This window comes from Bradyrhizobium sp. BR14999 (assembly GCF_056106085.1).
The window spans coordinates 4902439-4956391 of record NZ_CM148536.1; the positions used below are offsets into that span (position 1 = coordinate 4902439).

A 53953-nucleotide genomic window follows, 5' to 3' on the forward strand; every position below is an offset into this window, starting at 1 on the left:
AGGTCCGTAAGCGGCATCGCGACGGCGGCCATCGACGACGATGCTTTATGGCGACGTGGGCTCACGCGGCTGCCTGCGCAGTGCGCTGGCGGGCAGCCTTCCAGTTCCAGGCAAGCAGCTCGTGGAGCTGATGGCTCTTGGTGCGCCCGCAGACGATGCGCTCCAGCACGTCGGTCAGATAGCCCTGCGGATCGAGCTCATGGAGCTTTGCGGTGTTCACGATTGACGCCAGGATCGCCCAGCTCTCGGCACCGCCTTCGCTGCCGCTGAACAACGAGTTGCGCCTCCCCATGGCAATCGGGCGTATGGAACGCTCGACCGTATTGCTGTCGACCTCGACGCGGCCGTCGCGGAGAAACAACGTCAACCCGTCCCAGTGGTTGAGCGCGTAGTTGATGGCCTCCATCAGCTTCGACTGGGAGAAGAGCTGGTCGACCATGGCGGTCAGCCGTGCCCTGAGCGCCGCCATCAACGGAGCGGCCCCGGTGCGGCGGGCGGCCAGCCGCTGCTCGGCACCGCTGCCGCGGATCTCCGCCTCGAGCGCATAGACCGCTTGCAGCCGTTCGATCACCTCGCGCGCGAACGGCGACTGCGTCGTCTTGTAGACCTCCACGAATTTGCGCCGGGCATGGGCGAGACAAAAGGCGAGCTGGATCGCGCCGCCATGACCGCGGGCGAGCGCCTTGTAGGCGGCATAACCGTCCACCTGCAGAATGCCGGAAAAGCCCGTCAATTGTCCGGCGATCTCCTCCGTGCCGCGGCCGTCGGCGAACACGTAGGCGACCGCCGGCGGCGCGGGGCCACCCCATGGCCGGTCATCCATCGCATGCGCCCAGAACTGGCAGATGCGGGTGCGATGTCGTCCGGGATCGAGCACCGGCATCGGCGTCTCGTCGCAGAACACGCGCGGCGCGGCCTGGATCGTGCGCAGCTGGAGCTCATAGAGGCTCCTGAGCCACCAGGCCGCACGCTTCACCCAGCCGGCGAGCGTCGCCCGGTCGAGATGGACACCCTGGCCGGCCAGAATTTGCACCTGTCGGTACAGCGGCAGATACCAGGCGAACTTCGAGACCACCACGTGGCTCACGAGTGCGGTCGAGGCCATGCCGCTCTCGATCAGGCGCGGCAGCACCTTCGCTTGGACCACACCATCGGTGCAGCTGCGGCAGCCATATTTGGGACGGATCGTGCGCAGCACCCGCAGGATCGCCGGGATGATGTCCAGCACCTCGCTGACATCCTCGCCGATCTTGTGGAGCTGACCCTGGCAGCACGGGCACGCGGTTGCCTCCGGCTCCAGCACCTGCTCGCAGCGCGGCAGGTGCTTTGGGAGTGCGCCGATGTTGCGGCGCGCCTTCTTGCGCACCTTGCCGGGCGGCTTCGCCGCAGGCGCATCGTCGTTGGCCTGCACAGGCAACGTGGCGTCGGTCTCGAGATCGCCCAGCTCAAGCGCGAGTTGCTTGTCCACGAGCACCGCAAGTCGCTCCGAGCGCTTCCCGAAGATCATCTCCTTGAGCGTCTGCATTGCTACGCGCAGCTTCTCGTTCTCAGCGTCAAGCGCGAGCACCATCTCGGTCAGAGCCGCCGGATCGGTCGGGAGAGCGTCGGGACGAATCGCCATGATCAGACGATACATCCGCGCGACCCGTGCTCCAGCGAAATCCTCACCCCTCAGCCGACAACGGTCGGCTGCTTCACAGACTTAGGCGACACACGCGTCCACTCAAGCCCGTCGAGCAGCATCGCAAGCTGCGTCGCACTGAGATGCACAACGCCGTCGCGGATCGGCGGCCAGGTGAAACGTCCTTGGTGCAACCACTTCGTTACCAACACCATGCCGCTGCCGTCCCACGCCAGAAGCTTCACTCTGTCCATGCGCTTGCTGCGGAACACGAAGACGTCGCCGCAGTACGGGTTCGCGCGCAGGGCTTCGCTCACCAGCGCCGACAGCGTGTGCACCGACTTGCGAAAGTCGACCGGCTGGGCCGCCAGCACCACCTTGAGGTCAGACCGTAGCGCGATCACCGGATCCCTCGAAGCGCGGCCAGCACCGTCGCAAGCGTCGCCAGCTCCACGCCCGGCTCGACCCGGATGCGCGCCCCGTTCATCTCGATCTCGACCACTCCACAGACCTTGCCCGGCGGCGCGGCAATCTCAAAGGGCTTCATCTGTACCGGCGAAATACACTCGGACTCGCCAGCTCTCCCGCCATCGCTCTCGGCACCAATTTGGATCGGCACGAAGTTCTGGGCTTTGCCGGCTACCGCCGCCGCTACCTGGCGTCGCCACACCGTGAGCAGTCCGCGGGAAACGCCATTGCGCCGCGCCACCTCGGAGATGTTCGCACCCTCCTCAAAGCTCTCCGCAGCGATCCGGGCCTTCTCCTCGCTCGTCCACCGTCGCCGCCGGCGCTCCCCAGTGATCACCTCGACGCGACGATAAGAGTCGCCTTCCTGCCTGGCATCAAGCATGGCATTTACCATCGCTTCACCTCCACCTATCACCTCATGCCAGGCTGTATCCCAAGCGAACCGCGCGATGACGAGGTGGAGGCCTCATGCCGGTTACGGTCGGCACGGTGCTGCAGGGAACCTGGATGTTCGGTTACGGTCCAAGTTTCAGCAAGGAAGAACTCCGGACGCTTCCCGTCGGGTCAGTTTACACCGAGCCGTCAGGCGCTGCGCACTTCGCGATGACCGGTGACGAGGCGGTAACTGTGTTGATCACCGGCTCAGGGCCGACGGATACTGTCTACGAGAACCCTGCTGACGACCCGATGAAGAAGCCGTGAGACACCGACTCCGGGCGTTCACTATTTCAGCCGTTCACGGTGGGCGAGCGACGCGAAGAGCAGCTTATCGCGATTGCCGATCTGCATGAGATCGGGCACAGCGGGCGCGTCGATGCGCACAAGCCGTACTCAGAATCGCATATTAATTCTCAGGCCAGCTGAGCAAAAATGCTTGCACAATTTGCCGGAGCTCATTCCTCGTGGCGCCGCCCTTTGCCTCAACCGCCATGCCTTGAATGGTCAACACCACAAGCCGCGCCGCATCGGCCGTCGTCATGCCAGGAGGCAGCGGCCCGGCGCTTGTCACAGCTTCGAGCCTGTCGCGTAGGATCTGACCGAATTCATTTCGGCTGCGAACGAGATGTTGGCGGATTGATTCAGTTTCCGGTGAACATGCAAGCGCAGCGCCCGTGATAAGGCAGCCCGGGGGCGTGCGCGATCCAGCGTGCAGATCGGCCATGCCATATAGTAGACGCTCTATAATTCGCCGCGGTGTTGGTTCGGCCAGGGCGCATGCCTGGCGAAATTCAACGTGCTTGGACAAGTAGCGCTCGACGATCCGATGGAACAGCTCTTCCTTGCTACCGAACGCAGCGTACAGGCTTGATTTCGTAAGCCCCGTCGCGTCGAGAAGATCATTCAACGAAGTGCCTTCATATCCTTGCTGCCAGAACACCTGCAGCGCTTTATCCAGCACCTTAGTTTCATCAAACTCTCGGACTCGAGACATTGTCGCTCCTGAACCAAACGCATTATAGTGGACCGAGTGGTCCATTATATCAACCTATGTTATTGATTCAAAACCCCGAAAATGCGGCAAGGGCCGGTACCAGTTCAAGCGGCAGGCGAAAGTGAAACGATTTCACTAGCGAGATGAATCTGATGCAGTTTGCCGTTCGAGCTCGGCCTTCCGAGATTCTAGAGATTGTCAGGCGTGTAGGCTAGTGCGTTCAGTCGACGCACCTGAACGTGCGGCGCTTGCGAACGAACGGATTATTGACGGATCCAGCTACCGATAGGCAAGCAAGCGACTTCCGACGCGCTTGGAAGTGCGTCCGGCTTCGCAATGCGACGCTTTCCGCAAGCGATGATTTCATTATTTGCGGGCCTTTCCTCGCTGCGCATCGAACCGCTGTCGGGCCCCCTCGACCTGGTCTTGGTATGCGACGGCCCACCGGTATATCGCCGAGAAGGGACCGCCAAGCGTACGGCCGAGCCGGGTGATGGCGTATTCAACCGCTACCGGAGAGGTATCAAGCACCTTTCGGGAAACCATCCCGCTTCGCTCGAGGCGGCGGAGCGTCTGCGTCAATGACTTCTGAGTGACGGGCTCTAGTGCGCGCTTCAGCTGGTTGAAGCGCGTCGGGCCTCGCGAGAGCGCCGCAACCACCAGGATCGTCCATTTGTCGGCGATCTCTTCGATCAGCACCCGATTCGGACAATCCGCCGGAAATGGCCAAATCTCCAGCTCTGGCGGATAGATGAGTTCAGGAGGTTGAGCTTCATTTTCCACGATGCGGTATCCGATCAGAAACCTGGTAGCGGGCTAGTGCCTAATTTACATGAGCGCCGTGCCGATACTATAGCCCCATCCCATGACGTGGACGGGAAGTGGGTTGAGATGAACATGCAGAACCGCCAAAGCGTAGCACGCTTCGGCCTGTGATTGTCCCATCGAAACCGCCCGCGATCATCAGTGCAAATATCGTCGCGGCGCACAATCTCGGGTCGCGAACACCAGAAGGCATCGGCGCCTGGAGTTGTAGTATCTTCAGCCCTTTTTGGAAGTCGCAGCCGCAGGCGCCGTCCCGCCAGTCGCCGCTGTGTCGGCACAACGCGTGAAGGAGAGAAATGCAGCGTTTTCATCGACCGGCTGAAATCGTTTCACTTCCGGCAACGGCACGGACAGCATCAATTACAGGCCGCCTCCAACTGATCTGCCCTCACCAAACTCAGGAGACCTCGAATGCCCAAGCTTGATATGCTTACCCCGCAAAACAGCGCCATCGCCCTGATCGACTATCAGCCGGCAATGTACCAGGGCGTGCAGTCGCATGACCGCCTGGTGGTGTTCAATAATATCCAAATCCTGGCCAAGACGGCGAAGCTGTTCAAGATCCCCACCGTAATATCGACGGTTGCCAAAGACTCGTTCTCCGGTCCGTTCATGCCGGAGGTGACAGATCTGTTCCCAAACTACGAAATCATCGACCGGACGTCCATGAACTCGTGGCTCGATCCGAACTTCCGCAAAGCCGTGGCTGCTACCGGCAAAAAGAAGTTCGTCATCGCCGGGCTGTGGACGGAAGCATGCGTGATGTTTCCGAGCCTCGACATGCTTAAGGAGGGGTACGAAATCTACGTTCCGGCAGATGCCTGCGGTGATCTGTCGCTCGAGGCGCATAACCGTTCCATGGAGCGCCTGCTGCAGGCCGGCGCCGTTCCGATCACCTCGTGCCAATACGTCTTCGAACTGCAGCAGGACTGGGCACGCGCCGAAACCTACGAGGGCGTTATGGATATCCTTCGCGCTCATACGCCTTACGGCATCCAGGTCCGCTTCTCCAAGTGGGCGCTCGGCGAGCACGCTTCCGAGGCTGGCCCGCGGTAACACCCGGAACCGAAGGAGATAGGAGGACTGACATGAAGGTTTATGTATTGTCTTTGGGTGCAGGCCTCCTCGTCGGAGTGATCTACAATCTCCTCAATGTACGCTCGCCAGCGCCGCCCCTGGTGGCGCTGGTCGGGCTTCTCGGAATCCTGATTGGCGAGCAGGTCGTCCCGGTCGCCAAACTCCTGATACGGGGCTCGAGCTTTGTCGAGGCATTCCATCTCTCGAGCTGCGATTCCCACATTTTCGGCATGCTGCCTGGCCGACGCACGGTCGGTCCGATTGATGGCCTCAAGAATCCGGAGAAACAAGCATGAGCAAGCAGGGCCCCGACCTGATCCTGCATCACGGTCTGTTCGCGACACTTGATCGCTCGAACCCGGCGGCGACCGCAGTGGCGATCAAAGACGGGCTGTTTACGGCCGTGGGACACGTTGGCGATGTGATGAAGCTCGCCGGTTCCTCGACAAAGATCGTCGACCTGAAAGGGCGGCGCGTGCTGCCGGGGCTGATCGACAATCATCTCCATATCATTCGGGGAGGGCTAAACTACAATATGGAGCTGCGCTGGGATGGAGTCTGGTCACTCGCCGACGCCATGGCCATGTTGAAGAAGCAGGTCGCGATCACGCCGCCGCCGCAGTGGGTGCGGGTCGTCGGCGGATTCACCGAGCATCAGTTCGCCGAGAAACGGTTGCCGACGATCGAGGAGCTTAATGCGGTCGCGCCCGATACCCCGGTCTTCATCCTTCATCTTTACGACCGCGCCATGCTAAATGCCGCCGCGCTGCGCGTAATCGGATACACAAAGGACACGCCCGAGCCGCCCGGCGGCGAGATCGTGCGTGATGCGAAGGGCAATCCGACCGGACTTCTCCTGGCCAAGCCGAATGCCAACATCCTCTACGCGACGCTGGCAAAGGGACCGCGGCTTCCCTTCGAATATCAGGTCAACTCGACCCGGCATTTCATGCGGGAGCTGAACCGTCTCGGCGTCACCGGAGCGATCGACGCCGGCGGCGGTTTCCAGAATTATCCGGAGGACTATGCGGTCATTCAGAAGCTGTCGGACGAAGGGCAGCTCACCGTCCGCCTTGCCTACAACCTGTTCACGCAGAAGCCGAAGGGGGAGAAGCAGGACTTCCTGAATTGGACCAAGACTTCGAAGTACAAGCAGGGAACCGACTACTTTCGGCACAACGGCGCCGGCGAGATGCTTGTGTTCTCGGCAGCAGACTTCGAGGATTTCCGCGTGCCTCGTCCGGATATGCCGCCGGAAATGGAGGGCGAACTCGAAGACGTCGTGCGCATCCTCGTCCAGAACAAGTGGCCATGGCGCCTGCACGCGACCTACGATGAGACGATCTCGCGCGCGCTCGACGTGTTCGAGAAGGTCAACCAGGACGCGCCACTTGATGGTCTGCACTGGTTCTTCGACCACGCCGAGACCATCTCCGATCAGTCCATCGACCGCATCGCGGCGCTTGGCGGCGGCATCGCGGTGCAGCACCGCATGGCCTATCAGGGCGAGTATTTCGTCGAGCGCTACGGTTTGGGCGCGGCCGAAGCGACGCCACCGGTCAGGAAGATCATGGACAAGGGTGTGAAGATCTCCGCCGGCACGGATGCAACCAGGGTTGCCTCCTACAATCCGTGGGTCTCGCTGGCCTGGCTCGTGACTGGCATGACCGTGGGCGGTCTGCGGATATATCCTCAGCGCAATTGCCTCGATCGCGAAACCGCGTTGCGGATGTGGACCGAAAACGTCACTTGGTTCTCCAATGAGGAGGGGAAGAAAGGGCGCATCCAGGTCGGTCAGTTCGCAGACCTGATCGTGCCGGATCGGGATTTCTTCTCCTGCGCCGACAACGAGATCGCCGAAATCGCGAGCGATCTGACGGTGGTCGGCGGGCACATCGTCTACGGGGCAGGCGAGTTCAAAGCTCTCGACGATACCGCGCCGCCGCCCGCGATGCCCGACTGGTCTCCGGTGCGCAGTTTTGGAGGGTACGGCAACTGGGCGGAACAGGGCGGCAAGGCACAGGCCATCCGCGCGAACGCAATGCAGATGTGCGGCTGTGCCAACGCGTGTACCGTGCACGGCCACGACCATGCGCGCGCATGGTCCGGAAGGCTGCCGGTTTCGGATCTCAAAAGCTTCTGGGGTGTACTCGGTTGCGCCTGCTGGGCTGTGTGAGATGTTCGCCAAATCGGATACTCCGAGATGGGTTGCGACAGTCCTATCTTGGTCATGGCTTGCCGCGGCGGCCAGAATTGCGCTCGTCTCCGCGTTCTTGATCGGCGGAGTTCAGAAAGCCCTCGATTTTTCGGGGGCCGTTGCGGAGCAGGCGCATTTCGGTCTGCAGCCGGCATGGCTTTGGGCCACGGCGGCCATCATCGTCGAACTCGGCGGCTCCGTGCTCGTCATTCTTGGACGCTGGGTGTGGCTCGGAGCCGGCGGGCTTGGCGTGCTGACTACGGTCGCCATGCTCACCGCGAACGATTTTTGGACCAAAGCCGGCCATGATCGTTTTCTGGCCGTGAACGCCTTTTTCGAGCATTTGGGGCTGATCGCCGGCCTGGTGCTCGTGTCTGTACTGTCCTCGCGCTCGCAATGAGCTTTCAACTTGGTGTTCGAGGTGTCCCATGATCGGCAAACGTCATCTGATTGAAATCCTTCTGGTGTCGTCACTGCTATCCCCGTCCGTGGCAATCGCGCGGGATCCGGGAGAGCATACCGCGCCACAGGTCGGTGTCGGCGCGCAATACGACACCACACATGTCTATGTGGCTCCCGAAGACGTGGACAAGTTCGTGGCGAGCTTTCTCGCAACCTTCGGAGGTCAGAGCACGAAGCAGGTCGTTGCCACGGTGACGCCGACGCCGAGCAGCACGACTTCCCAGCTTCTTCAGACGCCCGTTGGTACCGTGTCCCTGTTCGGATTCAAGACGCCCATTCCTTATCCATTCGGCGCCGAGCGAACGGGCTATCTCGTTACGGATCTCGACGAGGCGATCAATGTGGCCAGGGACTCGGGCGCGGACGTGCTGGTGGCGGCCTTTCCGGATCCCATCGGACGCGATGCGGTGATCCAGTGGCCGGGCGGCGTGAATATGCAACTCTACTGGCATACGACGAAGCCTTCCTATGCGGCGTTCGAGACCATTCCCGAGAACCGCGTTTATCTCTCTCCGGAGCGGGCGGATGCCTTCACCCGCAGCTTCTTGCGGTTTTCACACGGGAAGGTTGTGTCTGACGATGGGCATGCCGGCGGGGTCGAGATCGGCCGAGCGAAGGATACGTTCAGGCGCATTCGGATCGAATCGGCGTTCGGAAAGATGACGGTGTTGGTCACGGACGGTCACCTGCCGTATCCCTACGGGCGGGAGCTGACCGGTTACGAGGTGAAAGATCTGCAGGAAACTTTGACGAAGGCCAAGGCCTCGGGTGCTACCGTGCTTGTCGAACCCTATAGCTCTGACGGGCGATCTGAAGCCATGGTACAATTCCCCGGCGGATACATTGCGGAGATTCACGCGACCGTACCGAAATGAGGGGGCGGGATGGCATTGTTGCCGGGACGATTGCTTTTGCGGAGGTGCTGGGCGGCAGGCGTAGTGTGTGCGGCGGCGCCCCAGATGGCGTGGGCGGATGATCAGTCTCAAGCTTCAACGCCGCAGCGGCCGGCCATCATGTTCAACCGCTGGCAGGAAGACTGGTCGGTGCTCGCGGACCCGCGCGTGCCCCGTGAGCCGTTTGATGAGCTCAAATACATTCCGCTGTCCGGCTTCGACCCGCACACCTATCTCTCATTCGGCGCCAACACGCGTGAGCGCTTCGAGTCCAACAACGCGCCGAACTTCGGCACCGGTCCGAACCGCAGCCAAAACTACGTCATCAGCCGAAACGAATTCCATGCCGATCTTCGCGTGGACAATCAACTACAGGCGTTCGTGCAGTTTCAGGCCGATTACGCGCCGTGGAAGACCATGTTGACGCCGGTCGACCGCGACCGGCTCGATCTAGAGCAGGCCTGGGTTGCTCTGACCGAGCCTGTGGGCGGCGGAACGCTGAAGCTGAGGGCCGGCCGTCAGCAATTTGGCTTCGACCTGCAGCGCTTTGTGGCTGTTCGCGACGGTCCCAACGTTCGCCAATCCTTTGACGCAGCCTGGGCGGACTATGAGAACGGACCCTGGCGGTTCATCACCTTTTACAGCCTGCCGGTCCAGGTTCGGGACGTTGCGATATTCGATGATTACAGCAGCGTCAGCACGCAGACTTTCGGGATGGCGCGGGCGGAGTATAAGTTTTCCGAGTCGCTGTTTATCGCCGGCTACTATGCCAATTTCACCCAGGGAAACGCGCAGTTTGCAAATGCCTCCGGCGCCGAGCGGAGAGACATTTTCGATGTCCATCTGAACGGTAACGCCAACCATTTCGATTTTGATTTCGAATTGATGAATCAGACCGGACGCATTGGCATCGAGCCTGTCGAGGCCTGGGCTGTCGGCTCAATCGCTGGCTACACCTTCGCCGACGTGAACTGGAGTCCAAGAGTGGGAATCCAGCTCGACGTGGCGTCCGGTGATGGCAACACCAAGCGAACCTTTGGGACGTTCAATCCGCTGTTCCCCAACGGTTACTATTTCACTCTGGCGGGTTACACTGGGTACGCCAACCTCATCCACGTCAAGCCATCCCTGACGTTGAGTTTGACTTCGTCAGTGAAGCTCATGTTCGCGGCAGCGCCTCAGTGGCGCCAAAACACCGCCGATGCGGTCTACGCGCAGCCCGACATACCGATTCCGAACACCGCGGGCCGCCCTGGTGCGTATACTGGAAGCTACGGCCAGGTCCGGCTCGATTGGAGCATAGACCGCGCGACTTCCTTCGCAATCGAAGCGGTGCACTTTGCGGTCGGTGACACGTTGCGCAACGCCGGTGCGCATAACTCGAACTATGTCGGCGTAGAGATCAAACGGGGATGGTAGTGACCCCGGTGTCGAGCGGAAATTCCATGATCGTGCCTTTTCTCTTGAGCCTCACCGCAGGCTATGTCGACACGGCGGGCTTCCTCGCATTGCAAGGGCTCTTCACGGCCCATGTTACCGGCAATTTCGTGACCCTTGGCGCGTCGCTGGCTCTCGGCACGTCGGGAGCCGTTGCGAAACTCCTGGCGCTTCCGGTCTTCTGTGCGGTCGTAATGGCTGTCCGCCTGCTCAGCTCGGCGCTAACGCAGCGCTGGCGCTTTGTCTTCGAAGCCATGCTCGGCCTTAAGGTCCTCCTGCTGATCGTCGGCGCCGCGCTCGCGATCGAGTTCGGACCGTTCCGGAACGGCGACAGCTGGCAAGCGGTGATCACCGGAATGGTGCTCGTTTCGGCCATGGCGATCCAGAACGCCGTACACCGAGTTTATCTAGGAAGTTCACCTCCCTCGACCCTGATGACCGGCACGACGACGCAGATCATGATCGATCTAGCAGATATGATCTACGCGAGGGACAACGTGCCAGCTGGCCAAATCAGGTCGCGGGTCGCAATGATGTCGAAGAACGTCATCATCTTTGCCATCGGGTGCGCCGCCGCGGCCCTCTTGTACGCGCAATACAACATTTGGTGTTTCGTGGTGCCACCGCTATTGGGCGGACTTTCGCTGCTTGCTCGACTAACGGAGCAGACGCTGAAAGATGCACCGAAAATCTGACCGTTCCAGTCTGTTTCCAAATTCGCGGACGAATTCGAAGATGCAAATCGACGTTGTCGAAGGTGCTAACTCTTCCGGATTTTTCGGAGCCCGAAAGTTAGTCGATGGGGCCGCCCCCGTGGCCGCGGTCCTCGCGGCGATGGCTATCTTCGTTGCAGTTGCCGTCGCGGTACCTGCCGACGCCCTGTCAGCGGAAGTCAATGGAACGGAAAACGCGAATGTCGCGCCGCTGAAGACGACGCTCCTCCGCTATGACGAGGACTATTCCTATTTGCGCGATCCAGCGAAACGGACCGGAGCCTGGTGGGAGCCATACAAGTACATTCCGCTCGATTTCAGAGATGATGCCTACCTTACGCTCGGCCTGGAGCTTCGGTTCAGGGAGGAGGCATATCGCAACTTTAATTGGGGCGAGCTTCCGGTCAACGAGTATCAGTGGTACCGGATGTTGCCATATGCGGACCTGCATTTCGGCCCGAACCTGCGCCTGTTCGGCCAAATGATTGGTGCCTGGGTTACGGACAAGGAAACAGTTGGAGGCATCGACGCAACGGGTGCTGAACTGCTCCAGGGCTTCGCAGATATCAAGCTGCCGTTGGCCAGCGGTACCGATCTTACCTTGCGGGGAGGGCGCCAACTCCTGTCGTATGGCACTGAGCGATTGATCAGCTTGCGGTATGGCCCGAACGTGCTTCGTTCCTTCGACACGGCCCTGGCCTCGATTCAATCGGCTCCATGGCGGGTCGATGCCCTTTATGCGCGACCGGTCCGAAACCTGGTCGGCAGCTTCAATGACCGTTTCGATCCAGACCGATCACTCTGGTCGATCTATACCACGCGCCAATTGACGGAGATCAGCTCCAAGTCGGGGCTTGATGTCTACTACATCGGGTACCGCAATGCCGCCGCAGAGTACAATCAAGGGAGCGGAGAGGAACTACGGCACACTATCGGCAGTCGGTTTTTCGGTGCCGCGGAGGGATGGGACTGGAATTTCGAAGGCATGGCTCAGTTTGGCCATTTCGATCATGGAGATATCCGCGCCTGGTCCATTGCCTCCGATACAGGCTACACGTTCGCCGGCGTGACCTTCAGCCCGCGGCTTGGCCTGCGGGCGAACATTATCAGTGGCGACCGTAACCCACACGACCCGAATCTTCAGACCTTCAATCCACTGTTCCCGAAGGGAAAGTATTTCGGCGAGATCGGCCTGCTCGGGCCATACAACCTGATCAACGCTCACCCGACGCTCACACTCCAGCTGAACCGGGAATGGACCCTCGATCTGGCAACGGTCTTCTACTGGCGCGAAAGTCTTGGCGACGGAATCTACGGTCCTGGAGGGAACCTCGTGCGACCTTCGGATGACAGCCGCTCCCGTTATATCGGAACTCAGGCCGACGTCATACTCGGGTGGCAACCGGTACCTTGGTTCAGCGCCGCCCTGTCCTACTCTGTATTCGTGCCTGGACAGTTTATACAGGATACCGGCCCATCCAAGACGGCTCACTTCGTGGGCGTCGAGGCGATGCTGAAGTTTTAACTGCAATGTAGACGCCGCTCTGGATCCATTTCGGATAGCCCTACAATAGCGACTGAAGCGAAACCAATCTTGCGAGGGGAGCCAAACAAATGCGCATGATACTAAAGATCGTGTTCGCAGCATCGCTACTCGCCGCCCCGATGCTCCCTCTCGCGGCTTCGGAGACGAAGGACACGGGTGATGGCGAAATCCGTATAGGCAACATCATGCCCTATAGCGGTCCGTTGACGGAATTTGCGCCTATCGGAAAGACGGAATCTGCCTATTTCGACATGATCAACGATCGCGGAGGCATCAATGGCCGGAAGGTGAGGTTCATTTCGCGGGATGACGGGTCAAATCCAAGGAAGGCATTGGAGCAGACCCGCCAATTGATCGAAGATGATCATGTGTTGCTGATTTCTGGCTCGTTCGGAACACCCGGCAATTTGGCCGTACGCCCTTATCTGAACGAGAATAGGATACCACAGTTGTTCGTCGCTTCCGGTGACCAGGAATGGAATAAGCCCGCTGAGTTTCCCTGGACAATGGGCTGGCAGCCTCCGTTTCGCGCCGAGGGGCGCATTTACGCGAATTATGTGCAGGCGTTTCATCCGGACCACAAGCTTGCAGTCCTCTGGCAGAACGATCAGTTCGGGCGCGATCTGTTGATCGGCCTACAGGAAGGCCTAGGAGACTGGACGCGTATGATCGTCGCTGACAGTACTTTCGACATCTCGGACAAATCGATCGATAGACAAATCGACGTTCTGAAAGCGTCGGGAGCAGGAGTCCTGCTTTTCGCGGGTTCGCCGAATTTGGCTGCACTTGCCATAAGGCGGTTGGCAGAAATCGATTGGCACCCGGTCGTTATCCTCAACAACGTGGCCGCACCCGCCGTGCTCGCGCTGAGGCCGGCCGAAGTACAAAACGCGGTGGGAGTCATCTCCACGTCTTTCTTGAAAAATGCGACCGACCCGGCCTGGAAAGATGACGAAGGGATCAAGCAGTTCTCAACGTTCATGGACAGGTATTATCCCGGCGGGGGCAAGGCGGATAGCAACGTTCTCTTTGGTTACGCTGCTGCCCAGACCCTGTCTCAAGTGCTCGAACAATGTGGCGACGACTTCTCGCGCGAGAACATCATGCGACAGGCCGCTTCGTTGAAGGATTTTCAGAGTTCGGTCACTCTCCCTGGGATTACGATCAGCACGGGCCCAAACGACTTTCTGCCGATCAAGCAGATGCGGCTTGTGCAATTTGACGGAAATATATGGCAGTTAATCGGGGATGTTATCGATAGCGCGTTCCTCGGTCCGACAAACCACTAGATCGAGAGATGAGGACGCGCCGTGTACTCCCCGATCTACCTTCCGTTTCGGCATCTCTCCGGTGAAGGTCAGATTATTAAGCGATCCTCTGGTCAGTCTTTCTTGGAGAGTGGTCGCTTGCGGCAGCTGGCAGACTGCGGCTCGGCAGAGAGCGATGCTGCCGCTCACGTTGGGCGCCAGTTACTCCCACACCTGAGTGGAGCGAATGAAGATGGAGATCGATCACCAACCAAAGCGGACGACAAGTCCGCCGAGCACGTTGCCCTGGAACGCATTTCGCCACACGGCCTTTACGGTAGTTTGGATTGCGACCGTGGTCTCCAATGTCGGAACCTGGATGTACAATGCGGCGTCCGGCTGGCTGATGACGAGCCTGGACGCCGACCCACTGAGCGTATCTCTGGTTCAAGTCGCAACCAGCCTGCCCATGTTTCTCTTTGCGCTTCCGGCGGGCGCGCTGGCGGACATTGTCGACAAACGCCGCTTCCTGATCGTTACGGAAATCGTTGTCACGTTGGTTGCGGCGGCGAGTGCTGTCCTCGTCTGGCTGGGCCTCATTAATCCGTCCATCCTGCTGCTGTTTACGTTCCTCCTCGGCGTGGGCGCAGCGTTTACCGCGCCAGCGTGGCAATCGGTGGTACCCAGCCTTGTGCCGAGGCAGGATCTGGCTGCGGCGGTGGCAAGCAACGGGGTTGGCGTCAACATCAGCAGGGCGATCGGACCTGCACTGGGCGGCGTGATCATTGGCGGATTGGGAATTGCCGCGCCGTTCTGGTTGAACGCGCTTAGCAATTTCGGCGTTATCGGAGCCCTTTGGTGGTGGCGCCCATCAACGTCCGGCGGTCATGCGCTCCCTGCCGAACGTCTGACCAGCGCCCTGATGATCGGACTTCGCCATGCCCGGTACAATCCGCATCTGCGAGCAACACTGATAAGAGCTGCGAGCTTTTTCTTCTTTGCGAGCGCCTATTGGGCGCTACTTCCGCTTGTCGCGCGCAACCAGATTGTCGGAGGGCCGGCGCTTTACGGCATAATGCTGGGCGCGATCGGAGCAGGCGCGGTCAGCGGAGCGTTCGGCCTGCCCTGGATGAAGGACACCTTCGGGCCCGATCGGCTCGTTGCACTCGGCACCGTTGGTACAGCGGTCAGCCTGATCCTGCTCGGCCTCGCACGTGACTCCTTGGCTGCGCTGGTTGCCTGCATCGTCGCTGGTCTTTCCTGGATCGCGGTCCTCGCGACCCTCAATGTCTCAGCGCAGGTTTCTCTGCCGGATTGGGTACGTGGTCGCGGGCTTGCCATGTTCGTGACGGCCTTTTTTGGTGCCATGACTGCGGGCAGCGCGATTTGGGGGCAAGTTGCTTCGATGCTCAGCCTGCCGGGCGCTCACTTCATCGCGGCTGCTGGTGCGCTGATTGGTATTGTGTTGAGTTGGCCATGGAAGCTGCAAAGCGGGGCGGAGATTGATCTCACACCCTCAATGCATTGGCCCGTTCCGGTTTTGACGATCGACGCGGAGCCGGATCGGGGACCAGTGCTGGTAACGGTTGAATACCACATCATTCCTGAGCGACGCGGTGCCTTTTTGGCCGCGCTCCAGGAACTTGGCCAGCAGCGTCGACGGGACGGCGCGTACGCCTGGGATGTCTTTGAAGACGCCGCCGAGGAAGGGCGCTTCATGGAAACATTCCTGGTCGCATCGTGGCTTGAGCACTTGCGGCAGCATCAGCGTGTTACGAATGCCGACCGCGTCGTCCAAGACGCCGTTCGTCAATACGACGCCAAGGCCGAGCCGAAGGTAAGCCATTTCGTTGCTGCATCCTTCGAGTCCAAATCAATCCGGGGATCTGATGAGCTATAGCTTCTTCCAGGGGCGTGAGCTTAGAGGCGTTGATTTTCTAGGCGCGCGGGCGTTTCTCGAAACTAAAACAGCAAGAAGCTTCACAGAAGTCGGCAACAGCCCTCAAGAGATGGGCCTGTCTGAACGTCACATTGGGGCGTGGGAAAATTGGTCTTGCAATTCTAGTGGTTGGCAAATGGGCCGATTGTCCTCGTGTGTGTGTCTTGAGGCGCGGTAAAATGGAGGCACTGATGCAGAGCGAACGGGTGTACTGGGTATTCACTGTTACCGTTGATCAGATGGACAAGTTCACGTCGCTGATAGCAAAGATTGTTGCAGCGACAGAGAAGGAGCCGGGCGCGCTGCAGTTCGAGTGTAGTATCGGTGAGGACCAGAAGACGGTTGGATTTATTCGAACGATACGCGGACTCAAAGGCGGCCCTATTCCATCAAGTGGAAAGCTTCGCACCGTTCTCGAAAGAGTTCTTCGCCGTGGCCAAGCTCACTCGCTGGGTGATCTATGGCACGCCTTCAGATGAGTTCAAGAAGGCGAACGTGGACTTTCACTCGATTTATATGACGCGATTCGATGGTTTTGTTAGGTGAGGAAAGTGGCTGCTGAGCTTAAAGTCTAGCGGATTGAACGGCTGCCTGATCCGCCGATCCTCTCCGAAGTCATTGAAACCCCCGTGGGCTCTGCCCAATTTCTACCTTATAGATTGCTCCTTGCTGGAGCAGGAGCGCACACATGCTGGAGGCGCAGGTCTGACACAGGTTAGCGGCCATAGTCGCGGCCGATGTGGCAGGCCGTCTGAGGAACAAACGCAAGCGATAATCGAATAGCCGGTGCATTAGGAGATCTCGGAAAATACCCGGACATCAAGGTCCTTGCGGTTCGGCCGGCCAACGATCAGCCTGGCCTAAGCTCCATGCTACGAAATTGGAAGCTTTCGCATCTGCCCAGCGTCAAAAAGGTCCATGGTGGTGAGTAGGGAGGGGGTGACCTCGGTGGCACCGGAGGGCTGCTCGCCCGCGCGACGATTTCGTTCGCAGGCTTTCAGCTCTGCTGGTTATGCACAAGAATTGTTCACACCATGGTACAATTGAGCCATCAATTTCGGGGGCTCTACACTCAGCTCCTGGCGATTGATCACTCAAAGAGTGCGTTGATGGTCCCGACCGAAAGCATCGAGGGCGCTCGATCCCCGCTCCAGGAGCCATCAGGAAGTAGCGAGCAGTTCAGAACGCGCGGACTATCGACGCAGCTGTGCTTGTTGGTGCAACCGCATTGCGGCGCTTCTCCGTTGGACCGGCACAGCTCTTTAACGGAGGACGACTGACAAATGAACAGGTTGAATAACAAACGCACTCTTGTCACCGGCGGCAGCAGCGGCATCGGGCTCGAGACGGCTCGCCGCTTCCTTGAGGAAGGGGCCCGCGTTGCCATTACCGGCAGCAATTTGGCCTCGCTGGAAGCTGCTCGCAAGGAACTTGGAAACGTGCTAGTTGTCCATGCGGATGCCGGCGACATCGGCGCTCAGAAGAAGGTGGCCGCTGAGATACAGGACAATTTCGGCGGCCTCGACGCAATCTTCATCAACGCCGGCATCGGCGACTTCCGTCCATTGGCCGAGTGGGACGAGGCGGGCTTCGACCGCTCGGTGGCGGTCAATTTGAAGGGACCGTTTTTTCTGATCCAGGCTCTGTTGCCGATTCTCGCCAACCCGGCGTCGATTGTGCTGAATACCTCAATCAACGCTCACATTGGCATGCCCAATTCCAGCGTCTACGCGTTGACGAAAGCGGGATTAATTTCGCTCGCTCGCACCTTTTCCGGCGAACTCCTGCCGCGGGGCGTTCGCGTCAATGCTGTGAGCCCCGGCCCAATCGCTACGCCTTTGCACGGCAAGATCGGCATGGGCGATGCGGAGATCAAACGCCTGGTCGGTCAAATCCCGGCGGGTCGCCGCGGCGTGCCCAAGGAAGTAGCTGACGCCGTCGTCTTCTTCGCCTCAGATGAATCATCTTTTGCCATCGGTAGCGAACTCATTGTCGATGGTGGCATGAGCACACTCTGATCGATGGGACCATGCTTTTTCGCGAAGTGACATGTTCCGTCAGCTGTTCGAGAGCGTCGTATGCTGCTATAGTAATAGCGAATGGTCAGCAGGGATGGAGTTGCAGTCGATGCAAGCCTGTTCAAGGACGATGCCGACCGACAGAAGGGGATCGAAGGCGTAAAGACTTCTTTCGGAAGTCGGCCGAGCGATCGATGAATATCGGGCTGTTTTCGCGAGACCGCTACATGCTCGGTTCTGGAGCAGAGCGCACACATGCCGGAGACGCGGGTTGGACGCAGGTTGGCGGCCATAGTCGCGGCTGACGTCGCAGGCTATTCACGGCTCATGGGCCTCGACGAGGTCGGTACCGCCCGGACCCTTCGAGAGCACCGAGCAGTGATTGACGCGCTTGTGGCCAAACACGGCGGTCGGATCGTCAAGACGACCGGCGACGGCGTGCTGCTTGAGTTTCACTCGGTAGTAGATGCGGTCGAATGCGCGGCGACCATGCAAGTGGTGATGGCCCAGCGGAACAACAGTGTCCCCGAGGGCCGGCGCATGCTGTTTCGGATCGGGATCAACCTTGGCGATATCCTGATCGAGGAGGATGACATCCTTGGCGATGGCGTCAACGTCGCGGTCCGGCTCGAGAGCCTGGCGGAGCCGGGTGGCATCTGTATCTCAGCTTCCGTGTACGATCAGGTTCGTGGCAGGGTCGCGGTCGAGTTCGCCGATTTTGGCGAGCAAAGGCTGAAGAACATCAATCGCCCGGTGCACGTCTACGCAACGAGGTCGAGTGGTAATCTCGGGATGGTTTTACCTGACGTACAATCTCGGTACCCTCAGATGCTCGCGCTACCCGACAAGCCGTCGATCGCAGTGCTGCCGTTCCAAAATATGAGCGGGGATCCGGAACAGGAATATTTTGCCGACGGCATAGTCGAGGATATCATTACCGCGCTCTCGCGTATCCGCTGGCTCTTCGTGATCGCCCGCAATTCGAGCTTTACGTATAAGGGGCATCCCGTTGACGTGAAGCAGGCTGGGCGCGATCTAGGAGTTCGCTATGTGCTTGAGGGCTCAGTGCGCAAAGCCGGCGACCGGATTCGAATCACCGGACAGTTGATCGATGCGCTTACAGGCTCGCATCTGTGGGCCGAGCGCTATGACCGCGACATCAGCGACATCTTCGCGGTGCAGGATGAAATCGCCGGGAGCGTCGCCGCGGTTATAGAGCCGGCACTGGCTGCCGCCGAGCAAGAGCGCGTGCTCCGCAAATCACCGGAACGGCTTGATGCGTGGGAAGCCTATCAGCGTGGCGTTTGGCACCTCCACAAATATCGGCCGGAGGAGAACAAGATCGCGCTGGCTTTCTTCAGCCAAGCTATCGCGCTCGATCCGCATTTCGCACCCGGCCACTATGGATATGCGCTGGCTCTCCAGTGGGATATCTGGCACTTTTCGAACCGCCCCTTCGTGGAGGTTCAACAAACCGCGCGTGACGAAGCGCAAATCGCGGTATCGCTCGACGACAAGGATGCGACGGCGCATGCCGTACTGGCACACATGATGATGTGGGGTAGCGAATGGGAGTCGGCGATCGCGGAAACGCGCACCGCAATTGCCCTCAATCCAAACAGCGCGTTTGTCATCAGCATGCTTGGCTGTGTGCTCGGGTTCGGCGGATATCGAGAGGAAGCACTCGAAAGGCTGCAGCAGGCATTGCGTGCCAGCCCACACGATCCCCTGATTTGGCTTTGGTTGATCTGGCGTGGGCTTTTGCAGTTCTTTTCACGCGATTTCACGGCTGCGCTGCAGACGTTGCGTCAGGTTGCTCGCCTGCGTCCGGGGTACGTTGTCACCTTCCAATACATTGCAGCGTCGCTTGCTCATCTCGGGCGTTCGGACGAGGCGCGCGAAGCGCTCGAACGTGTCCCCCCGCAATCGGTGGAGCAGCTTGAGCGGTGGCAGGAAAGGCCACCCTGGATGCGCCCCGAAGATTATGCGCTTCTCGTCGAAGGTGTCCGCCTCGCAGCCCATCCAGGGACAGCGCAATCCCAATCATAAGGGGTAAACGATCAACTCTACTCTTGCAGCATCGCGTTTCGTTTACTAGGAGCCAGGGATGTCATCGCAGATTATCTGCTGCTCAGGTCCGCCACCGCTGCACCGAGCTGAACGCCGCCGCAACGGCTGATTGAGCACTCTTGGTCCAACTCTGGGAGCTTATCTATGTCTCAGACTATTTCATTCATCGTTCATTTGCCCGGCAAGGCCGAAGCACGCGAAGCACTCTATTCGAGCCTCGTAAAGGTACTCGACGAAATGTCGAATGAACCGGACTTCGTAAACACTTATCTTCACCGTTCGGTCGAAGATTCCGATACCTTGGTACTCTACGAAACCTGGGCATGCAGCGCGCAGTATTTCCAAGATTACCATCTGAAGAAGGCGTATCGGGTCGAATACGAGGGCAAGCTCAAGAACATGTTGAGGTCGGAGCGGCGTTTTGAATGGCTCGAACCCGTCAAAAGCTACGAGAGCAAGGGAAGATAGTTCATGATCGACGCCGGCCCGTTCCTTGGGCTCCATTGAGCGACCGCGAGAGGCAGGTGGACGAAGGTCTAGGCCTAGTTGCGAGCAGGGAGCGGGTTATCATCGATCAGCTCCGCCGGAGCTCCCGGCCGCCATCTTGGCGTCGAGCACATCAGTCAAACGGACTGGATCAAGCTCGCCTTCGGTCCGCGCAATCACGATCGTCGCCACGCCGTTGCCGATCACGTTCACGAGTGCCCGTGCCTATGACGGTATTTGAAGCGTCGCCGCACCAGTGCTGCACGGCAGCCTTGGTTAGGCACGCAGCACTGATCAGTCGATTGATTCCGATAGGTAGCGGAACGGCCAGTACTTCAGCGGCGTGGATTTTTCTGTGGATTCAAGAGCGAAAGATTTCGGCAGGTATACCATCGGCATTTGTCCGTCGGACTTGAAGCTTTGTGCTTGCAAATCAAGGACGAAACGTCGTCCGAAATGATTGAGTGGGAGTAGTGCCCCCGGCGGTCATCAAGTAGATTTTCGTAGGTTCATTCGCATTCTCGATGGATCTAGCCTGCTGCCCATCCGACTTAACTCCGTGGAAGCGGATCGGCAAACCAGTTTCGCGCTATTCAGCGCTGAAAACCCGACCTCTCAGCAGTCCGGCACCGATCTCGACGCGGAATTCAACGCCGTCAAGGTCGCCCTCGACGACACCCAACAGAACCTGGCCAAAATCCAGGATGACGACGGTGTCCTGAAGCGCGGATCAGTCGGGAAGGCGCAATTCGACAGCAGCGTGACGTTAGGTTTCGCGGCGCCGGCGCTGTGGGCGAGCGGCGTCATCTACACCGCAAACGTCAGCACGGTCTTTTACAACTCGATTTTCTACATCGCGAACACTACGCACACGTCTGGCGTGGGTTTCGATGCGTCCAAGTGGGACGAGATCGCAGATTTCACCGCTGCGGCCGCCATCACGGATGGTTCGATCACTTCCGCCAAGTTGGCCGACGGCGCGGTCGCCGCGAACAAGCTGGCTGACGGCGTTGTGTCCAACAGCAAACTCGCGACGGGCGCGGTCACCACGAACAAACTGGCCGACGCGAACGTTACGAGCGACAAGCTGGCCGACGCGGCCGTTTCGTTCTCGAAACTTGGCAGTGACGCGAACCAGATTATCCCCGCGGGCCTCGGGCCGTTGCCGTGGTCCTTGCCGACGCTGCCGGCGGGCTGGGATTGGGCCGACGGCGGCGTGCTGCTCCCGAGCACGGCGTTTCCTGTGCTGCGTGCCGCACTCGTGGCGGCCGGTTTTCCTCATGGCCAGGACGGCTCTGGTAATCCGAAGAAGCCGGACGCGCGTGGCAGCTTCATCGGAGGTGCGGATTCGCTCGGCGGGGGCGCAGCGGCAGGGCGTCTGACGTCGGCCACGATCTCGGGCGGCGCAAATCTTGGCGGCCGTGGCGGCCAGGAGCAAGTCACGCTCACCCAAGCGCAAATGCCGCCGCACAGCCACCCTGCAACCTCGGTCGATGCTGGCCACTTCCACAACTACAATGAGTCCTACAAATCCGGTGCCAACGCGGGCGCAGCCAATTTTGTGTCCGTTGACTCCACACGAACATCCACCACTGCTTTCGCGCAGGCCAACGTCACCACTTCGATCAGCGCGACCGGCGGGGGCGGCGCGCACACCAATATCCCGCCGACGCTTGTGTGCAACATGATCATCAAGGCGCACTGACGATGCCCCAACTCATCGAATTCGAAGGCCAACAGCACGAATTCCCCGACGACTTCACGCCGGCGGACATTCAGCGCGCGCTCGCCACCGTGCCGCCTCCGGTTGCGGCGGCGCCTGCATCCACTCCCGGCGTCGGCGCTCAAAACGCCGCACAGCAAGGTCGTCTCTACGTCACTCCCGAAGCGCCCAAGCCGATCGAACGCCCCGCGTCCGTGCTGCCGAGCAGCGTCGGCGGCGCAGTGCGCGACTTCCAGGTCGGCGCTCAAGGCGTCGGCAAGGGGCTCACCGACATCGTCACTGGTCCGTTTGACCTTGTGGCCGGCGCGCAGAACGCCGCCGTCGGCGGCATCAACAAGCTGTTCGGCACGAACATCCCGATGGCCACGCCGGCGTCCAAGCTGGTCGAGCATGCCGTCGACGCCACCGGCATCCCCGTCATCGATCCGGCCACCATGTCGCGGAGTGAGAAGCTCGCCTACGACGTCAATCGGTTCGGCACGCAAGCCGTCGGCGTCGGCTCCATGTTGGCCCAGCGCGCGCCGAGCGTGGCGGCCGCGGCCACGCGATCCGAGACCGTCTCTCAGCGGGTCCTGGACCACATGGCGCGTCCGTACACCGAGTCACCGGCCCGAACACTGGTAGGCGATACGATTGGCGGTGCAGGTGCCGGCGTCGCTGTGAATGCCTCAGACAACTACATTCCCGACGACGCAAGTGTCTTCGGGCATTACGTTGGGCATGGCCTGAAAGATGTCACCAATGTGCTTGCTCCGCTGGCAGGCGCTTCTGGCGCCAATACGTTGCAGGCTGGCGTCGAAGGCCTCGGCGGTCTGATCCGGAATATCGCGTCCAAGACCTTCTCCTCCGCACCGGCGCCGATACCACTCAACCCGGCCACCAAAGCGCCCTACAGCATCGCCGATGTCGACCGCGCCGCGGCAAAGCTTCAATCTGCTACTACCGGCTCCCCACGAGCTCTGGCTCAAGACATCCGGGAGAACGCAGCAGCTCTTGCAAACCCTCAAGAAGGAGGAGTGCCCCTCCAGGTTTCGGCGATGCCGACTTCAGCCTTGCTGTCGCGGGACCCTGGCCTAATCGCAGCGGAGCAGGGCGCGCGTCTCAAGTCCTCGCCCGATTTCGTCAAGCGGGACCAGAACGTCAAGGCCGCGGCCGCCGAGCGTGTCGAGGCGATGCGGGATCCCGAGGCGGACCTCGGTTCGGTGATGCGCCGCGCCGCCGAAACGCGGGCGGAGCGCATGAACGCCGCGGAGGGCGATGTCTTGCAACGCCAGGACGCCGTCAACTCGCTCGATCAGATCAGGCGTGATCAGGGGCAGCCGCTCAGCGCCGTAGCCAACTCCGAGGCCAGAGCGAACGCTTCCCGGCGGCTCGATCGAGCACTGGTAGAGGACACCTATCTTCCGGCCCGTGCCGAGAAGAACCGCTTGTTCGACACCGCACCCGGCCGCAACGAGCAGCTCCCGGCCGACGATGTATTTGGGGCGATCGATCGCATCCGCGCCGGTGCGAACAACTTGGCACCCGGCACGCTCCCTGAGGATTTCATGCGGCGGTTAGACGCCCTGCGGCCGCGGCTGGTGGAGCATCCGCCGGAGAGCGGCCAGATGGCCAATGTCGGCGGCCCCGGCACGGCCTTGGGTGCGGACCTTGCGGATCTCCGCAAGTTCATTGGTCCCGCACAGGCGCGCGCTCAGCGCGCCGGCAACTTCGACCTGGCCGACAACCTCTCGGCGCTCCGGAGCGCGGTCAATCGCACGATTGAAGATGCGCCTGGCTACGCGGATGCGAACGCAAACTATCGTGGCTTCGCCGAGCGGTTTCGGCCCGAGCCGAATGACGCGATGGCCAAATTCACCCGCGCGCTTGACCGCGGCGGTCAGAATGCCGACGGCGAGCTCAATCGTGGCGCCACCCCGCAGAGCGACACCGCGAGCAGGTTCCTTTCATCGCCCGAGAGCGCCGCCAGCTTGCCGCGTGCGCTGCAAGGCTCGCCGGCCATGGCCGCCGGCGAGACTGCGCTGCGCGACCATTACAGGTCCAACCTGGCCATGTCGGCCTTGAACCCGGACGGCACGATCAACCCGATTAGGGCGTCGGCATGGGCGAACAACCACGCGGAAATCCTGGCTCAATTCCCCGCAATCCGTCGGGAGTTTGACGACATCGTCGCACAGGCACGCCGCGGTGAGCACCTGTCGACGCAGGCGCGTGCCGATCTCGAGGCCGCTCGGACGGCGCGGAATGCCACCGAAGTCGACGTCGATCGTTCGGTGATCGGCACATTGCTCAGAGAAGACCCTCGCGACGCTGCCGCCAAGATCCTGAATGGGGGTTACGATGCATCGAAGCGGCTCGATGAGATCAATGCCCTGGTCCGCCACGATGCACAAGCGCAGCGCGGCTGGAAAGCTGCCATGACGGAAGTCCTAGCCGACAAGGTGCAAGGCACGCGGCAAGTCGGCGAGACTCTTGAGGTTCAATTCGCGCGCCTCGCCAAAGAGTTCAAAGACAACGAGACGCTGCTTGCAAAGACCTTCAGTTCACAAGAAATGAACAACCTGCGGCAGGCCCACAAAATCCTTTCGTACTTTAAGGAGGCTGAGAAGCGAGCGACGGTCGGTAGCGACACGGCGGAGAAGCTAAACATTCCCGGATGGGCCCAACTGGCCGTTCGCCACTTCAAGGGAGATCTCGCCGGTGGCGGTTTGATCAAGCGGTTCAAGCTGCTCCTCGAGATGCTGCCATCCAACAAGCAGAGCGCTGATGAAATCATCCACATGGCTTGGTTTGATCCGAATGTGGCCGCGTATCTCCTGGAGCGCCCAGTAAAGAACCCGAACGTGCCGGCCTACAATATCGACCTGCGGCGGCTGATCGCGGCCGCGAACGCGTCTCGCGAAAACTGAAGGGGGACATAAATGCCTTCAATTGCCGCTTACGATCTGTCCGAACAGCAGCGGACACTAGTTCGGCTCATCGTCAACGAGGGCAGGCGGCCTGAGGAAGCCGCAGAGCTCGCCGGATATCACCCGAAGTCCGTCTACAAGACGATGCGATTACCGGCGGTCGCGGCCGCAATTTCGGAATCCATCCAGCTCGATCTCGCAGTGGTTGGCGCGCCACTAGCTTATCGCGTGGCGAAGTCACTGCTCCAGGACGCAAGTGTGAGTGCCCGTGTCCGAGCTGACCTTTCGATCAAGGTGCTGGATCGGGCAGGGCACATTGCGCCAACTCGCAAGGAGACGGCCTCTCAGCAGAAGTCGCTCTCTGAAATGTCTCGTGACGAATTGGCTGCCTTCATCGCGGGCAACCAAGCCGAGATCGACAAGATCGAAGCCGAGCTGGCCTCGCGGGCTAAGGACGTGTCGTATCTGGGCTAGGTGGGTCGCCTTAGGGCGACATCTAGATCCTAATTGGCATGGCCGTCATCGTCGGACTCTGCACGGCCATGGCCGCACTGCAGGAGCTGCGCCGCGGCATCTCGGCTGCAGTCGGCTGGCTGGCGCTGGGGCTGGTCGACGCCGTCCTGGCGGCGGCCTTCGCCGTGCACGCGGCGATGCCCGCCAGCGGCTGCGAGCAGCGTTTCTCCGGGCCTGTCTCACACTATCCGTGCGGCTGGGTGGAGCTAGGGCTTTCTCTTTGAACTAGGGCGTGTCCTCATAAGCGCAGACGTCCGCTTTTGATGACGCTGCCCGCTTAAAGTAGCGCGTCGTCAGGTCGATTGAAGGCGTGCTGACGGTCGGCCTCTAGACACTAGGCTTAGGCATTCGGAGTGTGACGCGGCAACCCTGATCCAGATTTTCGTAATCGATCGTGCCGCCGAGTTGCTGTGATAGCAGAGATAGAACCCGCGATCCGACGCCTTCCGGCTGCTGCGTTCGGATGCCGACGCCGTTGTCACTCACGGTAAGGACCACTTCGCTGTCGGCATGAAGGTCGACGTGGATATGACCCGGCCGCCCGTCCGGGAAGGCATACTTTAGGCTGTTCGTAACAAGCTCATTGACGATGATCGCGATTGGGACGGCCTGCTCGCTGTGAATATACAGCTCATCCGCCCGAGCCGTGATCGCCACAGGGCTTGTCCCAGTGATTGACGCGGAAAGATGCTGGCATATTTCTGTGAGATACTGCTTGGCATCGACAACCTTCCGCTCGGCCCTGATCGTGAGGTGATCGTAGACCTGTGACATCACCTGGATACGTGAGGCCATGTCGCCGAGCGCGTCGGCCGCGCTCACGCCAGCCTGCTTGGCCTGCAATCGCATCATCGCGGATAACATAGCTAAATTGTTCTTCGTGCGATGCGCCAACTCCATGAGAAGAACCGTTTTCGCTTTCTGGGCGGCAACCATCCTCTCCAGTTCGTTACGAAATCCCTCTGCAACTACGCCGATACCGAGACCGGTCGCAACGAACAATCCCAAAGGTAGAAGATGGGCAGTCCACGGTGCAGCGGGCGCGGCGTACACCGCATATAACGTGGCGAGTGCGGTCCCCAAAAATGTGCTACCGCGATCGAACAGAAGGCCACATAGAAAGATCCCGGGAAGAAGGAAGAACAATCCGCCGAAGCCGCTTTGCGATTGCAGACCCATTTGCACAAGAATGAAGAACGCCATGATGAGGGCGCTCGTCCCAAACCGGATATAGGCAGGCTGCGGATGAGCAGGGAGGAAATAGAGTAGGCGTTCCATTCAGTCGAAACCGTCAGGCTGCACTTTGAGTTCCCGAAGCTCTCGGCCAATGTCCCTTTTCTGTAGGCCGCCTTGCTCCGGCGGTGGCCGGCTGTAGGTGCGTGCGCTGCACAGGAATTTCGTCAAAGATGCGAGCCCTCCTTCGTCTGCTCCTGGGCCCTTAGCCGAAGAAGGCTAAGGCCATTGCGGTGTCGGCTGTCGGGGGTACAGCGGGCCCGCCGGCTCGCGCTGGCGGGCCCAGGCGTACTGGCCTAGAAGGCGCGTCCACGTCGGCGGATGCGCGTTTATTCGAGAATCTCATATTCGAACGCTACGCCCTCAGGGTCGTTTTCCTCGAACCATTTCTCTGCGGCATCCTGGTTAGCGAACACCTTAATGTGGTCCTTATCGCCAGCCTGCTTGCCGGTGTTGACGTATACGAAGACTGTCATAGCTCGCGCTCCATCGCGGGATGGCTCCGGTTCTTCACCTTGATCCAGTGCTTCTGCCGCCCACCACGATACGGTCGATCGCGATAATTCGAGACCAAGCCCTCAAGTCCCATCCGGCAAGCCGCCCGAAATAGGTCAGGTCCAATCTCCCCGCGCTCGAACGGCGCGACACTGATCCCGTCCGGCCGGCGCGCCAATAGCTGCTGCAGATTTGCTTTGCGCAAGTAAAGGGGCAGCAAGCGCAAATCATCGCCGCCCATCGCGAGGATATCGAAGGCATATAGCTGCACCTCGTGGTCGTGGAGCCGGCTGTGGAGCGCGTTGAAGTCGCTGATGCCGTCCACCCCGAGGATCACAGCCTCGCCATCGATCACAAAGCGCTTCTGCCGGTTCTTCAGCGCCGCCTCAGCAATCCAGGGATAACGCTTCGTCCAGTCGGTGCCGTTGCGAGATAGCAGGCGCACGCGCTCGTTCTCCCGGACGACCAGCATCCGATAGCCATCGTGCTTTACTTCGTGAATCCAGTCCGGCCCTGAGGGCACTTGCTTGGCGGCGGTGGCCAGGCTGAGTTCGTACGCCATACGCATGAGCCGAAGATAGGCACCTGCCGCGAATTTTACGAATCCGAATCGATAGCGCAAGTTCCTGACCGGAACAGTGCTAAAGCGAACAGAGGACTGCGGTGACCGCTGATAGGCTCGTTCTCGCCTGGCCTTGATGCTTGAGGATCAGGCAAACCTCCAGCGGCCCCGGCCTCACGACCCCTTTCTAGCCTAGGGCCGGGGCCGTCCAATCGCCATCATCGTCCTCTCGCTGCCGGCGCGCAGGATGACGCTTCGCTGGCCGCACGCCTGACATACAAACGCCCTCCTACGGCGTCCAGCCGAGCGGCCTGCTTCACGCGGTGCCGCGAAGCGGTAGGGCGAGCTGCACGTCGAGGCGCCTCGTGGCATTGGCCTGGATGAAGGCCTGCAGCCCCGGCGAGATCTCCGCGTCGGTATGGGCCGCGCGCTCGGCCAGCGCGTTGGCGACGTCCGAGGTGGCATCGCGCGACCAGCCCTCGACCGGATTGAAGCACACGATCCGGATAGGATAGGCGTATTGGCCGGAGAGGATGTCCTGCAGGACCGTCTCGAGATCCGTGTCGGCTTCGTCAGTCTCGCGCCAGGCGCATCCGGCACGCGCGCCGAAATCCTCAAGCACCAGGTAGATATCGCGGTCGAGGCGATCGTTCGGGATGATTGACGGTGCGGCCGTACGCGAGAACTCCACTGACCGGAGTTCAATCTAAGTGGCCTGTGGCTGGAAGGCGAATCGGAACCTGCGAAATCTTCCTCGCATTGGCGTGGTGCCAACATGGAGGAATGAGCATGGCAACGTCGAACAAGCAGGCCGCTCGCGGTCGCAGGCAAGACCGGGCGCGGGTGGCGGGCGGACAAGATTACGAGATTGGTTATGAGGCCAAGAAGACTAGCCGCCCGGCTTCCGCCGTGAAGAAGGCGGTCAAGAAGGTGGGTAGCAGCCGCAAGAAAGTGGAGCGGCGCTTGGGCCGATGAGGGGCGTGGTATTTCGGCATCGATTCCTAGGAACGAGCGCCGCCGCAGCCAGTTCAAGGATCGGTCTTGCGTGCCATCGAAGCAAGACCTATTGCCAAAACTTAGCTCCAGCTCGTCCCCCGCGGGCTGGAGCTTTTGCGGCGGATTCATAAATTTGAATCCCAAGTGGATGATTTTTGGGAGGAAGCTCCTTTGCCGACCAGACAGCGGCAGACCGCTCGGTCCCAGCTCATTTTTCGATCCGGAAAAACCGCCAGGCTGGGGCCGATGTGCTCTATGCCGGGCGCGTTCGATCAGTACCAGCCCATCTTGAAACAGAGACCAAACCAACCAGCGAGCGCGATTAGAGCGGCAATGTTGATGTACGTCTGAGCCTTCTGCATCGGTTCACCGCAATCAAAGGCGTCCCGCAATTCGGAAAAATGGTGCTTGGTCCCTGCCTGCTCCACCTCTCCGCACTCGACCAGGTCAACAAGGTTTCTGTTTCTGGCGCCCGGCTCATCGCCGGAGCTTGGGGTTCTCCACCTTATGTGCTTTGGCGTGTTCTTCTCGACCTGCGGGACCATGCGGGCGGGGTCGGGAGCGCCCGGAACGCCCCGCGGGCCGAGCAGCCCACGCGTAATGTCATCTTCGGTTCTTTCCGGCTCGACGCCGTTGATGGGCCGCTGTCGCACGGGAACGACCTCCTGATGCGCACCGGCAAGCTCAAGCTACCTCCGGCTTGAAGGTCTGCGGCTGCTGCTCTGGTGCCGGCGGTCGAAAAGGAATCGGGAACGTCGTGCGCGCGAGGCTTACCAGCGCCGCTCGTTGCTCGGAGAGACGGCTTTCGATGTACTCGCGCTCCAGATGGGAAAGGCGGGTCTTGAGCAGCCGGTGGTAGCGGTGAATGTTATTGCGGTGGGTGCGCAAGCGGGCGAGCTTTTCTTCGAGTGTCATCATCGTCATCCTCGACGGTTACAAGCAATCCTTTCCAAAAGAGGTCGGAGGAGCCCCTCCGGCGCAAGACTTAGAGAGGCTTGATCTTGTTTCAAGATGGATAAGGATAGGGCGAGGGAGCCGGACCGGCCGCTGCTTCGGAGGACATCAGGTGGGGAGCAAAGTCCTACCCGGTTCTTCGGCGCTGGTTGGCTTCCGCCGTAGCCGGCGCCCCGCCTGCGGTATCCACCGTGAATCTTGCGACCCGCCGGGGACCACTCCAGACCTCTGTCACCGGGTGCGCTTCGAGGAATTTCACAGCTCGACGCTTAGCATCATCGTCGCAGCCGCACTCCAACTCATAGGTCGCATGAGCGACGCCCCAGAGATCGACTGCATATGCCACGTAACGCATGGTCGTGCTGTCGACTAATCGAGAGCGGTCGTTTTTTGCGTCACAACTTCGGCAGCCACGTGCTGACACGTCGTTAGGACAAATGCCGCCCTGCTGCATTGCCATTCACTACCGAGGGCAGCACTTGAGACTGGCTCGTGAGCGGCCAACCCTAACAGAGCGGCCGCGCCGATCAGCAAATTTACGACAACGAGCTTGCGTGCTTTGCGAGTCCACGTTGGGCTAATCATTGAGATAGTTCCCCTTCTGGGACATGCGCTGGAAGGGAGGAGGCTGGGCCTCGTTTGTTTCAGGCCGACTTCGCAGCCCAGGGAAAATGGTTTCATGGCGATGATCTGGAGGATCGATTCGGAGGCATCTCGGTTAGGCGGGCATGGGCATCCAAGCGATAATGCGGGCGGTTTTGGTCGGCCTTCCTGCCCTACTTGTCTCTGCTTGCGTGAGCTCTGATCGGGTCACTTCCGGTTCGACAGTTAGATCAGGGGCACCATGGGCGCGAGACCTCAATGAACCGCCCCCAAGTCGACCGCCGGCTGACGCAGCAATCTCAGGCGTAAAAGCAGACCTGAATGCTGCGCGCGCGAGAGCTTCCCGTTAGAGCTATCTTCGGCTCGCACTCACAAGACCCGCTGGTTCACGCCGGCGGGCCTTCGCTCCTGCTTCTCTTTCCGGAACTGAGGAGCTTGGGCAGGGGCGGCATCTGCGGGCGGGGAGTATCGATCGGTTGGTCAGGAGAGGGATCAACCTCTTCCGCCTTCCTCCTGCTGACGAGGACGCCAATGGAGCCGGTGACTACTAGCAAGGTCCCTGCGATCATCAGGAAGAGCGGCAACTTCAAGGTTGCGAAAAGAGATAGCCACGCAGTCTCCGCCAACTTTTCTACTCCTTTGGTTTGGCCCACCGGTTGATGGCGCCACGCCTGCCGCAGGCCTTACAAACCGGCTCTGTATGTGACGGCGGCTTGCTGATTATCTCGAATTGGTTACAATACAACCTGTTTTAGAATTTTGGATTTGGATCTACCCATTGGCAACAAGCATTGAAGAGATCGTTTCGGCTTATGTACGTCTGAAGAACCGGCAAGCGTTGGAGAATATGCGAGACCTGCGGCGCCAGTTGCTTGAACAGCTACAGTCCACATCAAGCATTAATCCGACTGACTCTCGGGATGCTTTGCTTGATGACCTCCGAGTGATCGAGGATGGACTGGAGCAGCTCCAGCTAAGGCATTGACGAGAGGCCCGCCGGTTCACGCTGGCCGGTCTCTATGCTAGCGAGTTGGGGTGCCCCGGCGATCGTGCGGAACGTCGTGGCACCGGCCGCAGGAACCGTCACAAGGCGGCGCCTGCGGCCGCTTGTTCTCGTTTCACGGAACGTTCTTACGCACCGTCAAGGTACTGTCCGTATTTAAGCCCAGGTGTCCTAAGTTGAATTTGGAAAGTGCCCTAAATTCCAGAAGGAACAAATGTTCGCTTTGGCATTTAAGGGGCCGATAGCCGAACGACGGTGCAGCCGTTGCTGAGGCTATGGGCCCGGCCTCCTAGGCACACCGGGCCCGCTTGGGGGGTCTTAGGAACCCCTCGACTAAAAAAGCCCCAGCCGCTGTCTGGACGGCTGGGGCGTCAACCAAGAGAGATCACCTGTTCTTCGGCAGATGTATGGATCAAGCTGCCCAAGGCATTCACGTTCCGAATAGAGTGTGGCGGTGTCGGTATCAGGACAGCGGGCGGAGCGGCGCGAGTAAGCGCGTGGAAGTAACCAAGCATGCCTCAGGCTGTTCACATGCATGAAGCGCATCTTCTGCAGGTCACTACTGACGATGGTGAGCGCCGGTTTTGGTTGGCGGCCGGTACGGAAGAACAGGCCGTTCAGCTGGTCTTGGATGCCATCCCAGAGGGATGGACCGCTAAACTGATCGATGGTGGGCTCGCCGCCCGCGAGGAAGTCGCAGCACTCGGCCTGAATGTTGGGCTCGCGCCAGGTGAAGCCCGCGAGGTAAGCAGAGGAATCGGGCATAGCTGATATGAAGGTGCTTCTCCGCCCGCGAGCGGGAAACACAAGCACGGTTCGGGACGCGAGCCAGATGATTCTGAAGCTCCCCCCGACAAGGAGCGTCAGATGAGCGAACGACGTGAGCTATATCGCAGCACCAATGGCGACGCCTGGTTTCTGGGACGCGAGCCGGCCAATGGCCATGCTTTCATCATTCATCAGCCAAATGCGCCTTCCGGCGGTCGATTGACACACATCGAACTTGGCGACTTCTTGCGAAGCGAGCCGAAAGGACCCGAACATCAGGCCCTGCTGCGCTTGATAGGGACCCTCGTGAACGTGCCGCCATACGCTTAGGATATTGCGGCCGCGGACAGCTTCTTACCAAACTGGGAGCTAAGATCACGTTGTTACACGAATGCGCACTGCGTTCTGGAACCGGCCTGAATTTGCTTGCCAGTGCTTAGGAACGGCGTCGGAGGGGCGCACGTCGAACACTTCGCGAGAGGAGCAACGTGGACAACGAAACTCAGCTGCCCTTCCGTAGGAGGACACTATCCCTGAAATGGCCATTGGCCATGCTTCACAACGTGGGCACGATGGGAGCATACAATCAGCCGATAATGTCATGGGACAATCTCCTTCGTATCACTGCATTCCGAGGGACGCTCCCGCTGGAGAGCTGCACTGAAGGCCGGGGCCGCTCCACCGGCTCGGCGGGAGAGCCGACACATTACCAATTCCGAATTTTCGCCCCTCTTGAAATACTCGGCCGCCCTCTCCGATTGAGCTAGAATCTGCTTGCTTTGCTCGATCAATAGGAGGGTTCGCTCCCTATGTTGTTGGGCCTGCTGTACTTGCCTCTGTGCTCGTTCGATCAAATAGCGGCTGTATTCCTGTGGTGAGGGCATCAAATGCATAGGTAGAACTCGTGGTAAGAGTGCTAAATGCCTCGATTTGTTAAACGTTCCTCTCGCGGTTGCCGAGCTAAGCCGACGCCATGCCCATCATACATCGCGCAGATCAAGACTCCGCTTCCGATGACGTCGCGCCCCCAGAAATTCAAACTGAGGCTTGACCCAATTCCGCGTTGGAAGTGTAGGGGCGTGCCTCGACGTGTTTCATGCGCCGTGCCCCGTGAGCTTGTCTCGTTCAGTGCGGGCGATTGCCTTGACCTTGGCCTCGGCTTCGCTGCGGGTCAGCAGATCCGGCCTGAGGCGGCGGCTCGGCATATCGTCCCAGTAGACAAAGACGCTGGGCCGGCCATCGGCGAAGCGGACTTCGTAGCTGCCGGCATTGGGGACGGCTTCGTGCTTGAGCAGGCGGATAGGATCGGCGTCGGTCATGGTTTGGTGTCTAGGCAACTGATTGGGTAATGCCAAATCGCTTCGCCCGGATCCAGCCCTGTTCGGAACAGTAACCCGACAATGTTCGGAAACGAACAGAACGGCGCTTCGAGCTGTGATTAAGCTCGCAATCGCTTGGCCTCCCCAAGCGCCAAGCACCTCCAGCGGCCCCGGCCTCCACCACCCCGTAACCCCACTGGCCGGGGCCGTCTTTCCTTGTGGTTCCGGACAGTCCGCGCGGCCGCTTGCCGCTGGCGATTTAATTTTTAATTTGAATTAATTTAAATGGCTGATTTAATATCGCGTCGGGGGCAATCGCTGGCCGCTCGGCGGAGCGCGGAGCTAGCAGAGGAGAGGTTCCAGGAAGATCACCTGGGGTGTTCTTCGGCAACAGCATTTGCATTGACTCTGGCGATGACGACCGTGCCATCTGTATGGGCTTGCAACGGCAATGGGAAGTGTTCCGACGCGCCCGGGCAGACGAGGGGAGCCCCCGGACCGATTGGGGCCGGCCTTCCTATTCTCGCGATTGGATACGGCGTGTACTGGCTGGTAAGACGACGGCGGACCCGCTAAGTCCCGCGATTGCCGGAACCAAATCACAGGAGCAGAGTTGATCCTTCCGTCACGTCTTGCCAATGTGATGGCGACACAAGGACCTCAGCTCGGCGTCAGCCCCGGAGCTGAGGTCTTTTTTTGTCTTCTGTGTACATTTTGCACAAAGCACCGGAACGCAATCCGGGTTCCTGACTCATCTCAAGGGGACTTGGATGGATAATAAGACGTGCCGCGCTACACCTCCTTTGCCCGAGAGGCCGCAGCAACGCTGCTTCGAATGGCCAAAACAACAAAAAACCCGCAGGTTGCATCCGGATTGATCCAGCGTGCAGCCGATCTGAAGGACAGAACGGGCGAACTGCCCCCGGTTGATATTGAGGCGGTCGCCGAGGAACCAAAGAAGCCTCTAACGAAGAACTGAGGCTGCCTCAATTGGCGGCCTCTTTCATTTCGGAATTCATGTGAACAAAAATGGCCCCCCTCCATGGGCGGCGAAGCTGGGGCCAATCGGGGTCGACCGGGCAAGGGCCGTTCCACTCCGGCTTGAGCAGAGCAGTCGGAAATTACTTTAAAAGAATCTCATAGCGACGTTTGAGCCGGTCGCTTGTGGTCTTTGCTGCGTATTGAATGCGTGCAAGGTCGCAGCCTTCCTGCGCGACGACATGCAGCTTCCACTCTGAGGTGCCGGGTCGGGGATCGGGCCCGAACTCAACTTCGATGGACACGACCTTTTCTGTGCCTGGAAAACTTCGGATCTCCTGCAGCGCAATTCGCTCGAGCTCATCCTTCGACACCGGTGATCTGGACACCGTTCGCTCCTAAGGGTGGAGGCGGCTGCTTGAAGCCGCGCACAGCTCAATGCAGTCAGTGACCTCGACGTTCCTCAGATGAGAAGGCGCATCGCGAATCGCTCCAAGCTCGCGCCGATCTTATGATCAGCGCAATTGCTGCAGAGCTTCCGGAGTCAGCTCGTATCGACTCCCCACCTTTTTCAACCAGTGTGCTTTAAGCATACGCCTTGCAGTGTAGAACCCGCACAGTGGACGGTCGCCTCCTGGATGAAATAGCAGGCCGTCGCGTTCGATCAGATAGCCGTACAGCTGTGCGTGCCGCAGCGGCCTCAGCATTCCCGGTTTCGAGGCGGCCTCCATAATCGGCGTTGCTCCTTCGGGCGACGCGGCTCGCTGGACAGAAGGTCTACGGGGAGAGCGGCAGCTGTACCGGTGAGTCGCTGCGAAAACAATGGCGGCTCTGCGCATATCGTTCCTGCCTCTGGGGCGCATCCTCTGCCCGAAGAGGAACGGGTAATCGTCCGCTCTGGAACTGGAACCCTGCTCACCCCGTTTAGCTAACGGGCAGAACAAGGAGGAGGAAACCATGCCAGTCGTACTGCTTTGGGCTGTGCCTACGGTTCTCGTGATCGGTGGCGTCAGCTACTATTTTCTTCATGTCGTGCACTGATCCTGTTGTTTTGAGCGTACGGGCGATGCTTGATGGCGCCTAGGTCGACGCTGCAGCACTGCCGGAAGCCCAGCGCCCTCCCATTGCCCGGCGCTGGGCAGCTATTTGAAAAGGTCGAACCATGAAGCACGCGCTTCCGACAATCGGAATTGTTCTAGGGTTGATCGTGACACCTGCACTCGCCGACTCCTGGAAGGATGAGAGCGGCAAAGGCCGATGGGGCTACGATCATGGTCCTTACCGCGCCTACAACTACGACCGCGAATACAAGCAGGAGTATTACCGAGGCCCCTGCAAGATCGAGCGGAAGTGGGGCAAGCACGGAGAGTACAAAGAAGAGACGAAGTGCAAGGGCTATCGCGACTGACCGCCGAGCGCTGGAAGCGGCCTAGTTTGTAAGCCCGCAACTGCAAAATGCGGCAAAGGCCCCAGCCCGGGACTGACCGGCTGAGGCCTTTGTACCCACAATCTTCATCCTTCGGATCGCCCACGCAAATGCGCATCCCACCGGTTCGTTTCCTGGAATTTCCGAATTAGGAACGTTCCTCATTCCTCCTGATTAGACGTGTTTGAGGAGGAAGGGACCATGGACGGACTGATTTATCTCATCGGCTTGATCGTCGTGATCATGGCGATCCTGTCGTTCTTCGGCCTGCGCTGAGAGAACGACAATGGCTATTGAAACACTCATGCGCGAAGAAATCATGGAGGGCGGCGTGGCTGCCGAAGACCGCCGGACCATCCAATGGAGTTCGGTGCTCGCAGGCGCTTTCGCCGCCGGCGCGATGTCGTTCATCCTGGTCAGCTTTGGCGTTGCCATCGGTCTCGGCGTCAGTTCGGCCTCGCCGACCTGGCGTGATGCCTCCGCGGCGCTGGCGCTGCTCTCCGGGCTGTATCTGATCATCCAGGCGATCTTCAGCTTCGGCTTCGGTGGTTACATCGCCGGCCGGACCGCGCGCCCGGCGCCCGCCCTTGCAACGATCGAGGATGAGGGTGAGCGGCGGGACGGGCTGCACGGCCTGACGGCGTGGGCTCTCGCGGTGCTCCTCGGCGCCGCGCTGCTTGCGCTGCTCGGTGCAGCCGCGATCGACCGCTCGCCGATGCGCAGCTCGGCCAGCAATATGTCTGCCGCCGAACCGCTGTTGAGCTATGAGCTCGACAAGCTGTTCCGCGCGCCGCGGCGCCCGCCCAACACCGATCTGCGGGAAGCCCGCGCCGAAGCGGGACGCATCCTGATGACGTCATCGAGCCACAGCGGTGTCAGCACCGATGACCGGACCTATCTCGTGCAGCAGGTGGCCGCAGTCGCAGGACTTGCGGCGCCCGACGCGGAACGACGGGTCGACGCGCTCATCGCAAACTCGAAGACGGCCATCAACCGCGCGCGGCGCAACGCGATCATCGTCGCCTTCTCGGTTGCGGCCGCGACCTTGATCGGGGCCGCGGTCGCCTGGGCCGCAGCCGTCGCCGGCGGGCGGCATCGTGACGGAGAACCGCTGCCGAACTGGATGGCGAGCTCCAATCGCTTCCATCGCAACCCGCGCGCAATGCCGGTGCCGTAGGCCCCAAAGAAAATGGCCGGGCGCAAGCCCGGCGCAGCGGAAAGCCGATCGCGCCGAAGGAGCGGCCCGCTGCCGGCAACGTCGTCGACCTGATGGAGGCGCTGCGCCGGAGTGTCGGCGGTGCCTCCGCCGAGACCAAGACTCCGAAGAAGCCGGCCAAGAAAGGGAAGAAGGCGGCCGTGGGGCAACGGGAGATGCTTATGCCGATCGCCGGCAAGGAGGCGGCGGCGAAGAAGCCGGCGGCCAGGCCGCAGCGCAAGTCTGCCTGAAGCCAGAATAGGAGAGCCGCATGGATATGCGAGAAGCTTCGGCGATGACAGAAGCCTCGGGGCTTGTGAGCGATCCCGATGGCGTCGAGCAGGTTTCCGGTGTGAGGCCCGCCGCCTCGGCGGAGGCGGCAAGGAGGCGGCAGCCGCTCCAGTCGCCTTCGTCTGACGCCGCGATGCGCTGGGCCGGTCGGCTGCGCGAGGTAACGGTGAAGGCCCCGTTGCAGTCGCTCTTCGTCGCGTTCCTGCTCGGTGTTTGGGTCGCGCGCCGGCGCTAAGAGACCTGCGAGCCTGCATGCTTCATGGCTAGGACGCTCAAGACATCTCAGGCCTCACTGGGCTTCTACGATCTGGCGATAGCGGCCCCCTCCAATGAGTCCGAGGTTGACTCGATCGAAGAGAACGGACGGCACTCCAGGGGCGAGCCGAGATGAGGAGACTCGCTGGGAGAAGCAGAAGGAAATGCTCGAGGCTACCCTGCGCCGCGCGCGAACAGCGTTGTCGCCTGCGCTTGCTGCGCGAGCCGGCCTTTCGACTCGCTCATGAGCGTAATGAACGGAACGGCCCACATCGCCGAAGCCTGCCCGAGCAGAACGACCGTCACTACGGCCTGGTGAGTATCATGCTGACCTCCGCAGCGCGGCGGCCCAAGGCCGCCGCAGCCGCATCGGCACACCCCCGCCGCGCGGCGGGTCATCGTCGTCGCCGTCGAGCCGCCGCAGCGCGGCGAGGATGTCGGCGAGCCGGATCGCGCGATCCATGCCGGGTATCTCGCGTAGCGCGGGGCAGGATTCCACTGCGAACATGTCGGACGCCCAAGACGACAGGATGATCCGCTTTTCCGGCACGGAGAGCTCATCGTCGTTGAGGACGTCGTCCGCAGATGCATAGTGCGCGGCGGGATGGAAGAGGGGATCGAGATTGCCGGTGTTTGTGTTGGCGTTGGCCATCGGTTGCCTCCCTTACGCTCCTTTTCTTCGGGATGGGTTCGAGTTGGTGCCGGACGGCGGCGTGGCCGCCGTCCGGATTGCTACTGGGTGTTGATCGCGATGCGCTTGACGCCCGCACTCGGATTTTCCGACTTCGGCAGCGACACGATCAGGACGCCGTTCTTGAACGACGCCTCGGCCTTGTCTTCTTCGACGTCCTCGAGCGGGATCCGCCGCTCGAAGGCGCCGTAGGTGCGCTCGGTGAAGTACCTGCCTTCGTCGCTGCGCTCGGCCTTCTTCTCCCCGCGGATGGTCAGCACGCCACCGGCGATTTCGATCTGGACGTCCTTCTCCCTCATGCCGGGCAGTTCGGCCGAGATCGTCAGCGCCTTGTCCGTCTCGCTGAGCTCGATCTTGGGCCAGCCGAATTGCCCTTCCATCAGCGGCGCCAGACCCGTCCCGCCGAAGCCGCGGAAGACATCGTCGAAGAGGCGGTTCATCTCGCGATGAAGCGCCATGAAGGGGTCGTAGTTGCCGCGCGCCGGCGCAAGTTCCTGATTCCGCGACCGGGGAATGAGATCACCAACTGCCATGGTTTTTCTCCTTCGTTGCATGAGCCAAGGATCGCGGCCGCGATTGCGCAGGCCGCGTTCCGCCATCGAACCTCGATCCGGCGTCAGGCCGCCTTCTTCTGCTCGATCTGCGAGGCCGGAGAGGCGCCGCTTCCGATCTGGATCCGGCGCGGTTTCATGGCTTCCGGCACCTCGCGGACGAGATCGATGATCAGCAATCCGTCGCGGAAGGCGGCCTCTTTCACCTGGACGTAGTCAGCCAAATTGAACACGCGCCTGAATGGACGTGCGGCGATCCCCTGGTAGAGATATTCGCCGGCCGCCTTCTCGGGCTTCCTGCCATCGATGGTGAGCGCGTTCTGTTCGGCCGTCACGGTGATGTCGTCGGCTCCGAAGCCGGCGACGGCGAGCGAGATCCGGTAGTGGTCCTCGCCGGACCGTTCGATGTTGTACGGGGGGTAGTGGTCCTCGGTCGCCTGGCGCATGGTGCTATCGACGAGATCGGCCAGGTGGTCGAAGCCGATGGTGGAGCGCCACAGGGGCGCGAAGTCGAAGGTCGTCCTCATAACCAAGTCCTCCAAAGAGCAAGATGGATACGAAGAGCGCAAGACAGGGGTTTCAGACGGGGTCCGAAGACACCGGCCCGGCGCCCGCACCGGGCCCGATGAGGCGCCCGGCACACCGCTCTCGCGGCGAAAAATGACTTAGATAAACGGAAGGTCGTTTCAAGCGGTGGGTCGCAAAAAATTTGCCGGTGACGGCCGGCCCTGCGCCACCTTCCTGAAGGACTCGGATGCGCGGCAAGAGGCGTCTTGACAGTGATCCGCGCCCGAATATTTTTCCGCTGGGATTCTCTTCCCTTCTTCTCAACACAAGGACCGCGACGACCGTCAGGAGTGACGACGATGCTCGATGAAGATCTGGCCCGCATTCGCGCGCACCGCAACAACATCCACCGCTACCAGCGACTGCTTCGGACGAAGCTATCGGAGCTTGAACGCCAGTTCATCGAACGCCGCCTCGCCGAGGAGCAGGCCGCGGTTCAATCCCTCGCCGCAGAGACCTTCCCAGTCGCGTTTATGCTGCCGGAAGGTCCCGCTCGCTCCGCAGGAATGGGGGCCGAGTGATGAGCGACGTTCGCGACCTCCTGATCCGCGGCAGCGAAAAGGTCATCGGACACTATCGGCTGCTACTGGCGAGCGCCAAAAGCGAGAGGGAGCGCCAGCTCTACCGAAGCCGGATCGAACGCGAGCAGCGGCTACTGGATGAATTGCTGGGCGGCTTTCCGGATCGGTACGCCGCATAAGCTCTTTCCGAATGCCACACGATGACCGCCATCCACGTCTCGGGTGGGCAGTTCGTCGTAGATCGATGCTACTGTCGTCAGCTCGAGCCGATGCCAGAGTGCGCGTCCTTGCCGCCGGAGGCCATTGGCGAGGAGGCGCCGTTCCTATCGGGTGCTTGGATCAGTCGGGCACCATCGAACTGCCTGGCGCGGTACTCGAGATATAGCTGGCCCGTTATCAGCATGACGCCGGCGCAAGCCAGCGCCATGGCGGCGGCGATGATGTCACGATAGTCATCCATTTTGGAATCGAATTTCGCAGCCAAAGAACGCTGGTATTGCGGCTAAGTTCCTGGCCTAGCCTGTAGCTCACACGCACCCGCGCAACGGTTGCCGCGCTCACCTCGGAAAGAGCTTGTCGCGAATATAGCGCGAGGTCGGCGTCAGTCTGATGCCGCGCGGCTTGCGCACGCATTTCCACGCCGGCGTCGATCCCTCAGTCCTCGGGCGGGCACTCGGGACAGGTGACGCCGATCGAATCCAGGAAATCGCGAAGCTCGGCGGCAGCCTCATCGGACGAGACGCCTGGCGGCGGATCCTGACGAGCGATGTCGAGGGCACGCTCGCGGGCATGCGGGTCGGCGCGATCCTGCATCCACCCGTGCGCCCCGCATTCGCCGATTGCGCCGGCTTCTTGCAGAACGCTGATCGCCCATCCGCGCATCGTCCGGATCGCCGGCCGTCTCTCCTTCGTCATCAGCATCGAGATCGCTCCTGCCGGACGAATCCTTCCGCCGCCCGCGTCGTTCCGGCGCATAGCACAGAGCAGGGATTCGAAATGTGCAGGCTCAATCTTGTCCACCTGTTCCAGTGCGGGTCTGTGGACAGCTATTGTCCCGATTTCATCAGCTGCCGCGGGAGAACGAGCACTACATTGATCTGGCGATCGAGGATCTTCGAGGCGATGATCGAAATCTGCAGCGCGAACTCGTCCTCCATCTCGGCTGCGGCATCCTCGTCTCGTGCATAGACGTAGAGGATATCGCCGTCCACTTCGTCGAACCGGACAGCTCGGAAGAGCCGATCGAAGCGATCCGCACCGACGATCAGCGCCATTCGGGCGGCAATCGCCTGGTCTTGGACTGCAGTCACAATCATAGCTCGGCGGTCCTAATTTCCTCTGCCGTAGTCGACTGCGAAGACTTGGTAGTATTGGCCCGGCGTCGTCTGAGTGAACACGATCTCCAATGCGACGATCTCTGCATAACCTCTGGTATCGTCGCCGACGTTGATGAGATCAACCACAGTCAGCCCTTTGCCAGTGTCAAAGTTGGAGGCCGGCGCTCCAGGAATGCGGATGAGACCTTGCATGGCCGGGCCTCGGGTCTGGATGGCAACCTTGATGTGGGGCGCCCTTCGAACGGCGAGCCGCTCCGAACGGAAATCGATCCGCTGCCACTGGTCGCGATCTCCTGAAGCGTGACCCATGTACCTAGGTCCAGTCGCCGGATCGATAGCGGCAAAGGTTGGTGCCGTGAAAAGTAACAGGGCTGCGCAACTGCTTAAAAAGGAACGATGCATGGAGCAATTTCGTTTCGGCATCGCCCGCCTCATGCCCTGATCGAGAAGCGGTCGAATGCCGTCAGGGTTTGCAAGCGCGGTTGTACGTCCTGAAGATAGATTTGAGCCTTGAGGAACGTGATCTCATCCTCAAGCTTGCTCTCATCAACATCGACAAACCATGACCTTGGCCTACCGTCGGTCCCATCGCTCCATCTGTATCCCCGTCGCTTGAGGGCGTCCTTGAGATCGAAAGGCGATTGCTCCGCCCATACGCGGATCGTCTTTTTCCGGGCTTGCTCAAGCAGGGCCGCCAGAGCTGATGTGCCTGTCGTGGGGAGCTGGAAAGCAAGCAATTCGAGCAGCGCATGGCAATCGTCGACCGCTCTGTGGGCATGATGAAAGAAGCCGGCGCCGTTCAAGAGATAGCCCAGGCGAGAGCCTTCGAAGCCATGCTTCCGCCACTCGACCTGCGTTGCAGAGCATGCCCAGGCTTTGCGTTGGAAGATTGGCCAATAGCGCTCCGCAAATTTGCGGTCGAAGCCTGCGTTATGGGCAATGACGATCACTGCGTCGCCCACGAATGACGAAACAGAATCCTCGTCGATACGGTGGCCGGCGACCATCTCGTCGGTGATACCGGTGAGAGCAATCACCTCCGGCGGGATGGGCGCGGATGGCTCATTGAACGAGGTGAAAGTATCTCTCAGACCTGCGATGCGACCGTCCGGTAGGTAGCCGAATTTGACCATCCCCAATTCGATGACTTCGTCCTTTCGCTGGTCGAGGCCTGTCGTTTCTACATCGAGCAGAATCCCGGTTTTGGTTTGTTGCTCGCTGGACGGCGTAAAGGTCTCACGGCGCACTAAACGCCGAAGGACGCGGTAATCTGCAGATTTGGCCAATGCCTCGGCCATGGCCGCCAAGGCTAGGTGGTTCTCAGGATTCGGCGTCGTGCTGACCTCGCGTAACGCTATCTTCACGTTGGAGTTTCGCGTATGCCTTCAGGCGTTTCGGAAAGCGTGCGTGTACGCTCCTGCCGCGATGGCATATACCGCTTCGCCGCCTGAATAGAAGACAAGCGCTCCACCTGCAACCACGTCCATCTTCTCTGCATTCAGGCCAACGACCGCTGTTCGTCCGCTCATCACGACAAATGAATGCTGCCCAACAAAATCCGGAGATTCAAATTTGGGCTGCTTGGGTTTGGTGGGCTTCTTGGGCATGAAAACCTCCTTGAATGTTGCTTCAACGATCGGAGCGGCGGAGCCGCGCAATATCAATTAGCTTGACCCGGTCACGCACCTGCCGGCCCTTGAGCGACGTCAATGACATGACGGTCAGGCCCAACAGTGATCACGATTGTGTAGCTCTTTTGAGCTCCGCCCTGGTCGGTCGGCGGCGCAAGGTGCAGCTGGCCTCCGTACCATTCGCCCGGTAGCAGCGTATTGTCTTTGATCACCGCTTGCTCGAGCACGGCCATGTTGCGCTGGCCGGTCTCGATGGTCGCGGAAATCATCGCTTCATTCTGAGCAGCTGCGTTGCCTTGAGCAATGACCGCTGCGGTCGGGCTGTAGAACGTGCCGGTTCGGCCACTCGGTGTCGTGTAGCTGCCGTAACCAGCGCGAGAGGCGCTGTATGCGTTGGCGCCGGCGGCAACGCCTGTCAGAAGCGCAGCGGCGACCTGCCGGTTCTTTTCCTCCTGAACCAGCATCTCATAGGTCACGATTTTCATTTCGAAGTCCGACCCGGCGGCGTGCTGGACTGCCTCAACTTGTCCGACTCGAAACTCGACAGGCTGTCGGCTGAGATTATTAATGCCCACCACGAACACAGGGCGGCCGTTCGCTTGCAGCTGACGGGATGCCGGTCGAACGAGCACCACAGAGCTTTTCTGTCGAGACACAAGGGCAGGTTGCCCGTCCCGCATAAGAGCTTGTTGCTGCGGATTAGACGCCTTGAACGAAACCGTCTCGCCAGCTGTCATGCAGCCAGCCACCGTGGCGCAGGCCGCCACAATCACCAAAATGCGCATGTTGAAATGCCCCGTCGAAAGGGGCTATGCAAGCGCAACCGATGCGCGAGGGCAAGCGCCGTTTACGCGCGGGAGGTCCGCGGTCCGCAATCAAAAGGTCTAAGGCGGCCGCGGGGTACCGCTACGCACCTCGCGTCCAGTGCAGGGCAGGCTTTAGGCGCACTGCAGCAAGCGTGCAGGGTATTTGTCGACTATTGTACTAGGCTCAAGGACCATCAGTCGCTCGAGGACCTCAGGATACGCCGCCGGCGACTGGTGGTGGATCTGCCAGAACCGGCTGCGACTGCTGGACGTCGATCGTTCAAATCGAGCAAGACATCGCAGGCATCGAGGCCGGCTTGGAGACGCTTTCGGGGCCTGTTGGCGGGTAGCGGGCGAGCACGAGCGAATCAGTGTAAAGACGCCCAAAGGGCCGCGTGGAACCTGAATGCCATCTTCCGCTCTCACGAGGTCTGGAGGGCCCCGGAGCGCCTGATGGGCGAGGGGCGCCCCCCACTGCACATATTAGCGGGGCGACGGGCCTGGTGAGGTCTGAATGCCACCGGATGGGCGCCGTGATCGGTCGCATGAACGAAGGCGGCGGGGCAAGCCGGAATGGGCCTCCCCGAGCTGGCTGGGCGCTCCGGTAGATTTCAACCGCCTACCGCCCCGGCGATGTCCGGGAGAAGGGTCGGCGGACGATTGCCGACCGGGCGGCCTGTTGCGCCAGTCCGCCAGCCGAAAAGAAGGACAACGTGGTAGCGATGCGGGCCTGATTCTGGGGCCGCCGCAAAGCTCGGCAGAGTTGTAAAGCATCAATTTGAGTTGACGTCGGGCCTCCGGTAGGCCTTTAGTTCCTTCGTGGGGCAACCGAACTTCATCGTTAACGCAGCGTTAATAGCTGGAATGTTCGGATCTGACTTGGCGATTGCCGAGTCGCAAAGGGAGATCAGCATGGCTATGGCAACGGGGCGTCTGTACGGCCCCACAGAGGAACGGAAGGACGCGGATTACAGTTCGCTTCTCGGGTTCGTTGCTCAGCCTGTGCGGATCGATCCGCATACCCACGATGCTGAGCAGAGCCCGCAGGTCAATCTCAGAGACATCGCGGAAACCATTCGTCAGCGGTCGACATCACCCACGGAATAGCATGACCGGTGCCCCGTCGGCGCCGCCTGCGCCTGTAACGGCCGACGATCAGTTCCCGCGGTCGATGAACCTACCTAAGCAATCTCCGCTGTTTTGGGTGGCGGAGAAGGACAGGTATCTTAGGCAATTAATGATACGCGACATCCAGGCCCTGACCGGCCGGACATTGCTCGTCTATTTTGCGTCTATGACTGATCAGCGAGCGCAAATCAGCCTGGGTGACGAGGTCTATTTCACTGAGATGTTGCGCGATGCAAAGGGCGGTCCTGTCGATCTTCTGATCGAGACCCCCGGCGGCTACACCGATCCCACCGAAAAGATTGCATCGCTCCTTCGGACTCTCGCGCCCGACCTACGAGTGATCGTTCCATGCCGCGCAAAAAGCAATGGAACGATGCTCGCGCTCGTGGGATCGAACATCGTCATGGGACCGGCCTCGGAGCTCGGCCCAGCGGATCCGTTTATTTCCCTCGGGCCGAATAATATCGTGCCCGCGCATTTCCTGATCGGAGTGCAAGGGGTAGATCCGGTTTTCGTCCAGGCCGCACAGCACGCCATTGCGCAGACAATGAAGCTCGCGGAAACCCTTCTGACCACGGGCATGATGAAGGGCAAACAACCTGGAGAGATAAACTCCGTCGTGCAAGCCTTAGCGTCGCGGCAACAGTACCCATCTCACGGATCGGTCATTGACGCGGACGAGGCCATGCGTCTGGGTCTGTCAGTGACGAAACTAAGTTCATCGGACGACCTATGGCAGCGCTTGTGGCTCTTACGATGCATGTACGAGCACGACATCCGTCGGGCAGGGGCGATCAAAATCTTTGAAGGCCCTTCGATCAGCAACAGCCTGCGAGCTGCTTAGCCGCCGCGGGACCATCCCGGCGGCAAGATCCCAGGTTTTGGCTCGTGCCCCTTCTCGATGTCGAGGAGGTCGCAAACGTTTTCAGGCTTGGCATCGACGACGCGCCATCGATTGAGATCGCGAAACCATAGCTTCTCTTCAAATCGATAGACCTTCAAGATCGGTCCAGCGGCTGCGCCAGGATCAGACCCGCACGTCTTCACGAAGACTGCTTCGCGATCAAACCTCTTGTCGAACGCAACCTGCTCGGCATCAGGGATATATCTGTTCCAATATCCGAACAGGCCAATCCCGCAAAAGAACAGGACAACAAATATAAAGCTTCCTAGACCGCGCACTGCGACTATCCCCGATACCGCTGACTATAGAAAACGCGCCAACCGCCAAACGATCGCGACGACTGTAAGACATACAGGTGATAGTGCGCCGGCCGATGCGGTTCATCCTACTGTCGCTTCTTGGCTCGGGATTCCAGGACAGCGAGCGTCGCTTCTCCCACGGCGTGGTTCTCATAAGCGGTGAGCTGACCCCCTACGAGATTGGGATTGCGCTCGAGCATCTTCGCTAGCAGACCGCCGCAAAGCACTGCCGCATTTTTTGCGATCAGATCTGCAGCGTTCGATCCAGCTGAGAGCCGCATAGATTCATCAGAAACGCAGCGATTGTAAGCTGCGATTTCCAGATCGATGGCAAAGGCCGGTGCCGAAAGCGCACAGAACAAGATCATGGCGTACGATATTATTCGCATGGTCATTCCTGCACATCAATCGCGTGTAAAGCCGGCGCATAGCCAGCCGATAAGCCAGAAGAATAGGAAAACGGCGGCGCTGCACGCGATCGAGATGGCGAGCCCGAGAGAAAAGGGCTGGATTGCGTATTCAAGGGGAGCAGGAGGGGCGCCTCTCGCGTGCGCAAGCGCTACTTCCACCGGGTCTCCGTAGAAATAATAGCCTGGGCATCCAGATTCATCCCAATCCACTTTTTTAGGATCGTACGTCCTTGTTTTGAGCGGACGATTTTCCTTAACCAGACGTGCAATGCACGTTGCCTGCGCGAATTTTCGATTTTCTCTGTCCTGCTGTTCCACTGCTGTCACTACTGAGAAGGCAATACCGATGAGCAGGAAAATTGCACCGGCAACAATGCCGATCCGCTTGAAGCCGCGAATGAAGCGGGCTCCTGCCGTCAACGGCACGGGTGCTGATCGATAGGGGCTGATCTCGGTCATTCTTGCAAAATTCGGAAAGAGATGTTGCGACACGTGAGAAATGCGAGAAGAGCCGCCGGTTTTAAAACACCGGCGGCTTGAGCGATCGATCTCGTTACACAGGCGGCAAGCCAATCATCGTGCGCCCCCAATTGTAGGGGGCTTTCCGATCAATCGCTGTGCAACTCGCAAAATTCTCTCTACTCGGCTTATTCTCTTTTTTTCCTTGGCAATTATAAAATCCTTGACCGAACGCAAACGTGTCGCGAGGCGCACCAGTAAGCTTGAGCGAGTCCCACATTGTGTTGCGGCCCTCGATGGGCGGCGCCCCTCCACGCAGACACCACTCGATGTCCATCTGAGCTCGCACGGAATCGCAAGCGCTCGCGTCCCATGATCCAGCCAGTGAGATGACAAACGCGCCGAAAAATGTTCTTCCGATAAACATCGTGCCCCCTGCATAGGTTCTAAGGTCAAACGGCGCGGATCCCACCGCAACCCGAAGGCGAGCGCAAGAGATGCGGCCATAAGGTAAGCAAATTTATTTTTTCACAATAAGCCCCATTGCGCGCGCCATTCGCCTCACGGATCCGGTGTGCCGACCGAGCGCCGCCGCTATCTCCGACACGACACGACGACGTGCCAGCCACGCAAGCCGCTTCCGCTCAGCCGCAGTCCATTCCTTTGGCTTCGACGATCTCATTTCGAAATGATCGAATGAGCTCGATGCGAGCGATATTGGGAAATTTACGGGTGGCGGCGAGCGACTAAAGTGCGCCGAAGCGCCCAGGAGAGACGGATTTCTTAACGCACCTCAAACCCGCCAACCTTAGTGCAATACGCGAGCGGCTTCTGCTAGCCGGACCTTCTCTCTCAGCCCCTCAAGATCTTTCATTGCTTTAAGCAATCTCACCAGATCAGAGACCATGTGTGCCAGAGTAGGCTTGCGCGGCTTTGGGACTCGAGATTTCTGTTTCATCGCGAAACGGCTCCCTGCCATGACCGACGGAGATGGGCTGGATCAGCAAGGACCGTGCCAAGCGAAGTGCAATCAGTCGCGGCAGAGAGCGTGGGGGCGGGCAGGAGGGGGTCACCGCGTCGGCAGCCGGTCAACCATATTCGCCAAGACCTTCGGCGGCAGCCCGATCCCCGAGAGCTTCCAGGTCGTCCCGTCCAGATGCATGCTGACGCTACCTGCGTCCTGACTCTCGCCAAGCCGCAACGCAAACTCGACAGGCTTCACCGGGGTGATCCGTCCGGCGAAAACGAAGATGTTCGAGACGTCGAGCTCGGCCAACGACGACATCGTTCCGAACGTGATGTTCTCCGCGCCGTTGCGAACAGTACCGCTCTTCAGAAGTACCGACAGGTTTTCCGGAGTCAAGAGCTTGATTGCGAGATCATCGGCGATCGTTGCGCCGAACGCGTTTATGGCCATTCGCTCGAATGGTCGCACCGGCCGCTTTTGGCTGATTCGATCGAGGTACGCGGAGACAACCTGGTCGACGAGGGAGTGGCGAACACGCGGCAGATCCGTTCGGGTCATCACTTGACGGGCGTCTCCGCTCCGAACGGCCGAAACGAGATCCAACGCGGAAACGAAAGCCGATCCGGCATACACCACAAGGCAGAGCACGAGGACCGCAACGATGCCTACGAGCCACTTCATGGAGCGGCAATCGAGGCGACCGGACTTTGTTCCCGGAGCTACCGATCCGGTGGCGCCTTCGATCCATAGGATTGACGCGCGATTGGGCGATCCCCGGCACTCAGCGTTGGGATCGCAAGGGGATTGATTGGTATCTCGACCGGGCGTCCGGTCTGGCTACCGAGGCGACCGCATCGAGCGATCCGCTGGCAGACTGGCGGGCTTTCCGCGCATGGCGAACGACATGACACTAATCCTGAGCAAGCTTCATCAGACCTTTTAAGCGGCGACCGATACCACCCTTAAGTTCGCGCATGTTACGAAACATAATTATGGGATAGTCTTTGACATCAAAATGAAGCTTCGTCCCTGAACGAGCAATGTAGATTGGGGTCTTCCCAATACCGTGTGCGTATCCGGCTTCCCAAAACACATTTGGCCTCTCAAGCGTCAGGTCGACAAAAACATACTCTGCCTTTCGAATAGACTCTAAAATTCGATCCGTGATGCGGTCATTCGACTCGGCATCATCGATCCTCTCGGCGGCAATTCCGAATTCCTTCGTGGCCTCTTTTATAGCTTCAAGAACGTCGACGAGCTGATGGTCGTTTTCGTCGATTGCCATGGCTACGAAAGCATAGCCTTTCTGGATGTCCGCAACGACCTGAGCACCGTCTTCGGGCTCTTTTGGAGAAGGATTGAGCAGCTCGGCAATGGTCATATCGATCATATCGCCAATTGTCGGGACTAGGCTCATCAGGTACGGGCGGGGTCGTACATCAGATCGAACGGATTCGAGTTTCGCATTATTGGCCCTCCAATTGCGGGAGGAGGACTAATTGTGACAAGCCTCATGCATCCGGCTTCGACGATTTCTCGCTCAACTGCTCGCCTATTGAGGTTCAGCCGTTCGCGAAGTTCAGCGTCGGGCTTGTTGTGCCATGCCTGAAGTCTTTTCTTGAATGCTTTAAGCCGCTCGATACGGTCTTTTATGTCCATGAATTATCCGGAATAAGCGTTGAACCTGCCGTGCTTCACGCCGCGAATGTACCCGCGCGACACGCGCTCTTCCATCTCGCGCTCCAAAAACTCGTTCGCAATCAACAGCGCCTTCACAGCTTCGCGCGCATCACCGCCGCAGGCTGCTATGGCCTGATCGGCGGCAGCTTCCAAAGCCTGCGCATCCAATTGTAGTTTGGGAGCGGCAGCTTCGGGCATGAGGAAGTCCAAACGGTGGGGCTAGGCAATGTTCTCATTCCGTTCTAAACAAGTCAAGCATGGTCGAGCGCGGCTGGAATCGCGAGTTCGATGAACCGATCTCGCTGCCCGGCGGGAAGGAGCTTGTCACTTTGCGGGATGCTGCAATGTACGTGACGCTGCTTCCGGCTGAGAGCGCCCAAGCGCGAGGAGTGGCAGGCCGCTATTGAGGCTTTGATGTTAGTGGCAGAGCAAGGCGGTCCCACAATGTTCGCGCGGATAGGAATCATGCGGGCGCTCAACATTGGCAGGGCGGAAGTGCCTCGAAAGAAGGTTGCGAAGAAATATAGGATTGTGCGGTGATGCTCAGATTGCCGGTTCGATCATATCGGCGCAATATTGGCCGCTCCTGATTATCGTTGAGCGTACTTAGATTGTTTAAGGAGACTTGAGATGAGAGTGTTTTTGGGCGTGCTTTTGGCTTTCTGCCTCGCTTCCGCAGCGCATTCGCAAGACTCACCCTACCGAAAAGAGTTGAAGCGTGCAGACCTCACCGGCACAAACATGGAGGTGATAACAAGCATTAGCGAAATAAAACCCGGCGAAGTCTCGATGTTGCACATCCATCATGGGGACGAGTCGTACTACTTCCTGGAGGGCGGCACTATCGAGACTCCAGACGGCAACCAACGGAACGTGCCGACGGGTACTGTGGGTGTAAACGCGCGTGACGTGCCCCACGGCGCTTATAAGGTTGTTGGCGACAAAACGATAAAGATTCTGACCGTCCACATCGTCGACAAAGGTAAGCCCCTTTACGACAAACCCAATTAGGAGAGTCCACTATCATCGGGCGGTTTTGCAGCGTTCTATTCCGGGCGGCGGCGTTAACGGTTCTTACTCTGTCGCCCGGCATTGCGAGCAATTTGGTCGGACAAGCCAGCATCATTGACGGCGACACGCTCGAAATTCACGGCACGCGCATTCGCCTTTTTGGAATTGATGCACCCGAAAGCTCGCAGCTCTGTCGCGGTGACGACAGCTTGCCTTATCGTTGCGGAGCGAAGGCGGCGAACGAGCTGGACGCCTTCATAGCGCGGCGGCCGGTTGACTGTGAGCCGGTTGGGCGTGATTTCCATGGACGTACAGTCGCAACGTGCTCAGCGAGCGGTGTTGATCTTGCGGAGTGGCTAGTCCGTGGCGGGCTCGCATTCGATTGGCCTCGCTACTCCAAAGGTAAATACGACGGCGCGCAACGCGAAGCCGAACGCGCGGGGCGGGGAGTATGGACGGGCAGCTACGTCGTGCCCTGGCTCTATCGCGCTTGCATCAAAGACGGCGGCGAGCCTAAAGGTTGTTCTGACGGGGCAAATGCACGGCCGTAGTGATCAGCGACAGGCTTCGTAGACTGAAAGCGGCAAGGTCACCGGGACGGCGACGCCCCAGCGCAGCTGTTCCCCCTTTGACGTATATTTGATGCGCGATTGAAACGCGCACTGCCGCTCGTTGGTTTGGAGGGTAATCGAAACTGCTCTCGGAGATCCCCATGAGCGACGAGGATATGGTCGTCCTGGCCGGATTGGCCGGCTTAGCCTGGTGGACATACGTCTTTCTGCCCCTGGTCTATTTCTATACCTGAAGGACGGGTTGTTTGGTGGACGTTGTGCCGCTTTGGAGATCTTGGAGGAGGAGACCCGGAGGCGGGCGCACGAGCTTTGGGAGAACGAGGGGCGGCCCGAGGGCAGGGACCTAGAATTCTGGTTGCGCGCGGAGCGCGAGCTACACCGGGGAGGCCCTTAAACCCATCAACCCACGCGGCTGATCTTTCACGTGGAGGAGCGCGTGGAGAAGATCAAAGAACGCGAAAAACATCAATTAAATCAATTATCATAGGGGGACACCCCTTCCACCGAGCCGAAGCGATAATCGTCTCCGTCCCTCGGGTTCCTCCGCAGGATCTTCATCAGCTTCGGCTTCGGCGGTCGCTTCTTCGGATCCTTATGGTTGAAGTGCCCGCGGGTTGGCATAGGGATCATATATCGCTTGCAGAGGTGGCGTAGGGCGGTCTCGGTGATCCCAAGATCGGCGCCGGCGCGGATCATGGTTTTGCTCCACACCAAGTCTCGGAGCTTCGCCCGGCTTATCTTGACCTGCGTGCCGCGAATGCTGACATCGACACCGCGGGTCTTCGGCGGCGGTTTGATCCCGTGCTTCAGCTCGAAGGCTTTGGTGGCGCGGTCTTCCATCCTTGATCGGTAGCGCGCCAGGCGCTCTGGGTAGGGATATGGAAACGGCGCGCACGCCTTCTTCAGCTTGTAATAGCGCCGGGCCCAGGATTGCTGCTCTTTGTCATCGAACGGATAGAAGGGCAGGTCGACGGCGCGCGCCCACGGAGCTCCGTCGGGCACGTAGCCGGGTCTGTTCAGGTCGAAGTCCCACCACAGGGCGTCGGAGAGCCTGATACGTTGCTGCGGAGCGGCCAGGTGATCGACTGTCTCGGCGCAGTATCTGGGGTGCCCTGATGGATCGCCGGCCACTGGCGCAATGATGCCGACATTGAGGAGGCCGTCGAGCTCGTAGCCTTTAAGTTGGAGCCGCTCGAGGAGCTCCTGTTCGTCGTAGAGGGGCGGATCGGTCGTCATTGCTTCATCCGCCGACGACAACGCGCGTCCATCTGATCGGGCGGTTAGCAAAGCTTGTGTTGAAATAGCCTTTTGGAGGTGTCGGCACCTCGTAAAGTTTGCAGATCCGCATAAGCACGTGCTTCTTCATCCTAAGGCGTTTCGCCACCTCGGCCATCGGCGCATTCCAGACGCGCAGACCCAGCTCAACTCGAGAGATGCCGGTGTACTTGGTGACCTCATCGTTCTGAAGCGCGGCCAGTCGATCGATCATGAGCTGGGCATAGGCGGCCGCAAGCATCGCCTTTTTGATCTCGGGTGAAACATCGTGCGGTACGCTGGGCTCCAGGGCAGGGGACGCTTCCAGCGGCCGCGGATCCTGAGCGCGGTCAATGGCCTGATCGTGCGGCAGAGGGGGCGGAAATGGGTCGTTGGGCGCGCCGGTGAATGGCTCTGCGGCGTTGAGGACTTCCTGTTCGTTGCACATGCTTTGCTCTCCGTGAGCCCCAGCATGCGTTTGGGATCACTGAAACCGAGCTCGGTCAACGGTGAGAGTTTGTTGGCTTTGTCGACATTGCGCGAATTGCCTGCAATCTGGAGGCCCCCGCTTGCGTGTTGGTCTTTGTCGGGTCGGTAATGATCACAAAACTCGACCGGCGCGGACGAAGCACTCCGAATCGGGTCGGGTTGCTAGTGCTGCATTGTCGATTTTATCCGTTTTGGCGGTTCTGAAAGGAGCGACTTCGTCGACCGAGGCTGGCTGCTCTCTGCGATAGTGGGCAGTGCGGGGTACGTCGCCGGAGGCTGGTTCGGTGAGATGACTTAGGGGCGCGCAGCCCTTTCACGTGGCTGCTTCGCGGCAGCGCTCGGCCGCCTGATCAGACGGGCGTCTAACTTGGACGCCGGCGGCAGCTGCAGCATGCAGCATCTTCTCGCGTCCGAAGAGATTGAACGGCTTGCCCTCACTCTCCTCGATCATCGATTGGGCCTGCAGTCTCATGAACTCGTCGGCGTACTCACGACCCTGAAGCTGCGCGAGCATGTTGTATTCGCGGTTTAGCTTCGCGATAAGGCGATCGCCGGACCATCGAACAATCGCTTGCTGGATCCGCACAATCCAGTAAGCGAAAAACAACGCCGCGCCGGCAACAGCGAGCGACAAGTACAGCGGCGACAGGTGATCGCCGTAGGCTCCGAGCGCCCTAGCTATGCGCCAGGTGGGCTCATGCCAGAAGAGCAGGATGCCCCCGGTGACCATTCCGAGCACTGCGATCGCGCTGGCAAATCCCAGGGTGAACACCGTGTAGAATTGGCCGCGGGGCATCCCCAAACCTCCGTTCTGAGCTCAACGCCAGATTGCCGTAGCTGAAGGGCCCCTGCAAGCCCGTCAGAAGGCCCCTCAGTCAAGGTAGGAGTCCGCCGCAAATCGTGCGCAGTGAAGTGCGCCAGTCCCAGAAATTCGCGGATGCCGCCACGATCCGAGATGTCCTTTCCCTTTTTCTTGCCCTTTTTCTTGCCATTCAGTGCTTGGCTGATTGAAGCGCGCGAAA

68 protein-coding genes and 2 pseudogenes (2 of these 70 running past the window's edge) are annotated in these 53953 nt (G+C 59.9%); 33 read left to right on the plus strand and 37 right to left on the minus strand.

The window, feature by feature from the left end:
• The 4 genes in view from ACR9YP_RS22760 to tnpA are tightly spaced (at most 50 nt apart) and all read right to left on the minus strand, a layout consistent with a single transcriptional unit that may run on beyond the window.
• Positions 1-32 carry the 5' portion of a UPF0149 family protein gene (locus ACR9YP_RS22760; protein WP_474217121.1) on the minus strand. 559 nt of this gene lie to the left of the window's left edge, so 32 of the gene's 591 nt are visible here — the first part of the coding sequence; the start codon lies at positions 30-32; its stop codon lies beyond the left edge, outside the window.
• A gap of 29 nt (positions 33-61) precedes the next feature.
• Positions 62-1621 carry an IS66 family transposase gene (gene tnpC / locus ACR9YP_RS22765; RefSeq protein ID WP_474221018.1) on the minus strand — a complete coding sequence of 520 codons (1560 nt, stop codon included), beginning with the start codon at positions 1619-1621 and terminating at the stop codon, positions 62-64.
• Positions 1622-1671: 50 nt separating this feature from the next.
• Positions 1672-2025 (minus strand): IS66 family insertion sequence element accessory protein TnpB, encoded by a 354-nt coding sequence (gene tnpB, locus ACR9YP_RS22770; protein ID WP_474217122.1) that lies wholly within the window; start codon positions 2023-2025, stop codon positions 1672-1674.
• A complete protein-coding gene (gene tnpA / locus ACR9YP_RS22775; protein ID WP_474217123.1) occupies positions 2022-2471 on the minus strand; it encodes an IS66-like element accessory protein TnpA in 450 nt (149 codons plus the stop codon). Before tnpA ends, tnpB begins: the two co-directional genes overlap by 4 nt.
• 86 nt (positions 2472-2557) lie before the next feature.
• Here tnpA and ACR9YP_RS22780 point away from each other — a divergent pair, with 86 nt between their 5' ends.
• Entirely contained in the window at positions 2558-2791 is a 234-nt protein-coding gene (locus tag ACR9YP_RS22780) for a cupin domain-containing protein (RefSeq protein ID WP_474217124.1), read from the plus strand.
• Between the two features lie 142 nt (positions 2792-2933).
• Here ACR9YP_RS22780 and ACR9YP_RS22785 read toward each other — a convergent pair whose 3' ends face one another.
• Complete coding sequence (locus ACR9YP_RS22785) at positions 2934-3566, minus strand: TetR/AcrR family transcriptional regulator (RefSeq protein ID WP_474217125.1); 633 nt, start codon at positions 3564-3566, stop codon at positions 2934-2936.
• Between the two features lie 321 nt (positions 3567-3887).
• Positions 3888-4304 carry a winged helix-turn-helix transcriptional regulator gene (locus ACR9YP_RS22790; protein WP_438107904.1) on the minus strand — a complete coding sequence of 139 codons (417 nt, stop codon included), beginning with the start codon at positions 4302-4304 and terminating at the stop codon, positions 3888-3890.
• 453 nt (positions 4305-4757) lie between these two features.
• On the opposite strand from ACR9YP_RS22790, the gene ACR9YP_RS22795 reads away from it, so the two are divergent.
• From ACR9YP_RS22795 to ACR9YP_RS22860, 14 genes are all read left to right on the plus strand, one after another.
• Positions 4758-5402 (plus strand): hydrolase, encoded by a 645-nt coding sequence (locus ACR9YP_RS22795; RefSeq protein WP_438107905.1) that lies wholly within the window; start codon positions 4758-4760, stop codon positions 5400-5402.
• Between the two features lie 32 nt (positions 5403-5434).
• A complete protein-coding gene (locus ACR9YP_RS22800) occupies positions 5435-5719 on the plus strand; it encodes a XapX domain-containing protein (protein ID WP_474217127.1) in 285 nt (94 codons plus the stop codon).
• Positions 5716-7599, plus strand: coding sequence for an amidohydrolase (locus tag ACR9YP_RS22805; RefSeq protein WP_474217128.1), 1884 nt, complete (start codon positions 5716-5718; stop codon positions 7597-7599). The genes ACR9YP_RS22800 and ACR9YP_RS22805 overlap by 4 nt, the downstream gene beginning before the upstream one ends.
• A 1-nt stretch (position 7600) precedes the next feature.
• On the plus strand, positions 7601-8020 hold the full coding sequence (locus ACR9YP_RS22810) for a DoxX family protein (RefSeq protein WP_438107907.1): 420 nt from the start codon (positions 7601-7603) through the stop codon (positions 8018-8020).
• A 28-nt stretch (positions 8021-8048) separates the two neighbouring features.
• Positions 8049-8957: a glyoxalase gene (locus ACR9YP_RS22815; protein WP_474217129.1), complete on the plus strand. Its 909-nt coding sequence runs from the start codon at positions 8049-8051 to the stop codon at positions 8955-8957.
• Between the two features lie 84 nt (positions 8958-9041).
• Positions 9042-10394: an alginate export family protein gene (locus ACR9YP_RS22820; RefSeq protein ID WP_438107909.1), complete on the plus strand. Its 1353-nt coding sequence runs from the start codon at positions 9042-9044 to the stop codon at positions 10392-10394.
• Positions 10395-10420: 26 nt separating this feature from the next.
• Positions 10421-11107, plus strand: a complete 687-nt coding sequence (locus tag ACR9YP_RS22825; protein ID WP_474217131.1) for a YoaK family protein — start codon at positions 10421-10423, stop codon at positions 11105-11107.
• Between the two features lie 40 nt (positions 11108-11147).
• The gene (locus tag ACR9YP_RS22830) at positions 11148-12650 is read left to right on the plus strand and encodes an alginate export family protein (RefSeq protein WP_474217132.1); all 1503 of its coding nucleotides are present in this window, start codon (positions 11148-11150) and stop codon (positions 12648-12650) included.
• A gap of 89 nt (positions 12651-12739) precedes the next feature.
• Complete coding sequence (locus tag ACR9YP_RS22835; RefSeq protein WP_474217134.1) at positions 12740-13960, plus strand: ABC transporter substrate-binding protein; 1221 nt, start codon at positions 12740-12742, stop codon at positions 13958-13960.
• Between the two features lie 211 nt (positions 13961-14171).
• The gene (locus ACR9YP_RS22840; protein ID WP_474221104.1) at positions 14172-15818 is read left to right on the plus strand and encodes an MFS transporter; all 1647 of its coding nucleotides are present in this window, start codon (positions 14172-14174) and stop codon (positions 15816-15818) included.
• 230 nt (positions 15819-16048) lie between these two features.
• Positions 16049-16336 (plus strand): hypothetical protein, encoded by a 288-nt coding sequence (locus ACR9YP_RS22845; protein ID WP_474217135.1) that lies wholly within the window; start codon positions 16049-16051, stop codon positions 16334-16336.
• 804 nt (positions 16337-17140) lie between these two features.
• Positions 17141-17875, plus strand: coding sequence for an SDR family oxidoreductase (locus ACR9YP_RS22850; protein ID WP_438107915.1), 735 nt, complete (start codon positions 17141-17143; stop codon positions 17873-17875).
• Between the two features lie 255 nt (positions 17876-18130).
• Positions 18131-19924, plus strand: coding sequence for an adenylate/guanylate cyclase domain-containing protein (locus ACR9YP_RS22855; protein WP_474217136.1), 1794 nt, complete (start codon positions 18131-18133; stop codon positions 19922-19924).
• A gap of 165 nt (positions 19925-20089) precedes the next feature.
• Complete coding sequence (locus ACR9YP_RS22860) at positions 20090-20413, plus strand: putative quinol monooxygenase (protein ID WP_438107917.1); 324 nt, start codon at positions 20090-20092, stop codon at positions 20411-20413.
• Between the two features lie 99 nt (positions 20414-20512).
• Here the strand turns inward: ACR9YP_RS22860 and ACR9YP_RS22865 are convergent, their stop codons facing one another.
• On the minus strand, positions 20513-20644 hold the full coding sequence (locus ACR9YP_RS22865; RefSeq protein ID WP_438107918.1) for a hypothetical protein: 132 nt from the start codon (positions 20642-20644) through the stop codon (positions 20513-20515).
• 346 nt (positions 20645-20990) lie between these two features.
• Here ACR9YP_RS22865 and ACR9YP_RS22870 point away from each other — a divergent pair, with 346 nt between their 5' ends.
• From ACR9YP_RS22870 to ACR9YP_RS22885, 4 genes are read left to right on the plus strand one after another with little or no spacing between them, the layout of a single operon-like run.
• Positions 20991-22136, plus strand: coding sequence for a hypothetical protein (locus ACR9YP_RS22870; protein WP_438107919.1), 1146 nt, complete (start codon positions 20991-20993; stop codon positions 22134-22136).
• A gap of 2 nt (positions 22137-22138) precedes the next feature.
• On the plus strand, positions 22139-25063 hold the full coding sequence (locus ACR9YP_RS22875; protein ID WP_438107920.1) for a hypothetical protein: 2925 nt from the start codon (positions 22139-22141) through the stop codon (positions 25061-25063).
• 12 nt (positions 25064-25075) lie between these two features.
• Positions 25076-25537 carry a DUF1192 family protein gene (locus ACR9YP_RS22880; protein WP_438107921.1) on the plus strand — a complete coding sequence of 154 codons (462 nt, stop codon included), beginning with the start codon at positions 25076-25078 and terminating at the stop codon, positions 25535-25537.
• A gap of 38 nt (positions 25538-25575) precedes the next feature.
• Positions 25576-25800: a hypothetical protein gene (locus ACR9YP_RS22885; protein ID WP_438107922.1), complete on the plus strand. Its 225-nt coding sequence runs from the start codon at positions 25576-25578 to the stop codon at positions 25798-25800.
• A 103-nt stretch (positions 25801-25903) separates the two neighbouring features.
• On the opposite strand, the gene ACR9YP_RS22890 is transcribed toward ACR9YP_RS22885, so the two are convergent.
• The 4 genes from ACR9YP_RS22890 to ACR9YP_RS22905 all read right to left on the minus strand — a co-directional run bounded on the left by ACR9YP_RS22890 (position 25904) and on the right by ACR9YP_RS22905 (position 28557).
• Entirely contained in the window at positions 25904-26779 is an 876-nt protein-coding gene (locus ACR9YP_RS22890; protein ID WP_474217137.1) for a sensor histidine kinase, read from the minus strand.
• Between the two features lie 359 nt (positions 26780-27138).
• Positions 27139-27285, minus strand: coding sequence for a hypothetical protein (locus tag ACR9YP_RS22895; RefSeq protein ID WP_438107924.1), 147 nt, complete (start codon positions 27283-27285; stop codon positions 27139-27141).
• Positions 27282-27866, minus strand: coding sequence for an ATP-dependent DNA ligase (locus ACR9YP_RS22900; protein WP_438107925.1), 585 nt, complete (start codon positions 27864-27866; stop codon positions 27282-27284). Before ACR9YP_RS22900 ends, ACR9YP_RS22895 begins: the two co-directional genes overlap by 4 nt.
• 316 nt (positions 27867-28182) lie before the next feature.
• Positions 28183-28557, minus strand: coding sequence for a hypothetical protein (locus ACR9YP_RS22905; RefSeq protein ID WP_438107926.1), 375 nt, complete (start codon positions 28555-28557; stop codon positions 28183-28185).
• A 98-nt stretch (positions 28558-28655) separates the two neighbouring features.
• Here ACR9YP_RS22905 and ACR9YP_RS22910 point away from each other — a divergent pair, with 98 nt between their 5' ends.
• A complete protein-coding gene (locus tag ACR9YP_RS22910; protein WP_438107927.1) occupies positions 28656-28841 on the plus strand; it encodes a DUF3606 domain-containing protein in 186 nt (61 codons plus the stop codon).
• A gap of 293 nt (positions 28842-29134) precedes the next feature.
• On the opposite strand, the gene ACR9YP_RS22915 is transcribed toward ACR9YP_RS22910, so the two are convergent.
• The 3 genes from ACR9YP_RS22915 to ACR9YP_RS22925 all read right to left on the minus strand — a co-directional run bounded on the left by ACR9YP_RS22915 (position 29135) and on the right by ACR9YP_RS22925 (position 32187).
• A complete protein-coding gene (locus ACR9YP_RS22915; protein ID WP_438110917.1) occupies positions 29135-29515 on the minus strand; it encodes a hypothetical protein in 381 nt (126 codons plus the stop codon).
• Between the two features lie 31 nt (positions 29516-29546).
• Complete coding sequence (locus tag ACR9YP_RS22920) at positions 29547-29780, minus strand: hypothetical protein (RefSeq protein ID WP_438107928.1); 234 nt, start codon at positions 29778-29780, stop codon at positions 29547-29549.
• A 1975-nt stretch (positions 29781-31755) separates the two neighbouring features.
• Entirely contained in the window at positions 31756-32187 is a 432-nt protein-coding gene (locus ACR9YP_RS22925; protein ID WP_438107930.1) for a hypothetical protein, read from the minus strand.
• 102 nt (positions 32188-32289) lie between these two features.
• On the opposite strand from ACR9YP_RS22925, the gene ACR9YP_RS22930 reads away from it, so the two are divergent.
• On the plus strand, positions 32290-32520 hold the full coding sequence (locus ACR9YP_RS22930) for a hypothetical protein (protein ID WP_080648044.1): 231 nt from the start codon (positions 32290-32292) through the stop codon (positions 32518-32520).
• Between the two features lie 764 nt (positions 32521-33284).
• Here ACR9YP_RS22930 and ACR9YP_RS22935 read toward each other — a convergent pair.
• Positions 33285-33509, minus strand: a complete 225-nt coding sequence (locus ACR9YP_RS22935; RefSeq protein ID WP_438107931.1) for a hypothetical protein — start codon at positions 33507-33509, stop codon at positions 33285-33287.
• 784 nt (positions 33510-34293) lie between these two features.
• Between ACR9YP_RS22935 and ACR9YP_RS22940 the strand changes: the two genes are divergently transcribed.
• Complete coding sequence (locus tag ACR9YP_RS22940; RefSeq protein WP_438107932.1) at positions 34294-34488, plus strand: hypothetical protein; 195 nt, start codon at positions 34294-34296, stop codon at positions 34486-34488.
• Between the two features lie 142 nt (positions 34489-34630).
• Here ACR9YP_RS22940 and ACR9YP_RS22945 read toward each other — a convergent pair whose 3' ends face one another.
• Positions 34631-34876: a hypothetical protein gene (locus tag ACR9YP_RS22945; RefSeq protein WP_438107933.1), complete on the minus strand. Its 246-nt coding sequence runs from the start codon at positions 34874-34876 to the stop codon at positions 34631-34633.
• Positions 34877-35694: 818 nt separating this feature from the next.
• On the opposite strand from ACR9YP_RS22945, the gene ACR9YP_RS22950 reads away from it, so the two are divergent.
• The 4 genes and pseudogenes from ACR9YP_RS22950 to ACR9YP_RS22965 all read left to right on the plus strand — a co-directional run bounded on the left by ACR9YP_RS22950 (position 35695) and on the right by ACR9YP_RS22965 (position 37634).
• Complete coding sequence (locus ACR9YP_RS22950; protein ID WP_438107935.1) at positions 35695-35895, plus strand: hypothetical protein; 201 nt, start codon at positions 35695-35697, stop codon at positions 35893-35895.
• Positions 35896-36199: 304 nt separating this feature from the next.
• Complete coding sequence (locus ACR9YP_RS22955; protein ID WP_474217138.1) at positions 36200-37090, plus strand: hypothetical protein; 891 nt, start codon at positions 36200-36202, stop codon at positions 37088-37090.
• Between the two features lie 29 nt (positions 37091-37119).
• Positions 37120-37359 (plus strand): annotated as a pseudogene (locus ACR9YP_RS22960) (non-homologous end joining protein Ku); the annotation flags it as partial.
• 20 nt (positions 37360-37379) lie between these two features.
• Positions 37380-37634, plus strand: a complete 255-nt coding sequence (locus ACR9YP_RS22965) for a hypothetical protein (protein ID WP_474217139.1) — start codon at positions 37380-37382, stop codon at positions 37632-37634.
• A gap of 342 nt (positions 37635-37976) precedes the next feature.
• On the opposite strand, the gene ACR9YP_RS22970 is transcribed toward ACR9YP_RS22965, so the two are convergent.
• The 3 genes from ACR9YP_RS22970 to ACR9YP_RS22980 all read right to left on the minus strand — a co-directional run bounded on the left by ACR9YP_RS22970 (position 37977) and on the right by ACR9YP_RS22980 (position 39423).
• A complete protein-coding gene (locus tag ACR9YP_RS22970; protein WP_438107938.1) occupies positions 37977-38306 on the minus strand; it encodes a hypothetical protein in 330 nt (109 codons plus the stop codon).
• Between the two features lie 80 nt (positions 38307-38386).
• Positions 38387-38878 (minus strand): Hsp20/alpha crystallin family protein, encoded by a 492-nt coding sequence (locus ACR9YP_RS22975; RefSeq protein WP_438107939.1) that lies wholly within the window; start codon positions 38876-38878, stop codon positions 38387-38389.
• A gap of 83 nt (positions 38879-38961) precedes the next feature.
• Positions 38962-39423, minus strand: a complete 462-nt coding sequence (locus ACR9YP_RS22980; RefSeq protein WP_438107940.1) for an Hsp20 family protein — start codon at positions 39421-39423, stop codon at positions 38962-38964.
• A gap of 339 nt (positions 39424-39762) precedes the next feature.
• On the opposite strand from ACR9YP_RS22980, the gene ACR9YP_RS22985 reads away from it, so the two are divergent.
• A complete protein-coding gene (locus ACR9YP_RS22985; protein WP_128944248.1) occupies positions 39763-39984 on the plus strand; it encodes a hypothetical protein in 222 nt (73 codons plus the stop codon).
• Positions 39984-40163 (plus strand): hypothetical protein, encoded by a 180-nt coding sequence (locus ACR9YP_RS22990; protein WP_474217141.1) that lies wholly within the window; start codon positions 39984-39986, stop codon positions 40161-40163. The genes ACR9YP_RS22985 and ACR9YP_RS22990 overlap by 1 nt, the downstream gene beginning before the upstream one ends.
• Positions 40164-40240: 77 nt before the next feature.
• Here ACR9YP_RS22990 and ACR9YP_RS22995 read toward each other — a convergent pair whose 3' ends face one another.
• The 8 genes and pseudogenes from ACR9YP_RS22995 to ACR9YP_RS23030 all read right to left on the minus strand — a co-directional run bounded on the left by ACR9YP_RS22995 (position 40241) and on the right by ACR9YP_RS23030 (position 43737).
• Entirely contained in the window at positions 40241-40444 is a 204-nt protein-coding gene (locus tag ACR9YP_RS22995; RefSeq protein ID WP_438107942.1) for a hypothetical protein, read from the minus strand.
• A 97-nt stretch (positions 40445-40541) separates the two neighbouring features.
• Positions 40542-40610 (minus strand): annotated as a pseudogene (locus ACR9YP_RS23000) (NUDIX hydrolase); the annotation flags it as partial.
• A gap of 28 nt (positions 40611-40638) precedes the next feature.
• On the minus strand, positions 40639-40905 hold the full coding sequence (locus ACR9YP_RS23005; protein WP_438110730.1) for a hypothetical protein: 267 nt from the start codon (positions 40903-40905) through the stop codon (positions 40639-40641).
• 125 nt (positions 40906-41030) lie between these two features.
• Positions 41031-41258, minus strand: a complete 228-nt coding sequence (locus ACR9YP_RS23010) for a hypothetical protein (RefSeq protein WP_438107943.1) — start codon at positions 41256-41258, stop codon at positions 41031-41033.
• Positions 41259-41312: 54 nt separating this feature from the next.
• Positions 41313-41630, minus strand: a complete 318-nt coding sequence (locus ACR9YP_RS23015) for a hypothetical protein (protein ID WP_438107944.1) — start codon at positions 41628-41630, stop codon at positions 41313-41315.
• A 122-nt stretch (positions 41631-41752) separates the two neighbouring features.
• A complete protein-coding gene (locus tag ACR9YP_RS23020; RefSeq protein ID WP_438110731.1) occupies positions 41753-42679 on the minus strand; it encodes a 3'-5' exonuclease in 927 nt (308 codons plus the stop codon).
• A 27-nt stretch (positions 42680-42706) separates the two neighbouring features.
• On the minus strand, positions 42707-42928 hold the full coding sequence (locus ACR9YP_RS23025) for a hypothetical protein (protein ID WP_438107945.1): 222 nt from the start codon (positions 42926-42928) through the stop codon (positions 42707-42709).
• Positions 42929-42999: 71 nt separating this feature from the next.
• Entirely contained in the window at positions 43000-43737 is a 738-nt protein-coding gene (locus ACR9YP_RS23030; protein ID WP_438107946.1) for a hypothetical protein, read from the minus strand.
• A 933-nt stretch (positions 43738-44670) separates the two neighbouring features.
• Here ACR9YP_RS23030 and ACR9YP_RS23035 point away from each other — a divergent pair.
• Together ACR9YP_RS23035 and ACR9YP_RS23040 are read left to right on the plus strand one after the other, a co-directional pair.
• Positions 44671-44865 carry a hypothetical protein gene (locus tag ACR9YP_RS23035; RefSeq protein WP_438107947.1) on the plus strand — a complete coding sequence of 65 codons (195 nt, stop codon included), beginning with the start codon at positions 44671-44673 and terminating at the stop codon, positions 44863-44865.
• A 1-nt stretch (position 44866) separates the two neighbouring features.
• A complete protein-coding gene (locus ACR9YP_RS23040; protein WP_438107948.1) occupies positions 44867-45730 on the plus strand; it encodes an SDH family Clp fold serine proteinase in 864 nt (287 codons plus the stop codon).
• Here the strand turns inward: ACR9YP_RS23040 and ACR9YP_RS23045 are convergent.
• From ACR9YP_RS23045 to ACR9YP_RS23070, 6 genes are all read right to left on the minus strand, one after another.
• On the minus strand, positions 45727-46068 hold the full coding sequence (locus ACR9YP_RS23045; RefSeq protein ID WP_438107949.1) for a hypothetical protein: 342 nt from the start codon (positions 46066-46068) through the stop codon (positions 45727-45729). The two genes, ACR9YP_RS23040 and ACR9YP_RS23045, sit on opposite strands and share 4 nt — an antisense overlap.
• Before the next feature lie 107 nt (positions 46069-46175).
• Positions 46176-46484: a hypothetical protein gene (locus tag ACR9YP_RS23050; RefSeq protein WP_474217144.1), complete on the minus strand. Its 309-nt coding sequence runs from the start codon at positions 46482-46484 to the stop codon at positions 46176-46178.
• A 9-nt stretch (positions 46485-46493) separates the two neighbouring features.
• Entirely contained in the window at positions 46494-46958 is a 465-nt protein-coding gene (locus ACR9YP_RS23055) for a hypothetical protein (RefSeq protein ID WP_474217145.1), read from the minus strand.
• Between the two features lie 1069 nt (positions 46959-48027).
• Positions 48028-48606 (minus strand): DUF2939 domain-containing protein, encoded by a 579-nt coding sequence (locus ACR9YP_RS23060; RefSeq protein WP_438107952.1) that lies wholly within the window; start codon positions 48604-48606, stop codon positions 48028-48030.
• Between the two features lie 229 nt (positions 48607-48835).
• Positions 48836-49315, minus strand: a complete 480-nt coding sequence (locus ACR9YP_RS23065) for a hypothetical protein (protein ID WP_438107953.1) — start codon at positions 49313-49315, stop codon at positions 48836-48838.
• Positions 49316-49587: 272 nt separating this feature from the next.
• On the minus strand, positions 49588-49803 hold the full coding sequence (locus tag ACR9YP_RS23070; protein WP_438107954.1) for a hypothetical protein: 216 nt from the start codon (positions 49801-49803) through the stop codon (positions 49588-49590).
• A gap of 432 nt (positions 49804-50235) precedes the next feature.
• On the opposite strand from ACR9YP_RS23070, the gene ACR9YP_RS23075 reads away from it, so the two are divergent.
• From ACR9YP_RS23075 to ACR9YP_RS23085, 3 genes are all read left to right on the plus strand, one after another.
• Complete coding sequence (locus ACR9YP_RS23075; RefSeq protein ID WP_474217146.1) at positions 50236-50616, plus strand: cupin domain-containing protein; 381 nt, start codon at positions 50236-50238, stop codon at positions 50614-50616.
• A gap of 68 nt (positions 50617-50684) precedes the next feature.
• Positions 50685-51167, plus strand: coding sequence for a thermonuclease family protein (locus ACR9YP_RS23080; RefSeq protein WP_438110733.1), 483 nt, complete (start codon positions 50685-50687; stop codon positions 51165-51167).
• Between the two features lie 211 nt (positions 51168-51378).
• Positions 51379-51582, plus strand: a complete 204-nt coding sequence (locus ACR9YP_RS23085; protein ID WP_438107956.1) for a DUF2934 domain-containing protein — start codon at positions 51379-51381, stop codon at positions 51580-51582.
• Between the two features lie 80 nt (positions 51583-51662).
• On the opposite strand, the gene ACR9YP_RS23090 is transcribed toward ACR9YP_RS23085, so the two are convergent.
• The 4 genes from ACR9YP_RS23090 to ACR9YP_RS23105 all read right to left on the minus strand — a co-directional run.
• Entirely contained in the window at positions 51663-52424 is a 762-nt protein-coding gene (locus ACR9YP_RS23090) for a BPTI domain-containing protein (protein ID WP_438107957.1), read from the minus strand.
• A gap of 4 nt (positions 52425-52428) precedes the next feature.
• On the minus strand, positions 52429-52890 hold the full coding sequence (locus ACR9YP_RS23095; protein WP_438107958.1) for a hypothetical protein: 462 nt from the start codon (positions 52888-52890) through the stop codon (positions 52429-52431).
• Between the two features lie 354 nt (positions 52891-53244).
• Positions 53245-53661, minus strand: a complete 417-nt coding sequence (locus ACR9YP_RS23100; RefSeq protein WP_474217147.1) for a hypothetical protein — start codon at positions 53659-53661, stop codon at positions 53245-53247.
• Positions 53610-53953 carry the final stretch of a tyrosine-type recombinase/integrase gene (locus ACR9YP_RS23105; RefSeq protein ID WP_474217149.1) on the minus strand. It continues 1069 nt past the right edge of the window, so the window shows 344 of its 1413 coding nt (coding positions 1070-1413); its start codon lies beyond the right edge, outside the window; the stop codon is at positions 53610-53612. Before ACR9YP_RS23105 ends, ACR9YP_RS23100 begins: the two co-directional genes overlap by 52 nt.

Coding starts and splice junctions, on each gene's coding strand:
- tnpC (WP_474221018.1), bottom strand. CDS start 1,621: ATGGCGATTCGTCCCGACGCTCTCCCGACCGATCCGGCGGCTCTGACC.
- tnpA (WP_474217123.1), bottom strand. CDS start 2,471: ATGCTTGATGCCAGGCAGGAAGGCGACTCTTATCGTCGCGTCGAGGTG.
- ACR9YP_RS22780 (WP_474217124.1), top strand. CDS start 2,558: ATGCCGGTTACGGTCGGCACGGTGCTGCAGGGAACCTGGATGTTCGGT.
- ACR9YP_RS22785 (WP_474217125.1), bottom strand. CDS start 3,566: ATGGACCACTCGGTCCACTATAATGCGTTTGGTTCAGGAGCGACAATG.
- ACR9YP_RS22795 (WP_438107905.1), top strand. CDS start 4,758: ATGCCCAAGCTTGATATGCTTACCCCGCAAAACAGCGCCATCGCCCTG.
- ACR9YP_RS22800 (WP_474217127.1), top strand. CDS start 5,435: ATGAAGGTTTATGTATTGTCTTTGGGTGCAGGCCTCCTCGTCGGAGTG.
- ACR9YP_RS22805 (WP_474217128.1), top strand. CDS start 5,716: ATGAGCAAGCAGGGCCCCGACCTGATCCTGCATCACGGTCTGTTCGCG.
- ACR9YP_RS22810 (WP_438107907.1), top strand. CDS start 7,601: ATGTTCGCCAAATCGGATACTCCGAGATGGGTTGCGACAGTCCTATCT.
- ACR9YP_RS22815 (WP_474217129.1), top strand. CDS start 8,049: ATGATCGGCAAACGTCATCTGATTGAAATCCTTCTGGTGTCGTCACTG.
- ACR9YP_RS22820 (WP_438107909.1), top strand. CDS start 9,042: ATGGCGTGGGCGGATGATCAGTCTCAAGCTTCAACGCCGCAGCGGCCG.
- ACR9YP_RS22825 (WP_474217131.1), top strand. CDS start 10,421: ATGATCGTGCCTTTTCTCTTGAGCCTCACCGCAGGCTATGTCGACACG.
- ACR9YP_RS22830 (WP_474217132.1), top strand. CDS start 11,148: ATGCAAATCGACGTTGTCGAAGGTGCTAACTCTTCCGGATTTTTCGGA.
- ACR9YP_RS22835 (WP_474217134.1), top strand. CDS start 12,740: ATGCGCATGATACTAAAGATCGTGTTCGCAGCATCGCTACTCGCCGCC.
- ACR9YP_RS22840 (WP_474221104.1), top strand. CDS start 14,172: ATGGAGATCGATCACCAACCAAAGCGGACGACAAGTCCGCCGAGCACG.
- ACR9YP_RS22845 (WP_474217135.1), top strand. CDS start 16,049: ATGCAGAGCGAACGGGTGTACTGGGTATTCACTGTTACCGTTGATCAG.
- ACR9YP_RS22850 (WP_438107915.1), top strand. CDS start 17,141: ATGAACAGGTTGAATAACAAACGCACTCTTGTCACCGGCGGCAGCAGC.
- ACR9YP_RS22855 (WP_474217136.1), top strand. CDS start 18,131: ATGCCGGAGACGCGGGTTGGACGCAGGTTGGCGGCCATAGTCGCGGCT.
- ACR9YP_RS22860 (WP_438107917.1), top strand. CDS start 20,090: ATGTCTCAGACTATTTCATTCATCGTTCATTTGCCCGGCAAGGCCGAA.
- ACR9YP_RS22875 (WP_438107920.1), top strand. CDS start 22,139: ATGCCCCAACTCATCGAATTCGAAGGCCAACAGCACGAATTCCCCGAC.
- ACR9YP_RS22880 (WP_438107921.1), top strand. CDS start 25,076: ATGCCTTCAATTGCCGCTTACGATCTGTCCGAACAGCAGCGGACACTA.
- ACR9YP_RS22885 (WP_438107922.1), top strand. CDS start 25,576: ATGGCCGTCATCGTCGGACTCTGCACGGCCATGGCCGCACTGCAGGAG.
- ACR9YP_RS22890 (WP_474217137.1), bottom strand. CDS start 26,779: ATGGCGTTCTTCATTCTTGTGCAAATGGGTCTGCAATCGCAAAGCGGC.
- ACR9YP_RS22895 (WP_438107924.1), bottom strand. CDS start 27,285: ATGACAGTCTTCGTATACGTCAACACCGGCAAGCAGGCTGGCGATAAG.
- ACR9YP_RS22900 (WP_438107925.1), bottom strand. CDS start 27,866: ATGGCGTACGAACTCAGCCTGGCCACCGCCGCCAAGCAAGTGCCCTCA.
- ACR9YP_RS22910 (WP_438107927.1), top strand. CDS start 28,656: ATGGCAACGTCGAACAAGCAGGCCGCTCGCGGTCGCAGGCAAGACCGG.
- ACR9YP_RS22920 (WP_438107928.1), bottom strand. CDS start 29,780: ATGATGACACTCGAAGAAAAGCTCGCCCGCTTGCGCACCCACCGCAAT.
- ACR9YP_RS22925 (WP_438107930.1), bottom strand. CDS start 32,187: ATGCCCGATTCCTCTGCTTACCTCGCGGGCTTCACCTGGCGCGAGCCC.
- ACR9YP_RS22930 (WP_080648044.1), top strand. CDS start 32,290: ATGAGCGAACGACGTGAGCTATATCGCAGCACCAATGGCGACGCCTGG.
- ACR9YP_RS22935 (WP_438107931.1), bottom strand. CDS start 33,509: ATGACCGACGCCGATCCTATCCGCCTGCTCAAGCACGAAGCCGTCCCC.
- ACR9YP_RS22955 (WP_474217138.1), top strand. CDS start 36,200: ATGGCTATTGAAACACTCATGCGCGAAGAAATCATGGAGGGCGGCGTG.
- ACR9YP_RS22965 (WP_474217139.1), top strand. CDS start 37,380: ATGGATATGCGAGAAGCTTCGGCGATGACAGAAGCCTCGGGGCTTGTG.
- ACR9YP_RS22970 (WP_438107938.1), bottom strand. CDS start 38,306: ATGGCCAACGCCAACACAAACACCGGCAATCTCGATCCCCTCTTCCAT.
- ACR9YP_RS22975 (WP_438107939.1), bottom strand. CDS start 38,878: ATGGCAGTTGGTGATCTCATTCCCCGGTCGCGGAATCAGGAACTTGCG.
- ACR9YP_RS22980 (WP_438107940.1), bottom strand. CDS start 39,423: ATGAGGACGACCTTCGACTTCGCGCCCCTGTGGCGCTCCACCATCGGC.
- ACR9YP_RS22985 (WP_128944248.1), top strand. CDS start 39,763: ATGCTCGATGAAGATCTGGCCCGCATTCGCGCGCACCGCAACAACATC.
- ACR9YP_RS22990 (WP_474217141.1), top strand. CDS start 39,984: ATGAGCGACGTTCGCGACCTCCTGATCCGCGGCAGCGAAAAGGTCATC.
- ACR9YP_RS22995 (WP_438107942.1), bottom strand. CDS start 40,444: ATGGATGACTATCGTGACATCATCGCCGCCGCCATGGCGCTGGCTTGC.
- ACR9YP_RS23005 (WP_438110730.1), bottom strand. CDS start 40,905: ATGCTGATGACGAAGGAGAGACGGCCGGCGATCCGGACGATGCGCGGA.
- ACR9YP_RS23010 (WP_438107943.1), bottom strand. CDS start 41,258: ATGGCGCTGATCGTCGGTGCGGATCGCTTCGATCGGCTCTTCCGAGCT.
- ACR9YP_RS23015 (WP_438107944.1), bottom strand. CDS start 41,630: ATGGGTCACGCTTCAGGAGATCGCGACCAGTGGCAGCGGATCGATTTC.
- ACR9YP_RS23025 (WP_438107945.1), bottom strand. CDS start 42,928: ATGCCCAAGAAGCCCACCAAACCCAAGCAGCCCAAATTTGAATCTCCG.
- ACR9YP_RS23030 (WP_438107946.1), bottom strand. CDS start 43,737: ATGCGCATTTTGGTGATTGTGGCGGCCTGCGCCACGGTGGCTGGCTGC.
- ACR9YP_RS23035 (WP_438107947.1), top strand. CDS start 44,671: ATGGCTATGGCAACGGGGCGTCTGTACGGCCCCACAGAGGAACGGAAG.
- ACR9YP_RS23040 (WP_438107948.1), top strand. CDS start 44,867: ATGACCGGTGCCCCGTCGGCGCCGCCTGCGCCTGTAACGGCCGACGAT.
- ACR9YP_RS23050 (WP_474217144.1), bottom strand. CDS start 46,484: ATGACCATGCGAATAATATCGTACGCCATGATCTTGTTCTGTGCGCTT.
- ACR9YP_RS23055 (WP_474217145.1), bottom strand. CDS start 46,958: ATGACCGAGATCAGCCCCTATCGATCAGCACCCGTGCCGTTGACGGCA.
- ACR9YP_RS23060 (WP_438107952.1), bottom strand. CDS start 48,606: ATGAAGTGGCTCGTAGGCATCGTTGCGGTCCTCGTGCTCTGCCTTGTG.
- ACR9YP_RS23065 (WP_438107953.1), bottom strand. CDS start 49,315: ATGATCGATATGACCATTGCCGAGCTGCTCAATCCTTCTCCAAAAGAG.
- ACR9YP_RS23070 (WP_438107954.1), bottom strand. CDS start 49,803: ATGCCCGAAGCTGCCGCTCCCAAACTACAATTGGATGCGCAGGCTTTG.
- ACR9YP_RS23075 (WP_474217146.1), top strand. CDS start 50,236: ATGAGAGTGTTTTTGGGCGTGCTTTTGGCTTTCTGCCTCGCTTCCGCA.
- ACR9YP_RS23090 (WP_438107957.1), bottom strand. CDS start 52,424: ATGACGACCGATCCGCCCCTCTACGACGAACAGGAGCTCCTCGAGCGG.
- ACR9YP_RS23095 (WP_438107958.1), bottom strand. CDS start 52,890: ATGTGCAACGAACAGGAAGTCCTCAACGCCGCAGAGCCATTCACCGGC.
- ACR9YP_RS23100 (WP_474217147.1), bottom strand. CDS start 53,661: ATGGTCACCGGGGGCATCCTGCTCTTCTGGCATGAGCCCACCTGGCGC.